The 57,671-nt window shown below is 46.6% G+C and carries 58 protein-coding genes, 5 tRNA genes and 1 riboswitch (2 of these 64 running past the window's edge); of the genes, 44 read left to right on the top strand and 19 right to left on the bottom strand.

All coding sequences use genetic code 11. The features are described from left to right. Positions 1-927, bottom strand: the 5' portion of a protein-coding gene (locus V2546_RS01015; RefSeq protein ID WP_329751316.1) for an enolase C-terminal domain-like protein. It extends 327 nt beyond the left edge of the window; only the first 927 of its 1,254 coding nucleotides appear in the window; it begins with the start codon at positions 925-927; the stop codon falls past the left edge of the window. A 250-nt stretch (positions 928-1,177) separates the two neighbouring features. On the opposite strand from V2546_RS01015, the gene V2546_RS01010 reads away from it, so the two are divergent. The 15 genes from V2546_RS01010 to V2546_RS00940 all read left to right on the top strand — a co-directional run bounded on the left by V2546_RS01010 (position 1,178) and on the right by V2546_RS00940 (position 12,840). Next, a complete protein-coding gene (locus V2546_RS01010; RefSeq protein WP_329751315.1) occupies positions 1,178-2,284 on the top strand; it encodes a TRAP transporter substrate-binding protein in 1,107 nt (368 codons plus the stop codon). Between the two features lie 112 nt (positions 2,285-2,396). Then, positions 2,397-2,903, top strand: coding sequence for a TRAP transporter small permease (locus V2546_RS01005; protein ID WP_329751314.1), 507 nt, complete (start codon positions 2,397-2,399; stop codon positions 2,901-2,903). Positions 2,904-2,905: 2 nt separating this feature from the next. Further along, a complete protein-coding gene (locus V2546_RS01000; RefSeq protein WP_118735687.1) occupies positions 2,906-4,186 on the top strand; it encodes a TRAP transporter large permease in 1,281 nt (426 codons plus the stop codon). 88 nt (positions 4,187-4,274) lie between these two features. Next, on the top strand, positions 4,275-4,967 hold the full coding sequence (locus V2546_RS00995; protein WP_118735688.1) for a FadR/GntR family transcriptional regulator: 693 nt from the start codon (positions 4,275-4,277) through the stop codon (positions 4,965-4,967). Between the two features lie 212 nt (positions 4,968-5,179). Further along, on the top strand, positions 5,180-6,538 hold the full coding sequence (locus V2546_RS00990; protein WP_329751313.1) for an MATE family efflux transporter: 1,359 nt from the start codon (positions 5,180-5,182) through the stop codon (positions 6,536-6,538). A 160-nt stretch (positions 6,539-6,698) separates the two neighbouring features. Next, positions 6,699-6,875 carry a hypothetical protein gene (locus tag V2546_RS00985; protein ID WP_182426430.1) on the top strand — a complete coding sequence of 59 codons (177 nt, stop codon included), beginning with the start codon at positions 6,699-6,701 and terminating at the stop codon, positions 6,873-6,875. A 276-nt stretch (positions 6,876-7,151) separates the two neighbouring features. Further along, positions 7,152-7,466 carry a rhodanese-like domain-containing protein gene (locus V2546_RS00980; RefSeq protein ID WP_118531104.1) on the top strand — a complete coding sequence of 105 codons (315 nt, stop codon included), beginning with the start codon at positions 7,152-7,154 and terminating at the stop codon, positions 7,464-7,466. 401 nt (positions 7,467-7,867) lie between these two features. Continuing rightward, positions 7,868-9,037 carry a class I SAM-dependent RNA methyltransferase gene (locus V2546_RS00975; protein WP_329751312.1) on the top strand — a complete coding sequence of 390 codons (1,170 nt, stop codon included), beginning with the start codon at positions 7,868-7,870 and terminating at the stop codon, positions 9,035-9,037. A 169-nt stretch (positions 9,038-9,206) separates the two neighbouring features. Beyond that, positions 9,207-10,715 (top strand): lectin like domain-containing protein, encoded by a 1,509-nt coding sequence (locus tag V2546_RS00970; protein ID WP_329751311.1) that lies wholly within the window; start codon positions 9,207-9,209, stop codon positions 10,713-10,715. Positions 10,716-10,722: 7 nt separating this feature from the next. Continuing rightward, positions 10,723-11,325, top strand: coding sequence for an XTP/dITP diphosphatase (locus tag V2546_RS00965; protein WP_118297378.1), 603 nt, complete (start codon positions 10,723-10,725; stop codon positions 11,323-11,325). Positions 11,326-11,328: 3 nt separating this feature from the next. After that, positions 11,329-11,853, top strand: a complete 525-nt coding sequence (locus tag V2546_RS00960) for a metallophosphoesterase family protein (RefSeq protein ID WP_118297260.1) — start codon at positions 11,329-11,331, stop codon at positions 11,851-11,853. Positions 11,854-12,395: 542 nt separating this feature from the next. Then, a tRNA-Pro gene (locus V2546_RS00955) sits at positions 12,396-12,470 on the top strand. A 92-nt stretch (positions 12,471-12,562) separates the two neighbouring features. Further along, positions 12,563-12,633: transfer RNA gene (locus V2546_RS00950), tRNA-Gly, on the top strand. A gap of 23 nt (positions 12,634-12,656) precedes the next feature. Beyond that, positions 12,657-12,730, top strand: a tRNA-Arg gene (locus tag V2546_RS00945). Between the two features lie 36 nt (positions 12,731-12,766). Beyond that, a tRNA-His gene (locus V2546_RS00940) sits at positions 12,767-12,840 on the top strand. 255 nt (positions 12,841-13,095) lie between these two features. Here V2546_RS00940 and V2546_RS00935 read toward each other — a convergent pair. Then, positions 13,096-13,168 (bottom strand) — tRNA-Gln (locus V2546_RS00935). Positions 13,169-13,448: 280 nt separating this feature from the next. On the opposite strand from V2546_RS00935, the gene V2546_RS00930 reads away from it, so the two are divergent. After that, positions 13,449-13,973, top strand: coding sequence for a C-GCAxxG-C-C family protein (locus V2546_RS00930; RefSeq protein WP_329751310.1), 525 nt, complete (start codon positions 13,449-13,451; stop codon positions 13,971-13,973). A gap of 214 nt (positions 13,974-14,187) precedes the next feature. Here V2546_RS00930 and V2546_RS00925 read toward each other — a convergent pair whose 3' ends face one another. Continuing rightward, the gene (locus tag V2546_RS00925) at positions 14,188-15,726 is read right to left on the bottom strand and encodes an AbgT family transporter (RefSeq protein WP_118531100.1); all 1,539 of its coding nucleotides are present in this window, start codon (positions 15,724-15,726) and stop codon (positions 14,188-14,190) included. Between the two features lie 382 nt (positions 15,727-16,108). Here V2546_RS00925 and V2546_RS00920 point away from each other — a divergent pair, with 382 nt between their 5' ends. Then, positions 16,109-16,735: a nuclease-related domain-containing protein gene (locus tag V2546_RS00920; protein ID WP_329751309.1), complete on the top strand. Its 627-nt coding sequence runs from the start codon at positions 16,109-16,111 to the stop codon at positions 16,733-16,735. Positions 16,736-17,060: 325 nt separating this feature from the next. On the opposite strand, the gene V2546_RS00915 is transcribed toward V2546_RS00920, so the two are convergent. Next, positions 17,061-18,605 (bottom strand): AbgT family transporter, encoded by a 1,545-nt coding sequence (locus tag V2546_RS00915; protein WP_142410563.1) that lies wholly within the window; start codon positions 18,603-18,605, stop codon positions 17,061-17,063. Between the two features lie 464 nt (positions 18,606-19,069). Here V2546_RS00915 and V2546_RS00910 point away from each other — a divergent pair, with 464 nt between their 5' ends. From V2546_RS00910 to atpC, 12 genes are all read left to right on the top strand, one after another. Next, the gene (locus tag V2546_RS00910; RefSeq protein ID WP_118531094.1) at positions 19,070-20,176 is read left to right on the top strand and encodes a M20/M25/M40 family metallo-hydrolase; all 1,107 of its coding nucleotides are present in this window, start codon (positions 19,070-19,072) and stop codon (positions 20,174-20,176) included. Positions 20,177-20,900: 724 nt separating this feature from the next. After that, a complete protein-coding gene (locus V2546_RS00905) occupies positions 20,901-21,509 on the top strand; it encodes a hypothetical protein (protein WP_118531092.1) in 609 nt (202 codons plus the stop codon). A gap of 330 nt (positions 21,510-21,839) precedes the next feature. Next, positions 21,840-22,148 carry an AtpZ/AtpI family protein gene (locus V2546_RS00900; RefSeq protein ID WP_021904588.1) on the top strand — a complete coding sequence of 103 codons (309 nt, stop codon included), beginning with the start codon at positions 21,840-21,842 and terminating at the stop codon, positions 22,146-22,148. A 116-nt stretch (positions 22,149-22,264) separates the two neighbouring features. Then, positions 22,265-22,651 (top strand): hypothetical protein, encoded by a 387-nt coding sequence (locus tag V2546_RS00895; protein WP_021904589.1) that lies wholly within the window; start codon positions 22,265-22,267, stop codon positions 22,649-22,651. Positions 22,652-22,740: 89 nt separating this feature from the next. Then, positions 22,741-23,433 carry a F0F1 ATP synthase subunit A gene (atpB, locus tag V2546_RS00890; protein WP_015553053.1) on the top strand — a complete coding sequence of 231 codons (693 nt, stop codon included), beginning with the start codon at positions 22,741-22,743 and terminating at the stop codon, positions 23,431-23,433. A gap of 113 nt (positions 23,434-23,546) precedes the next feature. After that, positions 23,547-23,801 (top strand): ATP synthase F0 subunit C, encoded by a 255-nt coding sequence (gene atpE / locus V2546_RS00885; RefSeq protein ID WP_015553054.1) that lies wholly within the window; start codon positions 23,547-23,549, stop codon positions 23,799-23,801. Between the two features lie 69 nt (positions 23,802-23,870). After that, complete coding sequence (gene atpF, locus V2546_RS00880; RefSeq protein WP_021904590.1) at positions 23,871-24,386, top strand: F0F1 ATP synthase subunit B; 516 nt, start codon at positions 23,871-23,873, stop codon at positions 24,384-24,386. Next, a complete protein-coding gene (gene atpH / locus V2546_RS00875; protein ID WP_329751308.1) occupies positions 24,374-24,922 on the top strand; it encodes an ATP synthase F1 subunit delta in 549 nt (182 codons plus the stop codon). Before atpF ends, atpH begins: the two co-directional genes overlap by 13 nt. 98 nt (positions 24,923-25,020) lie before the next feature. Further along, positions 25,021-26,523: a F0F1 ATP synthase subunit alpha gene (gene atpA / locus V2546_RS00870; protein WP_021904592.1), complete on the top strand. Its 1,503-nt coding sequence runs from the start codon at positions 25,021-25,023 to the stop codon at positions 26,521-26,523. A gap of 15 nt (positions 26,524-26,538) precedes the next feature. Beyond that, entirely contained in the window at positions 26,539-27,414 is an 876-nt protein-coding gene (gene atpG / locus V2546_RS00865) for an ATP synthase F1 subunit gamma (protein ID WP_329751307.1), read from the top strand. 162 nt (positions 27,415-27,576) lie between these two features. Next, positions 27,577-28,968, top strand: coding sequence for a F0F1 ATP synthase subunit beta (gene atpD / locus V2546_RS00860; RefSeq protein WP_021904594.1), 1,392 nt, complete (start codon positions 27,577-27,579; stop codon positions 28,966-28,968). A gap of 11 nt (positions 28,969-28,979) precedes the next feature. Continuing rightward, entirely contained in the window at positions 28,980-29,384 is a 405-nt protein-coding gene (gene atpC / locus V2546_RS00855) for an ATP synthase F1 subunit epsilon (RefSeq protein ID WP_015553059.1), read from the top strand. Positions 29,385-29,520: 136 nt separating this feature from the next. Here atpC and V2546_RS00850 read toward each other — a convergent pair whose 3' ends face one another. Next, a complete protein-coding gene (locus V2546_RS00850) occupies positions 29,521-30,783 on the bottom strand; it encodes a M20/M25/M40 family metallo-hydrolase (protein ID WP_329751306.1) in 1,263 nt (420 codons plus the stop codon). A 370-nt stretch (positions 30,784-31,153) separates the two neighbouring features. Further along, on the bottom strand, positions 31,154-32,407 hold the full coding sequence (uraA, locus tag V2546_RS00845; protein WP_329751305.1) for a uracil permease: 1,254 nt from the start codon (positions 32,405-32,407) through the stop codon (positions 31,154-31,156). A gap of 627 nt (positions 32,408-33,034) precedes the next feature. Here uraA and tyrS point away from each other — a divergent pair. Together tyrS and V2546_RS00835 are read left to right on the top strand one after the other, a co-directional pair. Beyond that, positions 33,035-34,258, top strand: a complete 1,224-nt coding sequence (gene tyrS, locus V2546_RS00840; RefSeq protein ID WP_215704710.1) for a tyrosine--tRNA ligase — start codon at positions 33,035-33,037, stop codon at positions 34,256-34,258. Between the two features lie 270 nt (positions 34,259-34,528). Next, complete coding sequence (locus tag V2546_RS00835; RefSeq protein ID WP_329751304.1) at positions 34,529-35,785, top strand: amidohydrolase; 1,257 nt, start codon at positions 34,529-34,531, stop codon at positions 35,783-35,785. 317 nt (positions 35,786-36,102) lie between these two features. Here the strand turns inward: V2546_RS00835 and V2546_RS00830 are convergent, their stop codons facing one another. Next, on the bottom strand, positions 36,103-36,969 hold the full coding sequence (locus V2546_RS00830; RefSeq protein WP_329751302.1) for a HAMP domain-containing sensor histidine kinase: 867 nt from the start codon (positions 36,967-36,969) through the stop codon (positions 36,103-36,105). A 560-nt stretch (positions 36,970-37,529) separates the two neighbouring features. Then, positions 37,530-38,255, bottom strand: a complete 726-nt coding sequence (locus V2546_RS00825) for a response regulator transcription factor (protein ID WP_329751301.1) — start codon at positions 38,253-38,255, stop codon at positions 37,530-37,532. Positions 38,256-38,570: 315 nt separating this feature from the next. On the opposite strand from V2546_RS00825, the gene V2546_RS00820 reads away from it, so the two are divergent. Both V2546_RS00820 and V2546_RS00815 read left to right on the top strand, forming a co-directional pair. Next, positions 38,571-39,053, top strand: a complete 483-nt coding sequence (locus V2546_RS00820) for a hypothetical protein (RefSeq protein WP_329751300.1) — start codon at positions 38,571-38,573, stop codon at positions 39,051-39,053. Between the two features lie 11 nt (positions 39,054-39,064). After that, positions 39,065-39,292: a hypothetical protein gene (locus tag V2546_RS00815; protein WP_329751299.1), complete on the top strand. Its 228-nt coding sequence runs from the start codon at positions 39,065-39,067 to the stop codon at positions 39,290-39,292. Positions 39,293-39,585: 293 nt separating this feature from the next. Here V2546_RS00815 and V2546_RS00810 read toward each other — a convergent pair whose 3' ends face one another. The 10 genes from V2546_RS00810 to V2546_RS00775 form a co-directional block, all read right to left on the bottom strand. Further along, positions 39,586-40,791 carry a cation:proton antiporter gene (locus V2546_RS00810; RefSeq protein ID WP_329751298.1) on the bottom strand — a complete coding sequence of 402 codons (1,206 nt, stop codon included), beginning with the start codon at positions 40,789-40,791 and terminating at the stop codon, positions 39,586-39,588. A gap of 50 nt (positions 40,792-40,841) precedes the next feature. Then, positions 40,842-40,913: riboswitch (Fluoride riboswitch) on the bottom strand. Positions 40,914-41,017: 104 nt separating this feature from the next. Beyond that, the gene (locus V2546_RS00805) at positions 41,018-41,470 is read right to left on the bottom strand and encodes a VOC family protein (protein ID WP_215704715.1); all 453 of its coding nucleotides are present in this window, start codon (positions 41,468-41,470) and stop codon (positions 41,018-41,020) included. Positions 41,471-41,522: 52 nt separating this feature from the next. Beyond that, positions 41,523-41,900 (bottom strand): hypothetical protein, encoded by a 378-nt coding sequence (locus V2546_RS00800; RefSeq protein WP_117503129.1) that lies wholly within the window; start codon positions 41,898-41,900, stop codon positions 41,523-41,525. A gap of 33 nt (positions 41,901-41,933) precedes the next feature. Next, positions 41,934-42,593: a hypothetical protein gene (locus V2546_RS00795; protein ID WP_215704716.1), complete on the bottom strand. Its 660-nt coding sequence runs from the start codon at positions 42,591-42,593 to the stop codon at positions 41,934-41,936. 331 nt (positions 42,594-42,924) lie between these two features. Beyond that, positions 42,925-43,146: a peptidase M50 gene (locus tag V2546_RS00790; RefSeq protein WP_329751297.1), complete on the bottom strand. Its 222-nt coding sequence runs from the start codon at positions 43,144-43,146 to the stop codon at positions 42,925-42,927. 241 nt (positions 43,147-43,387) lie between these two features. Beyond that, positions 43,388-43,765: an SdpI family protein gene (locus tag V2546_RS00785; protein WP_117515752.1), complete on the bottom strand. Its 378-nt coding sequence runs from the start codon at positions 43,763-43,765 to the stop codon at positions 43,388-43,390. 267 nt (positions 43,766-44,032) lie between these two features. Continuing rightward, positions 44,033-44,353 carry a PDDEXK nuclease domain-containing protein gene (locus V2546_RS15640; protein WP_486463540.1) on the bottom strand — a complete coding sequence of 107 codons (321 nt, stop codon included), beginning with the start codon at positions 44,351-44,353 and terminating at the stop codon, positions 44,033-44,035. After that, entirely contained in the window at positions 44,283-44,756 is a 474-nt protein-coding gene (locus tag V2546_RS00780; RefSeq protein ID WP_345941801.1) for a DUF1016 N-terminal domain-containing protein, read from the bottom strand. The genes V2546_RS15640 and V2546_RS00780 overlap by 71 nt, the downstream gene beginning before the upstream one ends. 77 nt (positions 44,757-44,833) lie before the next feature. Next, positions 44,834-44,986, bottom strand: a complete 153-nt coding sequence (locus tag V2546_RS15635) for a PF20097 family protein (protein WP_486463544.1) — start codon at positions 44,984-44,986, stop codon at positions 44,834-44,836. Positions 44,987-45,249: 263 nt separating this feature from the next. Then, positions 45,250-46,044, bottom strand: a complete 795-nt coding sequence (locus V2546_RS00775) for a MerR family transcriptional regulator (protein WP_329751296.1) — start codon at positions 46,042-46,044, stop codon at positions 45,250-45,252. 219 nt (positions 46,045-46,263) lie between these two features. Between V2546_RS00775 and V2546_RS00770 the strand changes: the two genes are divergently transcribed. From V2546_RS00770 to V2546_RS00730, 9 genes are all read left to right on the top strand, one after another. Further along, positions 46,264-47,664, top strand: a complete 1,401-nt coding sequence (locus V2546_RS00770) for a YfcC family protein (protein ID WP_177969044.1) — start codon at positions 46,264-46,266, stop codon at positions 47,662-47,664. Positions 47,665-47,707: 43 nt separating this feature from the next. Next, positions 47,708-48,841 (top strand): amidohydrolase, encoded by a 1,134-nt coding sequence (locus tag V2546_RS00765; protein ID WP_329751295.1) that lies wholly within the window; start codon positions 47,708-47,710, stop codon positions 48,839-48,841. Further along, positions 48,835-50,253: a TIGR00366 family protein gene (locus tag V2546_RS00760; protein WP_329751294.1), complete on the top strand. Its 1,419-nt coding sequence runs from the start codon at positions 48,835-48,837 to the stop codon at positions 50,251-50,253. Before V2546_RS00765 ends, V2546_RS00760 begins: the two co-directional genes overlap by 7 nt. Before the next feature lie 333 nt (positions 50,254-50,586). Next, positions 50,587-52,131 (top strand): DUF1538 domain-containing protein, encoded by a 1,545-nt coding sequence (locus tag V2546_RS00755; protein WP_329751293.1) that lies wholly within the window; start codon positions 50,587-50,589, stop codon positions 52,129-52,131. 8 nt (positions 52,132-52,139) lie between these two features. Continuing rightward, positions 52,140-52,829 (top strand): P-II family nitrogen regulator, encoded by a 690-nt coding sequence (locus V2546_RS00750; RefSeq protein WP_329751292.1) that lies wholly within the window; start codon positions 52,140-52,142, stop codon positions 52,827-52,829. 319 nt (positions 52,830-53,148) lie between these two features. Next, the gene (locus V2546_RS00745) at positions 53,149-53,313 is read left to right on the top strand and encodes a hypothetical protein (RefSeq protein ID WP_252197386.1); all 165 of its coding nucleotides are present in this window, start codon (positions 53,149-53,151) and stop codon (positions 53,311-53,313) included. Beyond that, positions 53,297-54,511, top strand: a complete 1,215-nt coding sequence (locus tag V2546_RS00740) for an HlyC/CorC family transporter (protein WP_486463539.1) — start codon at positions 53,297-53,299, stop codon at positions 54,509-54,511. Before V2546_RS00745 ends, V2546_RS00740 begins: the two co-directional genes overlap by 17 nt. 332 nt (positions 54,512-54,843) lie before the next feature. Beyond that, entirely contained in the window at positions 54,844-55,971 is a 1,128-nt protein-coding gene (locus tag V2546_RS00735; protein WP_329751291.1) for a sodium ion-translocating decarboxylase subunit beta, read from the top strand. Between the two features lie 12 nt (positions 55,972-55,983). Continuing rightward, entirely contained in the window at positions 55,984-56,103 is a 120-nt protein-coding gene (locus tag V2546_RS00730) for a hypothetical protein (RefSeq protein WP_021904606.1), read from the top strand. On the opposite strand, the gene V2546_RS00725 is transcribed toward V2546_RS00730, so the two are convergent. Continuing rightward, positions 56,100-56,459, bottom strand: a complete 360-nt coding sequence (locus tag V2546_RS00725) for a TIGR04086 family membrane protein (protein WP_329751290.1) — start codon at positions 56,457-56,459, stop codon at positions 56,100-56,102. The genes V2546_RS00730 and V2546_RS00725 overlap by 4 nt on opposite strands. Before the next feature lie 393 nt (positions 56,460-56,852). Between V2546_RS00725 and scfA the strand changes: the two genes are divergently transcribed. After that, positions 56,853-56,999, top strand: a complete 147-nt coding sequence (gene scfA, locus V2546_RS00720; protein WP_015553081.1) for a six-cysteine ranthipeptide SCIFF — start codon at positions 56,853-56,855, stop codon at positions 56,997-56,999. 248 nt (positions 57,000-57,247) lie between these two features. After that, on the top strand, positions 57,248-57,671 hold the 5' end (the start) of the coding sequence (scfB, locus tag V2546_RS00715) for a thioether cross-link-forming SCIFF peptide maturase (RefSeq protein ID WP_142412517.1). The gene runs 983 nt beyond the window's last position; 424 of the gene's 1,407 nt are visible here — the first part of the coding sequence; its start codon is at positions 57,248-57,250; its stop codon lies off the right edge, out of view.

Genomic DNA, 57,671 nt, shown 5'->3' with positions numbered 1-57,671 from the left:
CCAGCAGGTACGAACGCCGAACTCTGCGGCGAACGCGGCCATGCGGAGCGCAGGAGTGATTCCTCCAATATCGGAAATGTGAGCGCGGAGGTAATCGACGCTTCGATCGATCACGGCATTGTGCCATTCATTGTTATTCACATACAGTTCGCCGTGGCTTAAAGGCGTTGTACAGTAGTTGTGGATCTCTCTCAGCCAGCTGATATTTTCCGGTGAAACGACATCTTCTAAGAAGAATAGTCGGAACTGATCCATTTCTTTACAAAAACGTCGTGCCTCGATCGGATTGATGCGTTCGTGGACATCATGGATGAACTCCAGAGAATCACCGAAGTGGGAACGAAGCTTTTCGAACATTTTAATTGTGTTCTGCATGTATTCCGGAGAATCAATGTAGGTGCCGATCTGAGCGCCTTTTGCTGCCTGCTTCGGAGGCTCGCCGAATGGAGTTCCACCGTAGATTCCGTTCTGGCATCGCACGTAGCGAAGCCCGATCTCCTGATACTTTTCAACATTATCAATCAGTTCTTCGATGGTTCCACCGTCAGCATGCTGGTATACCGGGATACCGTCTCGGAGTTTCCCGCCCAATAGCTGATAGACGGGCATATTTGCCATTTTTCCCTTGATGTCCCAGAGCGCCATGTCAACACCGGAGATCGCATTGTTTTCAATTGGACCAGATCTCCAGTATGCATTCTGATGCATAAGCTGCCAGAGATCGGAGATACGGTCTACATCACGACCGATCAGTAATGGTTCAATATACTGTTCAATCAGATTTTTAATAGTAGCTGTACGATATGAAAAGGTAGCACAGCCAAGACCGTATAAGCCTTGTTCGGTTGTTTCTACTTTTACAACGAGAAGATTGATACCGTCGGGAGCAGTTTCGATGACCTGGACGGAACGGATTTTTGGAAGCATAATATTTCCTCCTTATGAAGTCAAATACAATATAGGTAATACAAGTTCACTATAAATGATTTTCGAATAAAAGACAAGCAAAAAACAAAAAAAGATAAAAATAGTGCATAATGTCCAAAAAAATGGGAGAATAATGCACTATATGCATAAAAATGCGCAGAGCGACGTTGGAATATTGACACACAACATGAGACGTGGTACTATTAACTTGTATTACAAATAAATGCAAAAACTCAATGGAGGGAATGTTATGAAAAGAAAATTGGCAATCGTTTTAGCAGCGGCAATGGCGGCAATGTCCATGACAGGATGTCTAAACAATGCGTCAACTACGACGACATCCCAGACAACTGTGGCAACTGCGGAAATCTCATCAGAAGCAGAAACCAATGAGACAAAGAAAACATCGGAGGGAGAAGACTACACATATCAGTTTGATGCATCAAATGTTGAAAAACATACATTTTCTTTATCAACAACAGCACCTAGCGGAAGCGCACTGGCAGATGTGACTCACCATTTTGCTGATAAAGTAGAAGAGCTTTCTGATGGAAGGATGAAAGTAGATGTATTTGAGGGCTCTGCACTGGGAACTGAGGCGCAGAATCTGGAGGCATTAACGGCCGGTACACTGGATATGGCAGTAATTGCAGTTGAATTCTATGTAAACTCTATTCCTCAGTTAGGCGCACTGATTCTTCCGTATATGTATGATGATTATGATCAGGTACAAAAAGTGCTTGAAAGCGAGGCGGGCGAATACGCGTCTGAACAGCTTCGCAACGTTGCGAAAGTACAGAACCTTGGATATTATGTAATGGCATTTCGTAATATGTACACAACAAAACCAATCAATAGTGTTGATGATTTAAAGGGATTCAAGATGAGAGTTCCGGAATCTTCCCTGTATGTAGATACATTCCGTATGTTAGGGGCAGCTCCAACTCCGTTAGCAACTGGTGAGATTTACACAGCAATAGATACTGGCGTCGTAGATGGCGTTGAGAATACTCCGGATGGCTGTTTACATTTGTCGTGGTTTAAGGTTGCACCATACTTCAATAAGACAAACCATCTGAACGCTCCTACAACATTCTCAATGTCGGCATCTGTTTTCGATAAATTAAACGATGATGAAAAGAACTTATTATTGCAGGCGGGTCTGGACGCCTCCCATTATGGTTTGGAATCTACCAAGACTTCTGATGCTGAAAACCGTAAGGCATTGGAAGAAAAGATGACATTCGTTGATTCTGATGTTGAATCCATGCGCGCGATGATTGATTACAACGCATATGATTTTATGCAGTCCGACGAGGCAAAGAAATTATTTGAGCTGGTACAGAAGAATAAGTGATTTTGGATAAAACTTGTGAATATTGATTCGCATGTACAGGTGGGCGGTGTCAAGTCTGCCCACCTGATTTTTTTAGGGATATTCTGTTTGATGTCAGTGGAGGAATTTCGCGATGGAAGTGTTGAAGAGGGTAAAGAAAGTCATAGATGAATTATTGTTATGGGTAATTATTTTTTTGTTTTTGATGATGTTTGGAATAACCAATCTGAATGTTATTATGCGTTATTTCTTTAATAGCCCGATTGTCTTTTCTGTGGAAATGGGACGTTATTGTTTCGTATCGATTATATTCTTGGGAGCAATCTTTACAACGAGGGAGGATCGTCATATTCATGTGGATTTTTTCACAGGCATGTTCCCTGAAAAGATACAGAAAATAATTGCACAATTTGGACGTTTTTTAATGGTGGTGTTTTTTGGAATCACCACAATATATACGTGTCGTATGGCAATACTGAATATTTCGGTTTCTTCATCGGCAATGAAAATTCCAATGGCGATTCCATACGGAATTATGGCATTTGGATGTGCGGGTATTGTATTAGAATCTGCTATTAACATAATAGAATTTCATTTGGGATTGAAAAAACATAAGAAAAATATTGAGGAGGAAATGTAAATATGTCAGTATTGTTGATATCTTTTTTTGCACTCCTTCTGATTGGAGTTCCGGTTGCAGCTGTTATGGGAATTTCTTCCATGCTGTATCTGCTAACGAGAGGAACTGATATCCTCACAATTCCGCAACGCATGTTTGCTGGCGCTGATTCTTTTACTTTGATGGCGATTCCGTTATATATTTTCGCAGGAGAAATTATGAACCGCTGTGGAATTACAAGAAGAATTTTTAAATTCGCCTCAGAAATTGTAGGATTCTTGCCAGGCGGTCTTGCTTTGGTAAATGTCCTCGCATCAACTATGTTTGCGGGAATTTCGGGTTCAACTTCTGCAGACGTTGCTTCTTTAGGCGTCATGGAGATTGGGGGGATGACGGAGGCAGGATACAGCAAATCATATTCGACAGCTATTACATGTGCGTCAGCGACGATTGGTTCCATTATCCCTCCGTCCATTCTAATGGTACTTTATTCTTCTATTACGGGGATTTCTTGTGGTAAATTGTTTGTGGCTGGAATGATTCCTGGAATTATGGTATCCGTATCACAAATGATATATTGTCTTTATAAAGCAAAGACTGATCCGGAGAACTGCGATGGTAACTATCGGCCAAAGTTTAATTCCCATAATCTTCTTGTTGCAGCGAAGGATGCCATTCCGGCTATGATTATGCCAGTGATTATTATTGGCGGTACATTATCAGGTGTGTTTACCGCAACAGAGGCTGGTGCTGTCGCTGGTCTGTATGGCGTTATTATTGGTGTATTTTATTACAGAGAATTTCATTTTCATGATATGATCGAAACAATTAAATCTACAGCGTTTACAGTTGGACAGAGTTCTCTAATTTTTGCAGCAACAAGTGCTTTCAGCTATTGTATTGCGATTTTACAGCTTCCGAATAAGTTAAGCATATGGATTTCTGGACTTACAACAAACGTTTATATTATTATGTTCCTAATGATCCTCGCTATGATGATCATCGGCTGCTTTATGGATACGACTCCGGCGGCAATCATTATGGTACCAATCTTCCAGCCATTGGCGGCGAGCTTCGGATTTGACCCGATTCATTTTGGAATGGTTATGGTTCTGACATTTATTTTCGGTGGAATTACTCCGCCTGTCGGTGCGACTCTCTTTATTGCAAGTTCGGTTGGTCAGATCTCCTTGGCGAAGCTCGTAAAAGAAATGTGGCCGTTGATTCTTCTTTTCTTCATTGTAATGATGCTTGTGGCATATATTCCGGCAATATCAACATTTCTTCCAACGCTGGTAGCATAAGATAAGCATTTTTTCGTAAGGACTTGCGTTTTAGAATCTATACATTTAGAATAGAGACATAAAAACTCATTTAAAAGGAGTTATATATATGGACAAACCTGAAAATGTGATAGATCATATTATGCAATACATGAAGAGTAAAATTGATGATGGAAGTTGGGCGATTGGAGAAAAAATACCATCGGAAAATGAATTGTGTAGAGAATTGGGATATAGCCGTACCAGTATTCGCAGTGCAATTCAAAGATACAATGTTTTGGGAATACTTAAAAGTGAGCGGGGAAAAGGAACATTTGTATGCTTAGATCAGGTATATCTTCCGGATCAACGAATACTCAATGCAAGTGGGTCGGTAGAAAAAATTGAGATGAAAAATTATCTGACCTGGCTACAAGCGAGAAAACTCATAGAACCGGAGATTGCATATGCGGTAGCTCAAAATGCGACACCGGAGCTGGTTAAGAAACTTCGTCAGATTAACTATGAACAACATAACGCAATTGGGAACTCTTTGTTATATAATCAGAAGGAAATGGAATTTCATATAACGATTGCCGAGGCATATGGAAATCCGATTATTTCAAATATAATACATCAAATATTGGGAAATCCTAATATGCTGACATATGGAAATGATAAATTTGGATTTCTTGGTGGAATTTATTATCATTTTCTTATCACAGACGCAATTGCGCGGCATGATGCAAAAGAGGCAAAGAAACTTATGGATGAACATGATGATGTAAAAAAAAGAGTAGAGAACTTTGTACAAACGGAATAGTGGATAATATAAAGGATGTTAAATCATTGTATGGTCTAACATCCTTTATGTTTAAAAGCGCTTTTGACGAATCTAAAAGTAAAATCGTACACTTTTTTGGTGCTTTGATGCATATACATTTTGTTATCACTGATTTATAATACATCAAAGTTTGGCAAAATATGAAATTTTGATACAGGATATTTCAAATTTGAGACACAGGAGAATTACATATGCAGAAAAGTGAGGTAAAGGATCTGACAGTCGGATCGCCAATGAAGCTGATCTTAAGCTTTGCGGTTCCGATGCTGCTGGGATTTCTTTTTCAGCAGTTTTATAACATGGTAGACACGATCATTGTCGGAAAATGTCTGGGAGTATCGTCTCTGGCGGCGGTTGGATCGACGGGGTCGATCAACTTTATGATCATCGGTTTCTGTACCGGTGCCTGCAGCGGATTTGCGATTCCGGTGGCGCAGAAGTTCGGCGCGGGAGATTACAAGGGAATGAGAAAGTTCGTGGCGAATGCCGGATGGCTTTCAGCGGTGTTCGCGGTGGTCATGACGGCGGTCGTAGGTGCACTCTGCATGAATATTTTACAGTGGATGAATACGCCGGAGGATATTATTCAGGGCGCATATGATTACATTTTTGTGATTTTCCTTGGAATTCCGGTCACTTACCTTTATAACATGCTGGCGGGAATTATCCGCAGCCTCGGCGACAGCAAGACCCCGGTCTACTTTTTGCTGTTATCGTCCCTCCTGAACATCGGTCTTGATTTCTTTACGATCCTGGGACTCGGCATGGGTGTGGGCGGACCGGCTCTGGCTACGGTAATCTCGCAGGGAATTTCGGCAGTGCTCTGTCTGATCTACATGATCCGGCACTATCCGATCCTTCATATGAAAGACGAAGAGTGGAAGCCGGACGGACGCATGCTCGGCACACTCTGCAGCATGGGGATTCCTATGGGACTTCAGTATTCCATCACGGCCATCGGCAGCGTTGTGCTCCAGACTGCGGTAAATTCTCTGGGTTCTATGGCGGTTGCGGCCGTTTCTACGGGAAGCAAGGTCAGTATGTTCTTCTGCTGTCCGTTTGATGCTCTGGGTGGAACCATGGCGACTTACGCGGGACAGAACGTGGGTGCGAAGAAGCTTGACCGTGTGAAAGAGGGACTGAAGGCGGCAAGCCTGATCGGTATCGTCTACTCCCTGATCGCGTTTGTGATCCTGTTCTTTGGCGGAAAGTATATCGCGCTTCTCTTTATGGACGCGGATCAGACGGAGATCATCGGTCGTGTGGCGATGTTCCTGATCGGAAACAGTATGTTCTACATTCCACTGACGTTTGTGAATGTGGTCCGCTTTACGATCCAGGGAATGGGATTTTCGACGTTTGCGATCCTGGCCGGTGTCTGCGAGATGGCTGCACGGTCTCTCGTTGGCTTCTGCCTTGTTCCGGTGTTCGGATTCCTTCCGGCATGTTTTGCGAGTCCGCTTGCATGGATCTTTGCGGATGCGTTCCTGATCCCGGCTTTCTTTCATTGTATGAAAAAATTAAAAGTGCTTTTTGGGGAAACGGCATAAAAGATGTTGCCTGAAAAGATCATGGACAGCGGTGCATAAAAGTTCAGGTTCGGACCATACTAGAGAATGCAGGTGCGGCAGAGGATGCCGCAGCAAAATATTTCCGCCGGTGCGTCTTACAGGCGGCCGTGGAACAACAACTCCAGGAGGTACGAAAAAAATGGCAAGAAACAGCTATGATATGGACGACAACATGAAAAACAGTGGGTCTGAGACTTACGACAAGACAAAGAACCAGAGCAGAAACAGCCAGAACCGTTCGGAGAATAACAGTCAGAACCGTTCGAAGAACAGTTCTAAGGACTCTACGGACAATGGGAGAAACTGCAAAAGATAAAAAAGATGCGGCGGTCTGACTGTGCAGGAAGCTGTGTGGAAAGATTGCGTGGTCGAACAGTCAGATCTGATAAGAATGGCGGTGGGGTGATCCTGCCGCCATTTTTGCGGTTATTGCAGACGAAAGGTATATGATTTCAGACGTTATGCGGACACAGAACGGTCCACGGCAGCTGCATAAAGCATTGAAATGTGCTGGAATTGACTGTGCAGAAAGGAACCATGTCCGGGCCGCCCGGCATATTTTAAATTAAGGATATGTTTCAGGAGAAGGAATATGTTTCGGACGATCTCGATGCAGCAGCTGGAACAACTTCTGGACGGGGAGCGGACATTCACGTTGCTGGATGTGCGGGAACAGAAGGAATATGAGGCAGGGCATCTCCTGGGGGCTGTGAACCTGCCTTATGAACAGCTGGATGAAGTGGAGGCAGAGATCACAAAAGACCGTCCTGTGGTCATCTACTGCGCCTACGGAGGTCAGAGCCTGCTCGCGGCGAGAGAACTCGCGGGACGCGGGTATGATGCGGTGAATGCACTGGGAGGACTGCATTATTACAGGGGAAAATATTATGTGGGATGCCGGGAGTAAAAGTTCCGGAAGAAAAGAAAGTGATGATTTGGCAGGGTAGGACTGTCGATTATCGAAAAAAATTCCGGATGGAATGCTTGGTATGATATGGTCACGGTCACGGGTGCTTTGCATGGTCAGAAAACTCCTGTACCGTGGACAGGAAGCCTGGATTGTAGTTTTACAGGGATTGACAGGGTGACTGCGAACCCTTAAAATTAAATGGAATACAGCCATCCGGCGAACGATACGGATGGAATGAAACTATGAAAATAAAGTGGCTGCGAATTTAAAATGGATTTTTGCTTGTAGGTTGCCATGCATCCGAAGGGAAGCTCCGGGGGAGGTTGTTCCTGTAGGTGTGAGGGTACTGAACAGTTACGTGAGCAGCTGCGCGATACATCAGAACGGAGAAAATCAGATTGAATACATTTGAATTGATCGTCCCATGCCATTTCGGCCTGGAGGCAGTGATGAAAAAAGAAATCCTGGACCTTGGATATGAGGTCAGCCAGGTGGAAGACGGGCGTGTGACATTTATCGGCGACGCGGAGGCGATCTGCCGTGCCAATATTTTCCTCAGAACAACGGAGCGCGTACTTTTAAAGGTCGGCAGTTTCCATGCAGAGACTTTCGAGGAACTGTTCCAGGGGACCCGCGCGATCCCGTGGGAGGAATATCTCCCGAAGGATGCGAAATTCTGGGTCGCGAAAGCTTCCTCCATTAAGAGCAAGCTCTTCAGCCCGTCCGATATCCAGTCCATCATGAAAAAAGCCATGGTCGAGAGGATGAAAAAGGCATATGGGATCGAATGGTTCCCGGAGAGCGGTGCAAGCTTCCCGCTGCGCGTATTCCTTCACAAGGACACGGTGACGGTAGCGCTTGACACGACCGGAGAATCCCTGCATAAGCGCGGTTACAGGACCCTGACAAGTAAGGCGCCGATCACGGAGACGCTGGCGGCGGCACTCATCATGCTGACTCCGTGGAAGAGCGACCGGATCCTTGTGGATCCGTTCTGCGGAAGCGGAACCTTCCCGATCGAGGCGGCGATGATCGCAGCGAATATGGCGCCGGGCATGAACCGGGAATTCCTCTCCGAGGACTGGAAACATCTGATCCCGAGAAAATGCTGGTATGATGCGATGGACGAGGCGAACGATCTTGTGGATCTTTCTGTCCAGACGGATATCCAGGGCTACGACATTGACGGGGACATCATCCGTGCAGCGAGAGCGAACGCGAAGGCAGCAGGCGTGGACGAACTGATCCATTTCCAGCAGCGTCCGGTGAGTGGGCTCAGCCATCCGAAAAAATACGGATTCCTGATCACAAACCCGCCGTATGGGGAGCGAATCGAGGAGAAGAAGAACCTGCCGGAGTTATATAAGACGATCGGAGAGCGTTTCGCGGCGCTTGATTCCTGGTCAGCTTATATCATCACGGCGTATGAAGATACCGAGCGCTATTTCGGACGCAAGGCGGATAAGAACCGGAAGATCTATAATGGTATGATGAAGACGTATTTCTACCAGTTCCTGGGACCGAAGCCACCGGCAAGGAAACGTGAGGAGAGAAACGAAGAGCAGTGATAACTGCTCAGCAGGTCTGCGCACTTGTTGCGCTGACCGTAATAAAGCACAGGCTTGAAGGTGAAAATCCCATCGGCGCAGCCGACCAGGAATGGATTTTTGATCGTAACCTGCCATGCAGGACAGGGAAAATGCCGATTGCAGGCGGAATGTGGGTAAGACGGAGAAGATGAGAAGCCGAAGAAGGAAAAGACGTGGGAGCGGTCTGTGGCCCGGAGCGGTCGCAGTGCTGGCAGCAGGCATGGTTTTTGCTGCGAGGACAGAAATCTTGGATCTGGCAAAGACAGGGATCGACCTCGTAGTGGACGATGACCATCAGGAAAACAGCGCAGAGAAGCCTGATCTGAGCGTCACGGAGAATTCTGACGCTGCAGCTGATGGGGAAGAAACACTGACGGATGCCGGAGCGAACAGTACAGATGAAACGGGAGCTGACCGGAAATACATGGATGCGGACAGTGAAATTTCCGCAGATGGATCCGGGGAGCAGGAGTTTATAGAACTCCCGTCATCCTACGATCTGAGGGAACACCGGGCGATCCGTGTTTCCGACCAGGGAGATCTCGGTACGTGCTGGGCATTCGCGGCATTAAAGGCGGTGGAGACGTCCATGCCGGAATCCATGGCAGTGCCGCTCTCGGCGGACCATATGTCGATCCACAACAGCTTCGGAATCAGTCAGAATTCCGGCGGGGATTACAGTATGGCGATGGCCTACCTTCTCGCCTGGCAGGGACCTGTCTCGGAGGCGGACGATCCATATGGGGACAGCACCTCACCGGACGGTCTTGCACCGGTCTGTCATGTCCAGGAGATCAGGATTCTGCAAGCGAAGGATTATGGCGCGGTAAAACGGGCGGTATTTTTATACGGAGGCGTCCAGACATCGCTCTATCTTCCGGCGGAAAACCGTGGGGGCGACGGAAATGTCTGTTATAAAGGCAGCGAGGAGCCGAACCATGACACCGTGATCATCGGCTGGGATGACGATTATCCGAAGGAAAAGTTCGCATCAGCTCCGGAGTCGGACGGGGCGTTTCTCTGCATCAACAGCTGGGGAGAAACCTTTGGGGATGGTGGATTTTTTCATGTCTCCTACGAGGACAGTCGGATCGCGGAGAGCAGTATCTCCTATCGCGGGATCGAGCCGTCGGATAATTATGACAGGAATTACCAGAGTGATCTCTGCGGATGGACCGGCCAGATGGGCTATGGAGAGCCGGACGCATGGATGGCGAACGTGTATACAGCAGAGTCGGAGGAGACGCTGGAGGCAGTGGGATTTTATGCCACGGCGCCGGACACGGAATACGAAGTGTATGTGTTTGACGGGGACAGTTTCCGTGAACATGTGGAAAACGGTGTGAAATTTCAGGTGGACAGTGGAAAAGTCCTGGCATTCGGCATGGTCACGGATGCAGGATTTTATACGGTCCGCCTGGCAAAACCGCAGACGGTGAATGCAGGAGAGCCGTTCGTTGTGGCAGTTAAGATCCACACGCCGGGGACAACGCAGCCGGTGGCGGTGGAGTATGCAGGCAGCGGGCGGACAGGAAATGTTGACATAAGCGACGGTGAGGGGTATATTAGTTTTGATGGCGGCACATGGGAGCGGACCGAAGAGTCAAAGGGATGCAACGTGTGCCTGAAAGCCTACAGCAGGATCATTGGAAAGTGAGAAGAACATGGAACATAAGATTGTTTTTGCAACATCAAATGCCGGAAAGATGCGGGAGATCCGTGAGATCTTAAAGGACCTCGGAGCGGAGATCCTGTCGATGAAGGAGGCAGGCGTGGATGTTGATATTGTGGAAGATGGAGATACATTCGCGGCAAATGCGTTAATTAAGGCAAAAGCTGTTTGGGAGAAGACCGGTGGGATCGTTCTCGCGGATGATTCCGGGCTTGTGATCGATGCCTTAAACGGGGAGCCGGGCGTCTACTCCGCGCGGTATATGGGGGAGAAGACTTCCTATGAGATCAAGAACTGGAATCTGATCCATCGTCTGGACGGTGTCCCGGAGGAGAAGCGCACGGCGCGCTTCGTCTGTGTGATCGCAGCGGTCCTTCCGGATGGAAGAACCTTGACAGCGGAGGGAACGATGGAAGGCGTGATTGCGCATGAACCGGCTGGTGCCGGCGGATTCGGCTATGATCCGATCTTGATGCTTCCGGAATACGGGAAGACATCGGCGGAGATCACTATGGATGAGAAGAATGCCATCAGCCACCGCGGTAAAGCGCTTCGGGCGATGAAAAAATGTCTTGCAGAAGAAATCGGAGAGTAAGGTATGAAAATTCTGATCGTGAGCGATACCCACAGAAGAGATGGAAATCTCAGGGCAATTATTGAAAAACAGTCCCCGTTCGATATGCTGATCCATCTGGGGGATACCGAGGGCAGCGAGATCTATTTTAAGGAATGGGTGAATAATGATAACTGCGTGATCCATGTTGTGCGCGGAAATAATGATTTCTTTTCCCAGACAGACAAGGAGAAGGAGATCTCCATCGGGAAATACCGGGCATTTCTGACTCACGGTCACATGTACGGCGTATCGTTTGAGCTGGAGACGATCAAGGAAGAGGCGAGAGCCAGAAAGGTGGATATTGTCATGTTTGGCCATACCCACAAGCCGCATCTGGAGTACTGTGAGGATGGGCTTGTGGTGCTGAATCCGGGAAGTCTTTCTTATCCGAGACAGGACGGGAGAAAACCATCGTATATGCTGATGGAGATCGACCGGAATGGGGAGGCGCATTATACGGTCTGTTATGTGGATCAGGATCGGGATATTCCGTCGGGGTTGTATTAGACGGGGTGTGACTGAGATATGGTGTTGGCGAGAGGGCGAAGAAAGATTTTGACTGGATCGCAGTGTTAGCGAGAGTACGCGGTGAGCTTCCGCCCAGGAGCGCCCAGGGATGCGGGGATGGTTCCGCTAAGCTCCCGGGAGACTGCTAAGGGCGGGACACAGATACCGCAAACTCGCTTCGCTCAGACAGTGCGGTCTCTGCGTCCCAACGCAGTCACCCGCGAGCTAAGAGGAACCAGATCCCCGGATCAAGGCACTCCTGGGCGGAAGATCACCGCTGGTAGTGTCGAGAATACAGTCACCCTTTGCTGAAACAGTTATACCTGCGAGTTAAGAAAAAGTAGATGCCTGGATCGAGGTCCTTAGTCAGAAGCTTCCCGCTGACTGCAGTGACGGTCGCGGGTTTTAATGGCTTGGAGGGTAACGTGGACTGCAATTTTATTGGAAGATTTCAAAAAAATGGTTGACAATCTATCGTGTTCACGGTATAATTTTAAACGCATTTAGTGAACTTTTGCTTTTCAAATGCTTCGCAGAAATTCCGGGGTGTGGCTCAGCTTGGCTAGAGCACCTGGTTTGGGACCAGGGGGTCGCAGGTTCGAATCCTGTCACCCCGATTTTTATCGAAAGAAAGATAAAAAAATTGTTGACAGATGAACGGATATGAGATATAATATTCAAGTCAGCGAAAATAAAACAAAGTTTTCCTGCGGGTGTAGTTCAATGGTAGAACACCAGCCTTCCAAGCTGGATACGTGGGTTCGATTCCCATCACCCGCTTTGCTTTTGCGAAAAAGCATAATGAGTCTGTAGCTCAGCTGGATAGAGCAACGGCCTTCTAAGCCGTGGGTCGGGGGTTCGAATCCCTTCAGGCTCATTTGAAATCAAGTGCGATTTCGAATTTTATATTATGGTGGGTATAGCGCAGCTGGTTAGCGCGCCAGATTGTGGCTCTGGAGGCCCAGGGTTCGAATCCCTGTATCCACCCGTATTTCCCTGGGAAGCAGTTCCCGGGGCTTTTTTGTTTTGTTGGGGAAGCTGCTGTGCTAATAGGTCCTATGTCAATGGATGGGGCGGAGTTCATAAGAACTCTGCCCCATCGTTGGTTCTGGAATGGTTTGTGATAGCTATTAAAAACTTCCGGGAGCTTTAACCGCGTTCAGAGGTTAGATTTCCTGTTGCAAACAGATAAAAAAAGTGCTTATAATAAAAATTACAAGCACTGGATTTGCGAATCATTTCCTGGGCCAACGGGATTCGAACCCGTGGAATGCAGGAGTCAAAGTCCTGTGCCTTACCGCTTGGCGATGGCCCAGGAAATGATTCGCTGTCATATGAATGTGGCTGAATCTTTGATACAACCATAACGATATTATTCTACCATAAGACATGGAAAAATACAAGCAAAGGTTCTTCGGAACAGTGACAAAGAGAAAAGCGAGTTATTTTTCGCGAGTAGGGATTTTACGAACTGAAAATTCCGTATGATACCGCTGCGATCGAGGATTTTGCCGATTCGGAATGCGAAGCATTGGAAAATTTTGTTACACAGTATATGCTATGGTAACGGGAAAGATACGAAAGGGGTAGAAGGAATGGCAGAGAATAAGCCGATGGATATTGTGGAAAAACCAACAAAAAATGAAACAGTCTGTGAAAAAAGCCGCGGGGACCGCGCGCGGGAACTGTTCCGGGAAGGTTACAATTGCTCCCAGGCGGTGACGCTGGCATTTGCTGAGGAGCTGGAAGCACGGGGGATCAGCAGAGAGATGGCGGCAGGCCTGGCGTCCTCGTTTGGCGGCGGCCTCGGAAGACTTCGGGAGGTATGTGGCTGTGTCAGCGGAATGGCACTGGTCTGTGGGGCTCTGGAAGGCTATACAGACCCGAAGGCGGTAGCGGCGAAGCAGGATCACTATAAGAAAATTCAGGAGCTTGTAACGACGTTCAAGAACGAGAACGGAAGCTACATCTGCCGGGAGCTGCTGGCCGGGATTAATACGGATACGAATCCGGTGCCGGAGGCGAGAACGGAGAGCTACTATAAAAAGCGCCCGTGTGCAGAGCTCGCAGCCTGTGCAGCGGATATTCTGGAGAGACATCTGAAAGAGAACCAGAAATAATAAAATCAACTTCGGCGTGCTGCGGTGAACTGCTTGCAGCGGCAGTTCGGGCGAAGAATTGAATTTCCGATTTTGAGAAGAAAAGAACTCATCTCTGAGGTATCAAGATGCCATGGAGGTGAGTTTTAAGCAAAAAACGACCCGCCGCAAAAGCGACGGGTCATCCTGCCTTTATATTTTACGCAGTAAGCTTTGTAAGCTGCTATACTCTGAATTAGAGGATTCCAGCCGGAAGAGCAACGCCTACGCCCGGTCCGAACGGAAGTCCGATCATCATCCAGATAACAACTACGATGATCCATGCGATCTGAAGAACGATGGACATCGGAATCATGTTGGAGATCAGAGTACCAATTTTGAGATCCGGAACGTACTTTGTCTGAGCAACACTTAAGATCATCCAGATATATGCGGACATCGGTGTCCAACAGTTGAACGGGGAATCACCAATTCTGTAAAGTAACTGTGTGAAGCCCGGATGGTAACCGAGGAGCATGAACATCGGAACGAAGATCGGAGCGAAAATAGCCCACTTCGCGGAACCGGAGGATACGAAGATGTTGACGAAGGAGCAGAGGATGATGAAAGCTACACAGAGTGGAATGCCTGTGAAACCTGCAGCCTCGAGACCATCAGCACCTGCGATCGCAAGGAGTGTACCAAGCTTTGTCCAGTTGAATAAGCCCTGGAACTGTCCGCAGAAGAAGCAGAACAGAACGTAGGAACCCATAGCAGCCATCTGCTTAGACATTGCCTTGTTGACATCAACAGCGTTCTTGAATGTACCTGCAGTGAAGCCGTATGCAAGACCGCAGAGACAGAACAGAACGAACAGGATCGGGATCAGGCCCTTTAAGAGCGGGGATCCAATAAACGCACCGTTCTCGCCGGAAAGAAGACCGGTGAAGAATCCGATTGCAATGATGATGATGTAGATGATCGCGGTAAGAGCTGCAGCATTAAGACCTTTCTTCTGCTGCGGAGTAACTTCTTCAAGTTTTGCTTCTCCGGCACCCTCGTATTTTCCGAAACGCGGCTCGATCATATGTACGGAACAGAATCCGATAACTGCTGCGCAGAGGAAGGTGGAGAAGATCATGAAGAACCAGTTACAGGTCGGGTCAACCTGGAATGTTGTATCCGGGATGAATGCCTTGATCGCATCGTTTGTAAGACCCTGTAACAGAGTATCAGTACCGGCAACCATCAGGTTCGCTGTGAAACCGGCCTGAGCACCTGCGTAACCAACCATCATACCAACTACCGGGTGTTTGCCAACGCCCATGTAAACGATGGCAGCCATCGGCGGGATAACGACCATAGCTGTATCGGAAGCGATGTTTCCGACTGTACCGACGAATGCGATTACATACGGGATCATAGATGCCGGAACGTTCTTTAAGGAACTGTTCAGCATGGAGATCAGCATTCCGGACTCCTCACAGAGACCGATACCGAGTGTCATTGTGATAACCAGACCTAACGGAGCGAAACCGGTAAAGTTCTTTACCATGTTGCCTAAGATCCAGTCAACGCCGTCTTTGGAGAACAGGTTCGCAGATGTTACAACCTCTCCGGAAGCCGGGTTTGTAAGGGCAACGCCCATTACACTGAAGATGCAGCCGATGATGGCTGTGATAAGGAAGAGCCAGCAGAACAGAATCGCTGGCGGCGGCAATTTGTTACAAACTTTTTCGATACCATCAATCAGTTTGTCCACGCCGGTTTTCTTAGCGGTAGTGTTTTCACTCATTTGAAAAACCTCCTGTAAACTTAATTTACGGGACCTAAACCCCCGAGATCCCGCTTGCATGGATATTATACTATAAATGGTTCGAAAAAGCTATATATTTTTTAGAAAGTGTTTATAATTTTTATTTTTAAATTAGAAAACTGAAAAAAAGCCCGGAGATTTCGCTAAATGGAATGACAAATATTTGGTAAAAATGCACAAATCAGGAAATGGCGATCATGAGAAGATTATTGCGTTTATAGTGGTTTCGTGTTAAGATAAAGTATCGTGCATGAAACGTGATGACAGATAATAAAGGAATCCTGCCTGACGGATTCAAAAAAGACTGTCAGTGGCAGCAAGTGCCAATGTGCGGTTAATTGAATACCTGGGAGGATAAAATATGTTTGGTGGAAACTTTCAGACATGGAAACTTCATTCGGCGCAGGACTATTTTATGTTCTTTGCCTACATTTTGGCCGGTGTGATGGTGTTTTGGCTGATCGCGAAACACATGAACAAACAGCGGAATCACGAAAAGGCTGTAGAAAAGGTCTCCGCGCGGCTGAAAAAGATCTGTGGAAAGCCCGGTGAGGTTTTAAAGAACGCGACTTTAAATCTGCCGGAAGGAAAAATGACGTTTGATGCGGTCCTTATGGATAAGAGAGGCGTTTACCTTGTAAGAACTTATGGCTGGGGAATTAAGATATACGGAACTCCGGACGGAGCAATGTGGCGGCGAGAGGACGCAAAAAGAAAAGAAGAATTTGAAAATCCGCTTCTTAATTTAAAGAAAGGTGCGGAGGAGATCGGAAAGATCATGGAAGAAAACGGAGTCCATAATTTAAAGGTTATGCCGATGGTCGTTTTTGCAGATAACTACCAGACTCCGGAACTGTATCTCGGATATGGTTCTTATTCCACGACTTATCAGGAACTGAAAAGCTGGTATAAAAAACAGTCCGGCGTGAAAGAAGTCCAGTATGACTATGATAAGGTTTCTTCTATTATAAAAGGACTTGTAAAGTAGGAGAGGACCGGAAAACAGAATAAAGGGTATGAGACAGGCGGTCTGGTAAGCGGATCACCTGTTTTTTATTTAACAGGAAACTCCGATGGAACTTCCTGTTAAATAAAAAGGCACTGCGTGCCTAACTCGCGCGAAGATGAAGGTTGTCGCAAGCGACCACGCGAGATGCCGAATGTGCCGAGGCACCTTCTTTTTATACATAGGGACATTCGGTGTTACGGGGTGGCCGGAGACCGACATAGATGAGACAAAAAACGCCAGGGCACTTCACATGCCCTGGCGAAATAAACGTATTCAGTTATGTAATTCTGCAGGATCGGATAATTTACATGATTCCTGCCGGAAGAACGGAACCGACACCCGGACCGATCGGAAGACCGATGAGGTACCAGATGATAAAGAAGACAACCCAGATCACTTCGAGGATCACTGCGATCGGAAGAAGGTTGGAGATCAGGGTACCGATCTTTAAGTCCTTCATGTACTTGGTCTGAGCAGTTGCGAGAACCATCCAGATATACGGGGACATCGGAGTAACCGCGTTTGTCGGGGAATCACCGAGTCTGTAAAGTAACTGTGTAAAGCCCGGATGATAACCGAGGAGCATGAACATCGGAACGAAGATCGGAGCGAAGATCGCCCATTTTGCGGAACCGGATGACATGAAGATGTTTACACATGTTACAACGAGGATGAAGCATACAAATAACGGGATACCTGTGAATCCTGCGGACTGAAGAATGTCAGCGCCGCCGATTGCGAGGAGTGTACCGAGTTTTGTCCAGTTGAATAAGCCCTGGAACTGTCCGCAGAAGAAACAGAAGGAAATATAGGAGCCCATTGCTGCCATCTGTTTGTTCATAGCTTTACTGATGTCGCCGGATTTCTTAAAGGAACCGGAACCAAAACCAAATGCGATCGCACAGATCGAGAAGAATACGAACAGGATCGGGATCAGGCCTTTTAAGAGCGGAGAACCAACGAAGGCACCATTCTCACCTGCTAACGGACCAGTAAAGAATCCAACAACGAGGATGATAATGTAGATGATCGCTGTAATTCCTGCACAGCGGAGACCTTTACTCTCAGAAGCACTCAGTTTTTCGATCTTTTCATCGGAGGAACCTTCGTATTTTCCGAAACGCGGCTCTACAACCTTTGTACAAACAGCACCGATCACGATAGAACAGAGGATTGTGGAGGCGATCATGAAGAACCAGTTACAGGTAACATCTACCTGGAAGGTAGTCTCCGGAAGGAAACCTTTGATTGCGTCATTTGTGAGACCCTGAAGCAGGGAGTCTGTACCTGCAACCATCAGGTTTGCAGTGAAGCCTGCATTTGCACCTGCATATCCGCAGATCATACCTGCAACCGGATGCTTTCCGGCACCGATATAGAGAAGAGCGGCGATCGGAGGGACGATGATGTTCGCAGTATCAGAAGCGATATTTCCGATCGTGCCGACAAATGCGATAAGGTACGGAACGAGTGCCGGAGGAACATCGCTTAAGCAGCTCTTTAAGAGGGACATTACGAGACCGGACTCCTCGCAGAGACCGATGCCGAGGGTCATGGAGATTACCAGACCGAGCGGTGCGAAACCGGTAAAGTTCTTTACCATATTGTCAAGGAACCAGTGGAGTCCGTCTACCGAGAAGAAGTTCTGGGAAACAACGGCTTCATTTGTTGCCGGGTTGATCAGGCTCACGCCAGCTACCGTTGCGATCGTACCGATGATCGCCGTGAAAAGGAAGAGCCAGCAGAACAGGATTACCGGGTCGGGAAGTTTGTTACATACGTTTTCAACGACTGTTAACGCCTTGTCGAGCCAGGTTTGCTTAGTGGTACTAGTGGTGTTTTCGCTCATATAGAAACCTCCTGCAATAGTAAAAGTACGAAATAGCTGAAAAAACAGGGAGATTTCCAGCAATTCCGCCGATTGAGAAAAAGTTAATTCTTTGTTAAGAATAAAGAATATAAACTTTTTATGAATTAATTATATATCTTTTGTAAATATCTGTCCACACCTTTTTTTATTTAGTGAAAAAGTTGTTACAGTTTATATTGTTAATAAAGAATAAATAATTCAGATAATTCAGACAATAATAAAGAGATGAGTTCCGGCGCGCTGAAGGAGCGGATGAGGAAAAATCATGGATCTTCGGGGAATCGCGGAGAAAATATGAAGCGTGCCGGCATGGAAAAACGCTGTATCAGGGCAGTGTGGATTCTTGCGGAGACAGCAGATCCATGTTAGAATAAAAACACAAAATTGTGATGCAAAAGAACGAAATGCCGGTATTTTGCATGTAAAACAGGAGGGGTAATGCCATGATAAATGAGAAGAGACTGCTCGACACATTCTTTGATTATGTTATGATCGACAGTGAGACAAAGAATGAAAAAGCGATGGGGGAAAAGCTGGTTGAGGATCTTAAAGTACTTGGACTGGAAGTAAAGACCGACAAAGCCGGGGAAGGTTTTGGCTCCAATGGATTTAATGTATGCGCATATCTTCCGGGAACGATCCCGGGTGATCCGACGATCATGTGTGCACATATGGATACGGTGACTCCGGGCAATGGCATCAGACCGCTTGTCGATGACGGGATCATCCATACAGACGGCTCCACGATCCTTGCGGGCGATGACAAATCCGGAATCGCAGCGATCATGGAAGCAATCAAGGTGATCAAAGAACAGAATATTCCGTGCCGCAATACAGAGATCTTATTTACGATCGGCGAAGAAGGTGGTATGAACGGTGTCAAGAATATGGATCTGTCCATGATTAAAGGAAAAGAAGCGATGGTATTTGACGCCAGCGGTGATATCGGAAAGATCTTAACCTGTGGACCGGGGCAGATCAAGATCTTCGCGACGATCATTGGAAAATCTTCCCATGCGGGTCTTGCACCGGAAGAGGGAATCAGTGCGATCCAGGTCGCAGCGAAGGGAATCGCAAAGATGAACCTGCTCAGAATCGATGAGGAGACTACTTGCAATATCGGAACCCTGAAGGCGGAATATGCGACCAATATCGTTCCGGAGAAGGCAGAATTTGTGGCAGAAGTCAGAAGCCGCAACCTCGATAAATTAAATGCCCAGGCTGCGCATATGCAGAAGTGCCTGCAGGATGCCTGCGACGAGATGGGAGCAAAGCTTGAGATCGAGTTGAAGACAAATTATGTAAGCTTTAACGTGGAAAATGATGATCCGATCGTGCAGAGAGTCTTTGAGTCCTGCAAACGTCTTGGATATCAGGCAGTGACCGCAAAAGGCGGCGGCGGAAGCGACGCGAATGTGATGGCACTTCACGGGATCAAGCCGATCGTACTCTCCACAGGTATGACAAAGGTACATACGACCGGAGAAACATTGAAGATCGATGATCTGAACAAGTGCGCAGAGCTGGTACTGGATCTTTTAACACACTAAATTTAAGAAGAAATGATAAAAACGGGGCGGCCGGATTCAAAGGCTGTCCCGTTTTTTCACTTGTTACTCAGGAGAAAATCTCAATGAACTTTCTGCTGCACAACAGGCACGAAATACTGAATGATATACGCATGTGTGAAGATACAGAATGCTGCAAGTGAACGTGCGGGATGAGCGAACGGGTCAAGAGACATTTAACTGCAGACATGAAAAAACTCCGGTTCTGGCATACCGGAGTTTTTTCACACAAATACTAAAAAAGGGGGATGTATGAGTATCGAATATATGTCAATCCTGGATCACAGGGATCCGAGAATTATGTTTAGTCGAGTCCGGCATAAATGTGCGCGCATTTCATTTGCCTGCCGGCCCCATTTTTTATATATACCTGATCAGGCGCTACACGCCTCGTCTTTCGTCTTTTAAAAACGCTTCGTGATGTCTTTAACTGATTGGTATCTTTTATGATACAAAGTATACAGGAAGAATGTGACGGAAGTATGGAGAAACTCTAAAAGGAAAATAAAATAAATGGAGATTTTCTAACGAAAAAATAACCATTTCTTTAGAAATTGTTTATTGTCAGGAAAAAGAGGGCGTGGTATAGTTCTGATACAGTGAGACAGGTACATTTATGAATAGAAGGAAGCCCGGGTACCCGGTAAAAATCTGCCGGACACGGATCCGGATGGACCGGATAAGATCAGAGGAGGAATATTGTATTATGAAAAAACATGTATTGTTAGCAGCGGCACTCTGCGTGACAGCAGTGATGGCGACAGCATGCGGCTCAAAAAACACTCAGGAGACAACAGCGGCTGTGGAGGCTTCCGCAGCGGAGACATCCGCCGTTGATACAACAAAACCGGATCTCTCCAATGTAGACCCAAAGATGGCGGAAGGACCGGGAGCTTTTGAGACGGACGAGAGTTCTGAGGGCGTGCAGGTTGCAGAGATCTCTGATGAGGAGATGGCGAAGCTTCAGAGCCAGGCGGCTGCCCAGCTCGAGAAGACAGACTATAAGTCCTACGCAAAAGAGATCATCGCGATTGTAAAGAATAAAGATATGGAGGGGCTTGCGGACCACATCGATTTCCCAACCTTTGTCTCCTGTGTGAAGACGAACGGAGGCATGGTCGATACGAAGGAAGACTTTATGAAACTGGATCCGGCAGAGATCTTCTCCGATGAGATGGAGGCTGCGATCGAAAAGGTGGATGTCGATTCCCTGGAGCCGGTTATGGCCGGGATCGTCCTCGGTGACGGTGCTCCGAACATCATTCTTGGTGTCACTGCGGATGGAGAGCTCGCAATCACCGGAATGAACTACTAAAACAGAGACGGACTGTAAGGGAAAACATCTGACGGGTCCGTGAAACTGATACATAAGAAAATAAAGTAATAGGAAAAAATGAAGGGACATGGAAGTATCTGTGTCCCTTTTTCCTATATACAAATATAGGAGAAACATGAATCCTGTTGACTTTTATCCAGAAATACACCTGGTGATTTTTGGACAATTATCCATATGTGTCCAAATATACCATGTTATTGACAAAAGAATTCACGAAATATCTGTAAAGTCGATGCGTAGAAATGGACAAATCCGCAAATATTTAGTATAATGGCGGTATGCGTTACGCGGTAAGTGAGGTGGGAGAAAATGCGTCAGAAAAAAAACGGACTCGAAAACCTGGTGCTGATCACCCAGCTTGGACTCAATGTTGTGACACCGGTCCTTATCTGTGTGCTTTTCGGAAGCTGGATCGATAAAAAGACCGGACTTCATACCGTTCTGATCTTTCTGATCCTGGGGGTTCTCTCGGGCGGCCTGAGTGCATATAAGATGGCGAAGCATATCGTAGACAGAGAGAAAGAAGACGAAGACAGGGAAAAGAAAGAGCAGGTAAAGCAGTGGGAGAGCCGTTTCGGAACCGGAGACGGTGCTGACCGTCCCAAAAGATGGCGGTGACGGCCGAAGGGACGGCAAAGAAGACGGTACCCGTAAACGAAAGCGGAATATGAAGCAGCAGGGAACTGTCCGGCAGAAGACAGCCTCGGCAGGGTAATTGAAAGGGTGGAACAATCGTGAGTGATAAGACAAAGAGACAGGTAGTGGGAATGAGCATCGGGATTCTGATCCATAATATGATCTTGCTTCTCATCTGCCTTATTTTTTTCCGAACCGTTCCGGTGATCGCCGGAGTGCTGATCGGAGCCGCGGCGGCGGAGGTACTGCTCATCAGTATCGCGAGATCCACGGAACTCTGTGTGGAATCGGCTGATGGGGCGTACAGCAGCAAAAAGATGGTGATCCATTCGCTGATCCGCAGCCTGTGCGCGGTAATACTGGTGTGCCTTTTATGGAAATTTACGACGATCAACCTTTTAGCAGTCGTTCTCGGCGCACTGGGCTTGAAGACCGGAGCTTATGTGTATCCGGTACTTCAGAAACGAACCGACCGTATGGCCTGATCTTCAGGCTTGACGGATAGAGTCTTATACGCTGCTGTTGTGGAACAGACAGCAGTCTTTCAGGAGTCTTAAGGAAAGGAGGAAAAAGAATGAGTGGTGGCAGTGGTGCTGATTTCATGATCCACGGGATCGTGAAATACCATCTCTTCGGTCATGAACTCTGGCTGACGACGACGACGGTCGGAATGACGATCGTTACGATCGTTCTGCTGATTCTGGTGATAGCCGCGAACCGTGCATTAAAACATGCGACGGATGTACCTGGAACATTCCAGAATATCATCGAATTCGGTATGGAAATGCTGGAAAATATGACCACGGGGATTCTTGGCAGTTCAGCGAACCGGTTTGCGAACTATATCGGAACGATTTTTCTGTTTATTCTGTTCTGCAACCTGAGTGGTCTGTTCGGCCTGAGAACGGTTACTGCCGACTTTGGTGTTACGTTCCTTCTTGGTCTGGTCACGTTTGCGATCGTACAGTATCAGGGAATCAAAAATCATGGTGTCGGACACTTTACGGGATTGTTTCAACCTCTCCCGGTGCTGTTCCCGATCAATCTGATCGGTGAATTTGCGAATCCGATCTCGATCTCCCTTCGCCTGTTCGCGAACATGCTGTCCGGAGTTATTATCATGGGTCTCTGGTACGGAATGATGCCGGTCTTATTAAAAATCGGTATTCCGGCCGCACTTCATGTGTATTGCGACCTGTTTTCCGGGTGTATCCAGACATACGTATTCTGCATGCTGACTATGGTCTATGTAAATGATAAACTGTAGGAACGCAGGGCGGAACAGGGAAGGCAGGACCCCATCGACGCAGTCGATCGGAAAGGATTTTGCCTGTAGCTGTGAATGACAGCTATAAAATTTTTTTACAGGAGGTTTTATCTATGAATATTACAGGACAGGATTTGATCCATGCTTGCTCAGCAATCGGCGCCGGTATCGCGATGATCGCCGGTATCGGACCTGGTGTTGGACAGGGTATCGCCGCTGGTTTCGGCGCATCTGCAGTCGGCCGCAACCCGGGCGCGAAATCTGATATTACATCGACCATGCTTCTTGGACAGGCCGTTGCCGAAACGACCGGTCTTTATGGTCTTGTTGTTGCCATTATCCTTATGTTCGTTAAGCCGTTCGGTTGATCCGGATATGGGAACAGGAAAAAACTTCCGGCTATGCGCGGAAGTTTGTAAAGGAGGCGAGATGAGACCTTGGAACGGTTAATAAATTTTGACCCTCAATGGATCAACGACATTGTGATCACGGGAATCAATATTTTTATCCTGTTCTTTGTAATGTCGTATTTTCTCTTTAATCCGGCGCGTGAAGTACTGGAAAAAAGAAGAAAACGGATCGCGGGTGATCTGGAAACGGCAAAGACAAGCCGCGAAGACGCGCTCGCGCTGAAAGCAGAGTATGAGGATAAAATAAAGTCCATCGACAAAGAGGCGCAGGAAATTCTCGACGCAGCGAGGAAAAAAGCGAAAAAGCAGGAAGCTGATATCTTAGCGGAAGCGAGAGAGGAAGCAAACCGCATCGTTGACCGGGCAAACCGGGAGATCGAGCTGGAGAAGAAGAAAGCGCTTGAGGACATGAAGACGGAGATCGTTTCCATTGCGTCCCTGATGGCAGAGAAGGCGGTTGCCGCTTCCATGGATGTAAAGATCCAGGATTCCCTGATCGAGGAGACTTTAAAGGAAATGGGTGAGAGCACATGGCAAAGTTAGTGTCAAAGGTCTACGGCGACGCGCTGTTTGAAGCTGCCATGGAGCGGGATATGCTGTCGCCCGTATATGAGGAAGTACAGTCACTGCAGACGATCCTCATGGAGAATGCAGACCTTGTACAATTTTTGAACCATCCGCAGATCATAAAAGAAGAGAAGTTAAAGGTCGTGGAAAATATCTTTAGAGGAAGAGTTTCCGATGACCTGATGGGATTTCTTGAGACCGTGATCGAAAAGGGACGGCAGAAGGAGCTCCCGAAGATCCTCGACTATTTTGTGAATCGTGTAAAGGAATATAAAAAGATCGGTATCGTAACTGTTACAAGCGCGGTGGAGCTCTCCGCGGAGCAGAAGGCCCATACGGAGGCGAAGCTTTTGGAGACCACAGCTTTTGTGAGTCTGGAAGTTACCTATAGCGTCGATCCTGCGATCCTCGGCGGACTCGTGATCAGGATCGGTGACCGCGTGGTGGACAGCAGCATCAGGACAAGACTCGGGGAGATCCGGAGAGACTTAATGAAGCTGCAGCTGGCGTGATCCCGGCGGATCCGGGACCGGAAACAGCAGTCCGGCAGCAGAAATAATACTGAACAGTTACGTGATGAAATGGAAAAGAAAGAAGGTGCAGACCTCAAATGAATTTAAAACCAGAAGAGATCAGCTCGGTCATCAAAGAGCAGATCGAAAGATATTCGACGAAGCTGGAAGTCTCTGACGTGGGTACTGTCATCCAGGTAGCGGACGGCATTACACGAATCCACGGTCTTGAGAATGCCATGCAGGGAGAACTTCTGGAATTTCCGGGAGAGGTTTACGGCATGGTGTTAAACCTTGAGGAGGACAACGTCGGAGCGGTTCTGCTCGGTGATTCCTCAAGCATCAGTGAGGGAGACACCGTAAAGACGACAGGACGTGTCGTTGAGGTTCCTGTGGGCGATGCCATGACAGGACGTGTCGTGAATGCCTTAGGACAGCCTATCGATGGAAAAGGTCCGATCCTTACGGATAAATTCAGAAAGATCGAGCGTGTTGCCCACGGTGTTATCGAGAGAAAATCCGTAGATACCCCGCTTCAGACAGGTATCAAGGCGATCGATGCCATGGTTCCGATCGGACGCGGACAGCGTGAGCTTATTATCGGCGACCGTCAGACTGGTAAGACGGCGATCGCGATCGATACGATTATTAACCAGAAGGGACAGGGAGTTCACTGTATTTATGTTGCAATTGGACAGAAAGCATCAACAGTTGCGACAATCGTGAAAACTCTTGAGGAGTTCGGCGCGATGGATTACACGACACTTGTCGTATCCACAGCTTCTGACCTTGCCCCGTTACAGTATATTGCCCCGTATTCCGGTTGCGCAATCGGTGAAGAGTGGATGGAGAACGGCGAGGATGTGCTTGTCGTTTACGATGACTTAAGTAAGCATGCGGCGGCGTACCGTACCCTGTCCCTGCTTCTTAAGAGACCGCCGGGACGTGAGGCATATCCGGGCGATGTTTTCTATCTGCATTCCAGACTGTTGGAGCGCGCGTCCAGACTTTCCGATGACCTTGGCGGCGGTTCCCTTACCGCACTTCCGATCATTGAGACGCAGGCGGGTGACGTATCGGCCTACATTCCGACAAACGTCATCTCCATCACAGACGGACAGATCTACTTGGAGACCGAGATGTTCAACTCCGGTTTCCGTCCGGCGATCAACGCGGGTCTTTCTGTATCCCGAGTTGGCGGCGCGGCACAGATCAAGGCGATGAAGAAGATCGCTGCCCCGATCCGTGTGGAGCTTGCCCAGTACCGCGAGCTCGCTTCCTTCGCCCAGTTCGGTTCCGAGCTTGACGCCAGCACAAAGGAACAGCTTGCCCAGGGCGAACGCATCCGTGAAGTTTTAAAGCAGCCGCAGTATCAGCCGATGCCGGTCGAGTATCAGGTCATCATTATCTACGCGGCGACGAAGAAATATCTCCTCGATATTCCGACAAATCAGGTTCTTGATTTTGAGAAAGAGCTGTTTAAGTTTATCGATACAAAGTATCCGGAGATCCCGGCAAGCATCCGCGAGGCGAAGCAGATGACACCGGAGACTGAAGAATTGCTGAAAAAAGCTATTGAAGAGTGCAAGGCAGCAAGATAAGGCAGGTGATGTATCATGGCAACCATGAGAGATATTAAACGAAGGAAATCCAGTATTGAGAGTACCGAGCAGATTACCAAAGCCATGAAACTTGTTGCCACTGTAAAACTCCAGAAATCCAGAACGAAGGCGGAAAATTCGAGATTGTACTTCAATCTGATGTACCAGACGATCCAGGAGATGCTGAAGAAATCCACCGGGATCCGGCACCGCTATTTAAAGAGCGGGGATTCGAAGAAAAAGGCAGTTATCGTCGTTTCTTCCAATCGCGGACTTGCCGGCGGATATAACTCCAACATCATCCGTCTCGTGACGGAGAGCGGGATCCCGAAAGAGGACGCTCTCATCTTCGCGATCGGACGGAAAGGACGCGACGGACTCGCAAGGAAAGGCTATGAGATCAAAGCGGATTACTCCGATGTGATCGACGAGCCGCTCTACTCCGACGCGCAGCAGATCTCAAAAAAGCTTTTAGCCATGTTTGAGAAGAATGAGATCGGAGAGATCTATCTGGCGTACACGGCGTTCAAAAATACCGTAAGCCAGATCCCAACGTTCTTAAAGCTTCTTCCGGTGGATCTTGCGGCAGCAGGGCCAAAGGGCGAAGTAAAAGAAGAAAAGCCGGATCTTCTCATTATGAACTATGAGCCGGACGAGGACGAAGTTCTGGATGCAATTATTCCGAAGTATGTGAGCAGCCTGATCTACGGGGCATTCTTAGAGGCCGTTGCCAGTGAAAACGGTGCGCGAATGACTGCAATGGATTCGGCGACGAACAACGCGGAAGAGATGATCGGAAAACTGTCGCTGCAGTACAACCGTGCGCGTCAGGGATCCATCACTCAGGAGTTGACAGAGATCATCGCGGGCGCGAATGCCATCGATGGTTAAAAAGAAATATGAGTAATTATTTGGCAGACTTGCGTACTTGCGGTGCTGGAGGTAAAAGACAGCATACAGGAGACAGAAATCAGTCAGCATAATGTGCTGGAATGGATTTTTACCGCTGGCCTGAGTGGCTGAATAGTTATGATAGAGACAAGGAGAAGTGAGATGGCAGAGAAAAACATTGGTAAAATTACTCAGGTCATCAGTGCCGTTCTGGATATCAAATTTCCCCAGGGCGGGCTGCCTGAGATCAATGACGCCATTGAGATCACCACAAAGGATGGCGGGGTCCTCACGGTTGAGGTTGCCCAGCATCTCGGTGATGATACGGTAAGATGCATCGCTCTCGGTCCCACCGACGGTCTTGTCCGCGGCATGGATGCCGTAGCGACCGGCGGACCGATCATGGTGCCGGTCGGTGAGCAGACACTTGGAAGAATTTTCAATGTTCTGGGACAGCCGATCGACAATAAAGAAGCTCCGAAGACGGAGAAAAAGCTCCCGATCCACCGCAAAGCCCCGAGCTTTGAGGAACAGTCCACAGAGACAGAGATCCTTGAGACAGGTATCAAGGTCGTTGACCTCCTCTGCCCGTACCAGAAAGGTGGAAAGATTGGTCTGTTCGGCGGTGCCGGTGTAGGTAAGACAGTCCTGATTCAGGAGCTGATCCGAAATATTGCGACAGAGCACGGCGGATATTCCGTATTTACAGGCGTTGGTGAGCGTACCCGTGAGGGAAATGACCTTTACTATGAAATGTCCGATTCGGGCGTTATCAATAAGACGACCATGGTGTTCGGCCAGATGAACGAACCGCCGGGATCCCGTATGCGTGTGGGACTTACCGGTCTTACCATGGCAGAGTATTTCCGTGACGAAGGCGGAAAAGATGTGCTGTTATTCATTGACAATATCTTCCGTTTCAGTCAGGCTGGTTCCGAGGTATCAGCGCTGCTCGGACGTATGCCGTCAGCCGTAGGTTACCAGCCGACCTTACAGACAGAGATGGGTGCCCTTCAGGAGCGGATTACCTCCACAAAGAACGGTTCCATCACATCTGTACAGGCAGTTTACGTTCCGGCCGATGACTTAACAGACCCGGCTCCGGCAAATACCTTTACCCATCTGGACGCGACGACCGTACTCAGCCGTTCTATCGTAGAGCTTGGTATTTACCCGGCTGTAGATCCGCTTGAGTCTACGTCCCGTATCCTTGATCCGCGTATTGTTGGTGAGGAGCATTATAAGGTTGCCCGCGGCGTACAGGAAGTGCTGCAGAGATATAAGGAGCTTCAGGATATTATCGCAATGCTCGGTATGGATGAGCTTTCCGAGGAAGATAAGCTTACCGTATCCCGTGCGAGAAAGATCCAGAGATTCTTATCCCAGCCGTTCTTCGTAGCTGGACAGTTTACCGGTCTGGAAGGCCGCTATGTTCCGCTTTCCGAGACGATCCAGGGCTTCAAGGAGATCCTCGAAGGCAAACATGACGATATACCGGAGAATCTGTTCCTCAACGCAGGAAATATTGATGATGTTCTCGCCCGCGTGAAATAGGGGGTGTGGACATGGCGGAAATGATGAGACTTCAGATCGTTACGCCGGATGAGGCGTTTTTCGACGGAGAGGTTTCGATGGTGGAGCTCAACACGGCAGACGGGGAAGCCGGAATCTATCCGAAGCATATCCCGATGGTCGTCGCGGTTGCACCGGGCGTTCTTAAGATCCACGGGGCAGACGGCGTGAAAAAAGCGGCGCTGCTTTCCGGATTTTTACAGATCCTGCCGGAGAAGGTAACGATCCTCGCGGAAGCCTGCGAGTGGCCGGAAAACATCGATGGCAAGAGAGCCAATGAAGCCAGGATCCGCGCAGAGAGACGTCTGGCGGAAAAGAATCCACAGACCGATATTGATCGCGCTGAAGCCGCTTTGAAGCGGGCGCTGGTGAGACTGTCGCTGGTGGATGGAAACTAAAGATAGAACTGTGAAACGCAGTGGAAAATAAAACAGCATGTCGGGAAGAACGCTTGTAAGCAGGACTTACAGGAGACTTTCCGGCATGCTGTTTTATATTATGATGTTGGAGACAAAAGGTATTTTGGCGCGGAGCTTATTTTTTCCGCCTGGAAAGCAGCGGCTCACTTACCCCATCGAGTCCCACAAGCGCGAAGATCGCCGCAAGGACTCTCTGAGATCCCTTATAGGCGTCTTTGCTGTCATACCACTCGTCAACAGAATGGCAGGCACCGCCTTTTCCGCCTCCGCCGACGCAGATCGCAGGGATTCCGAGGCTGATCGGGATATTTGCATCGGTACTTCCTGCGCTTTCGAATTCTACATCTTCGCCGCATGCCTGGAACGCAGAGGCTGTGGCGCTCACGATCTCACAGTCCTTCGGCTGGCTTCCTGCCGGACGGTTTCCGATCTGTTTTACTTCCACAGTGATACGTCCGTTGTGATCGAAGCTGTCCTTAGATTCTTCGTAGGAACGCTCGGTTTCCCAACGGTTATTTTCATCCTCAACTGCACGTTTGATGCACTCCTGAAGCTTTGCATCAAGCTCTTCAAGCTCCTTTAAGCCGTTGGAACGGATATCGACAAGCATGGAGCATTCATATGCGATGGCATTGATGGAGGTTCCGCCGTTTACGACACCGACGGAGAAGGTAGTCTTCGGTTCTCTCGGGGTGCGGAGCTCAGAGATATAGGAGATGGCGCGGCCCATGGCAAAGATCGGATTGACAAGGCCGAAGGCGCCGAAGGAATGTCCCCCCGGTCCGCGGAAGGTTACCTCGTAGCGGTGGCTTCCGGTGCCGCCGTGGCAGATCAGGCAGCCTGCACCGTCAACGGAGATAAAACCGTCAACCTTGTCGGCGTTTTTCGAGAAGAAGTGGCGCATGCCGCGGAGGTCTCCGAGACCTTCCTCACCGACATTGCCGCCGATAATGATATCTCCGACCGGTTTTAAGCCGGATTCTTTGATGGTTCTTGCCAGCGTAAGGATCTCAGCCAGTCCACGGGTATCATCGCCGATTCCGGGCGAGTAGATCTTTGTTCCTTCGCGTTTCACCGGGAGCGGAGTTTCCGGCGGGAATACGGTGTCCAGATGAGCGGAGACATAGAGAGTCGGACCATTACCGGTTCCATGGATATGGGCGTATACGTTGTGGACCTCATCCATCACCGGATCGAGACCTGCCTCGGTCAGAAGCTCTTTAAAACGGATCGCGCGCTTCTCCTCAAATGGGCTGAAGGAGGAGATCTGAACAAGCTCAATCTGCTGGTCGATGGTGTGCGCTTCATCCTGTTTCAGGTATTCGAAGGCGTGAGCCATCTTGTCGGACGTTAAAAGGGTCTGAATCGCTTCTTTCATGTGGGAACCATCCTTTCGATTTGTATATGATGATATCAGAGACAAAATACCTTTTGATCCCAATATCATATGATAGAAATATCATAGCGCGAAAAAGAAAATTTGTAAATAAAACAGAGAAAACTAATAATTCTGTAAGTATAGTTTATATAGGAAATATCGTCAGATAACAAAAGAAAAAAGAGGGCAGAAAAAAAGTATCGGTTTGAATGAGCCGGGAGTAAAAAATAAAAAGGACGGGGAAATGTGTGCGGGGCAGGCTGTAGAAAAAATAAAAAGCAGGTTCTGAAACGATAGCGGAGATGAACCGCATACCGGAGCAGAACCTGCAAGTTTACGTTTTATTCCAGATGGTTACACTTTGTTACTTTTACTGATCATTTGTAAGCTTCATCTTATCAAAGAGATAGAAGATCAGGCTTAAAATCATGCCGACAACACATGCAAGGACCATACCTGTGAGCTGCACATTGCCGAAATTCACCTTGATCCCGGAGAGGCCGGTTACAAAGATCACGGCAGTCAGTGCCTGGTTTCTGTTTTTGCCGTAGTCGACTTTTGAGTCGACCAGAATGCGGAGGCCGGAGGTTCCGATCATACCGTAGAGCAGGAAGGAGATTCCGCCGATGACCGGACCCGGGATCGTCTGGATCAGGGTCGATAATTTCCCGATAAAGGAGCAGATGATGGAGATCACGGCTGCTCCGGCGATGACCTGAACACTGTAAACCTTTGTGACAGCCATAACGCCGATGTTCTCACCGTAGGTGGTCGTCGGTACGGAGCCGATGAGACCGGATACCATGGTGGAGAAGTTGTCACCAAAGATGCTGCGGTGAAGTCCCGGATCCTTTAAGAGGTCGCGGCCGACGATCTTACTTGTTACGACCTGATGTCCGATATGTTCGGAGGTGATGACAAGGATGACCGGCATGATGATCATGATCGCTTCCATATTAAATTTTGGAGCGGTGAAGTTCGGGATCGCAAAGATCGGGGCAGCGGCAACCGCAGAGAAATCAACGATCCCACATGCAACGGCAGCGATATATCCGGCGATCACGGCGATCAGGATCGGGATAACAGATAAAAATCCCCGGAACAGGACAGAACCGAAAACGGCAAAGCCAAGTGTTACGAGGAACACGATCAGATTCTTCGGATCAATGGTCTCGTCCAAGAGTCCCGCGTTGCTTGCTGCGCTGGAGGAGAGCTCCAGACCGATCAGGGCTACGACCGGACCCATGGCAGCCGGCGGGAGAACGACGTCGATCCACTTATATCCGATCTTATAAATGATGAATGCGAGGATACATCCGACGAAACCGACGGCAACGAATCCGCCGAGGGCATATTCATAACCGAATTTTGCGATCACGATGCCGGCCGGGGCGAGAAATGCGAAACTGGAACCGAGATAGGCGGGAGCTTTTCCCTTTGTGATAAAGATAAACATGAGAGTTCCGACACCGTTCATGAAAAGAACGATCGCGGGATTGATTCCGAATAAGAACGGAACGAGAACGGATGCGCCGAACATGGCGAACATGTGCTGGATGCTCAGGGGGATCAGAAGGTTAAAGGGAACCTTTTCGTCCACCTGAATGATCTTATGGCTTTCCATACGGGACCTCCTTGAGAACAATTGGTTTTTTAGTACTTGCGCCTGCGCCGGACGTTCCCGGTTTCAGGCATTTTTTCTATTCTATCACATTCTTGTTATTTGTCCAGAAAAAATCAGGGGGAAATTGCAGGAAAGGATATGAAGTTAACGAATTTCAGGGCTTCCGCTCTTGACAAAGCTTTGGAATCTCCATATAATGACCCATATAGCCGCGTTAAAGCATGCGGTATATAATGGAAAAGCGATGAAGGGAACAAGTAGGAAAATGACCTGCTCCGCACAGAAAGCTGCCGGTGGATGAGAGGCGCGCGGACTTCTTTTTCTGAATACATCCCGGAGCTGCACACCGAAAGCGTGAACGGAGATAACCGGAAAATGTGAGTAGGCTGTGACGGAACTGGTACCCGTTAGAAATGCCGGGGTCTTTTATGATGAGGACTCCATGAGCCGGAGCGTGTGAGCGTTTCGGGAACATCAGGTGGTAACACGAGCGTATGCCTCGTCCTTTTGGGAAACAAAGGACGGGGCTTTTTTTCGCTTCGTCCGGATAGCAGGTCTTCATATAAAGACCAACACAGGCGGAAGAAACGAACATCCGCAGAAAATTACAGAAAAGGAGTAAACAAAATGGGAGTTTACGAAGAGTTACAGGCCCGCGGCTTGATCGCGCAGGTCACAAACGAAGAAGAGATCCGTAAAATGGTAAACGAGGGAAGGGCCGTATTCTACATCGGTTTTGACCCGACTGCGGACAGCCTTCATGTCGGACATTTCATGGCACTCTGCTTAATGAAACGTTTACAGATGGCAGGAAACAAGCCGATCGCGCTGATCGGCGGCGGCACAGGCATGGTCGGCGATCCGTCCGGACGTTCCGATATGAGAACCATGATGACGGTTGAGACGATCCAGCACAACTGTGACTGCTTCAAGAAGCAGATGAGCCGTTTCATCGACTTCTCCGAAGGAAAAGCCATGATGGTAAACAACGCGGAGTGGCTTATGAACTTAAACTACATCGATTTCTTAAGAGAGATCGGACCGCACTTCTCCGTCAACAACATGCTCCGCGCGGAGTGTTACAAGCAGAGAATGGAGAAGGGCTTAAGCTTCTTAGAGTTCAACTACATGCTGATGCAGAGCTACGACTTCTACGAGCTGTTCCAGAGATACGGCTGTAATATGCAGTTCGGCGGCGATGACCAGTGGAGCAACATGCTCGGCGGTACAGAGCTTATCAGAAGAAAACTCGGCAAGGACGCGCACGCAATGACGATCACACTGCTCTTAAACTCTGAGGGCAAGAAGATGGGCAAGACCCAGTCCGGCGCTGTATGGCTGGATCCGAATAAGACGACTCCGTTTGAGTTCTACCAGTACTGGAGAAATGTTGGCGACGCAGACGTATTAAAGTGCCTGCGGATGCTCACATTCCTTCCGCTTGAGCAGATCGATGAGATGGACAAATGGGAAGGCAGCCAGTTAAATCAGGCGAAGGAGATCCTTGCATACGAGCTCACAAGCCTTGTTCACGGCGAGGAGGAAGCAAAGAAAGCACAGGAGAGTGCACGTGCATTATTCGCAGGCGGTGCTGCGGCAGAAATGCCGACAGCAGAGCTTTCCGACGCAGATCTTTCTGATGGTTCGATCGACCTCCTTTCTATCGTACAGAAATCCGGCCTCTGCGCGTCACGTTCTGAGGCGAGAAGAAACGTAGAGCAGGGCGGTGTTTCCGTAGATGGTGAGATCGTGAAGGACATTAAGGCTGTATACACGAAAGAACAGCTTTCCGGTGAAGGAATCGTTGTAAAGCGTGGTAAGAAGAACTTCCGCCGCGTGGTAGTTAAATAATATATTGCAGAAAGTATTTACGAATGCAGTTTGATCCGGAAGATCGGGTGAAGTCAGAGCTTTTCGGTAAATATTTTATGAAAAATAAGCTGCGCAGGGGACTGGAATAAGTTCCCTGCGCGTGCTAATATAAAGCTGTCTGGGAACAGACATGTGCAGACATAACTGTGGAAAAACGAAACAGTTATTGTAAATCTCAAACAGAAACGACGGATCTTCCATATTACTGGAAACAGAGTGGAAATAGCTTTCCGCCAGAATGGAGAAAACATGGATATTTTAAACGAAGCTAAGAAAAATTTCGACTACATGGTAAGAATCAGAAGACATATGCACGAGCATCCGGAAAACAGCGGTGTTGAGTACGAGACAGTAAAATATATTGCCTCTGAGCTCGATGCGCTGGGAATCGAGTATGTAGTCGTTCCGGAAGGTGGTATTATCGGACAGATCCACGGCGGAAAACCTGGAAAAACCGTTCTTCTTCGTGCCGATATGGACGCACTTCCGATCAAGGAGAGCAAGACAAACCTCACAAAGGAAAAGGTCTGCATCTCTAAGAACGATGGAATCTCCCACGCCTGCGGACATGACGCCCACACAGCGATGCTTCTCGCCGAGGCAAAGATCTTAAACGAGAATAAGGAAGACTTAAACGGCAATATCGTCCTCCTCTTTGAGCGCGGCGAGGAAGCTGGCGGAAATATCAGAAATTTACTTCCGTATGCCGTTGAGACAATGAAATTAAAGATCGATACCTGTATGGCAACACATGTAAAATGGGATGTTCCGACAGGAACGATCTCCGCGGAGCCGGGCGCAGTATTCTCCGGTGCATACGGATTTATCATCAAGCTTCACGGCCAGGCCGGTCACGGATCCCGTCCGGATCTTGCCCACAGCGTTTTAGACTGCTTCAACAATATCTATAACCATATCAATATGATCCGCATGAAATATGTGGCTCCGACGGATATCCTGACCTGCTCCGTTGGTTTCGTAAACTGCGGAACCGTCCGCAACATTATTCCGGACGAGCTGACCTTCGGCGGTACGATCCGTACCTTCAATGTTGACGGCGCAGGCACACCGTTTGTAAAACAGCTGATGGATGTAGTTGAGAAAGAGTGCGAGCTCTGTCAGTGTACATATGAAATCCTTCATATGCCGGATCCGCTGTTCGAGTGCCAGAACAACGCAGTCTGCAGCGAGATCGCAAAGAACGCAGTAAGAAAGTACATCGGTGAGGATGCTGTTACGGTTGCACAGCCGTGGATGGCATCTGAGAGCATGCAGGCGTGCTTAAAGCTCTGGCCGGGTATCATCACCTTCACAGGTATCCAGAGCGAGGAGGCCGGCACCGGCGCAAACCATCACACACCGGAATTCGATGTGGATGAGCGCGGCATGATCTACGGTGTTGCAGCAGCACTTGGATATGTGAAAGATTTCTTAAATTACGATAAGGAAATCCCGTTCAAACCGTTCGAGGGAACCTTAAAGAATCTGGTTGAGAGAAACCTGTAAAAGCAACAGAAATGGTAAAAAAAATATCCGTTAATAGATAAAAAGACCGAATAGCAATAAAAAGACCGGTGTATCAAGAAGAAATTTGATATGCCGGTCTTTTTGCGTACATACGTGGGTACCGAGTTAAAGCCTGTGTTTGTACGAGAGATTGGCAACTGTCAAGCGGATATTCGCAATCCGCTTCGCTACTTGCTCATAACCGAATAACTGCTCCGCAGTTTATCAGAAGGAGCTTGCACTCCTCCTGATACAAGCAAGTCCCCACCTACTGCTTATTGCTTTTCGCAATTGAAGCTAGGACTTACTTGATTCGGTTAAAAAGACAGGGGCAATAAAAGCTGATAATAAGCCCCGTGTTCCGGTACAGCGCGGTTTCCGGCGGTAATGGATCCGCCAAGATAGTGGATGCCGGTCCATACAATCGAAAGACCAATTCCATTTTTTCCGCCATTACCCTTATAAAAACGTTCAAAAATATGAGGGAGATCTTTCTCCAGGAATCCCGGACCATCATCCTGTATCAGAAGGATCAGCGAGTTACCATCTGTACTCATACGGATCAGAATCTCGTGCTCGGCATATCGCAGACAGTTTGAAAGAATATTTTGTATCACCCGCTTCAACAATTCCGGATCCGTGTGGATCATTAGTGGACGTGCGGCTTCAAGATGTATCACGCAGTCCCTTCGGATCGTACTCATGATATCCACACACTCATCAAGAAACTCTATTACTTCCAGATCTGTCGGATGCAGGTCAAATGTGTGACTGTCCATTTTTGAGAGAGAAAGAATACTTTCTACAAGGTCAGTCATGCGCAGACTTTCAGAAAGAATGATACCGGCAGCTTTCTGATGATCCTTTATGACATTGGAAACGATCCCCTGGGAATACCCGGTTATAGACGCAAGCGGCGTTTTCAGATCATGGGAAGCGTTTTGAAAAAACTGCCTTTTTTCTTCCTCGGATCTTCGGATCGTTTCTTCCATCTGGTTATAGGAGCGTTTTAAAGCTTCCAGTTCATTTAAAGAATAGGAATCCTGGATCTGTGCGGCTGTTTCTCCATTGATCCGCTGGATCTGGAGGCAAAGATGCTGGAGCGGGACAGAGATGGTTCTTGCAATTCCCCATACTAAAAAAGATGATAAAAACACAGAAGCGATTAAAATCGCAAGATACAATTTCCATGTATAATTCCAGAAAACAGATGAATCCGGAATTTGGACAACAGAAACAAAATACTTTGCCCGTACAGGTGTACTGGACGGAAACACATACATACTGATGTACCAGAAGTCTTCAGAAAGTAAAATCCGGGACGTTTTTCCGGAAATCAGTTCACCTGACTGGATCATCTGTCGGCACTGTTCCTCTAAGGCAGATATCGGATAAATATTCTGGTCATTACTAGATTGAGGGAAGACAAGTTTTTGCTTGGAATTAAAAACCAGAAATATACCATTATAAGGCTGATCTCTGAGCTGCCGCCGGACAGAACGAAGCAAAGCTTTTGAAGATTCGCGCGTATTTTCCTTAGAATCTGAGGAAGTGTAAGCCGGGTCAGTGCTCAAACGATCCGACTCCGACTGAACCATCCTGATCAGATGCTCTGTTTCTTTCCTGGCAGTGTACTGTACATACCAGCGGGAAGAAAGGAAAAAGGTGATTCCGACTCCGAAAGTCATCATAAAAATCACGAGAAAAACTGCAGAAAATAAACGTGTCTGGATACTCTTTCCAATCATATTGATTCGATCCCTTCTGGCTTTCGTTCGCTCATCCGATAACCAAATCCCCATACCGTCTCGATCAAGGCAGTAGAACCGAAAGATAGTAGTTTTTTTCGAAGCCGTTTAATAAAATCCTCCGGCATATCTGCTTCAGGATTAGGACCTTGAAAATGCCAGATCTGTTCGGCTAATTCTTTTTTAGAAACAGCATTATCTGCCCGTTGTATCATATACAGCAGAAAATCAAATTCTGTAGGAGTTACATTGAGATCACGTTCCTGAATTGTGACTCTGTGGCTGACAGGAAAAAGGACCAGATTTCCACATATAAACCGAGTGACAGGATCGGTCATGCTGGCATCGTAAAAGTGTGGATCAGACCGGCGGAATAATGCTTTTACCCGCGCAACGAACTCTAATGGAAGAAAGGGCTTTGTAATATAGTCATCGCTTCCGAGAGTGATTCCCATAACACGGTCGAGCGGCGTATCTTTGGCAGATACAAAAATAATGGGAACGTGGCTTTGACGACGGAAATAGGTACATAGACTGAGACCATCGATTCCGGGCATCATGATGTCGAGGATCAGCATATCGGGTTCTTTTGCGGAAAAGGCCTGACAGGCTTCCTGACCATCTTTAAACGTCTCTACTGTAAAGCCTTCATTTTCAAGAAATAGCTGCATCATTGTACGGATATTTGACTCATCATCTACTACATAGATCAGTTTTGACATAATAAAGTACCTCATTTGTATTTATGTTTTCATATTAACAGGAAAGTTTAAAACCGTAAATGATTGCCGCATTTTTGCCACACAGGTGAACTGGTAATGCACACAGGGATAGCGGTATGATAAACACATAAAATAATTTAACCGAATCAAGTAAGTCCCCTGATTTAATTGCGAAAAGCAATAAGCAGTGGGTGAGGACTTGCTTGTATCAGGAGGAGTGCAAGCTCCTTCTGATAAACTGCGGAGCAGTTATTCGGTTATGAGCAAGTAGCGAAGCGGATTGCGAATATCCGCTTGACTGATGGAGCTAACAAGATGAAAAAAGGTTTAAAAATTTTATGCGCGGCGTTATCGCTTACTGCAATCATGTCCTTCTCTGCGTTTGCGGCTGAGACAAAAAAAGAATATAGGGCGGAAGCGGAGCCGATCCGTACTGAGATGAAAGTGATGGAGGAGCAGATGGATGCTCTCAGGGAATCCAATAAAGATTTCATGGAACATTTCAAAAATATTCATCAGAACAAAAAGGAGACAGGAGAGCTTCCGGTTGATAAGAGTGTGTGGAAAGAGGCAAAAACACTTCGTGGGAAAATCAAAACGATCCGTGAGGAAAACGGGGATTCCCAGGTAAAGAATCTTCGCGCAGAAGCGAAGGCGGCTGCCGAGAACAAAGATTTTGATACAGCAATCTTAAAATTAAAAGAAGCAGAAAAAGAAAAGGAAAAACGTCTGGAAATGCTGAAAGAGATCAATAGCATTTGGAAACAGATTGATGATCTTCTTTCTTCCGGGCAATAAGTGGAGGAAATTTGTCAGAGCTGAAAATTCCAAGTGCACACAATGGATATCTTATGGCAGAATGGCACTTTTACGCATCCGGACCGGATAAGACAAATGAAAAGAAGCTGTGGACTACGGGAACGGATGCTGAGAAAAAGCTGATTACAGATAAGATCCAGACGGCGCTTGCATGGCAGCAGCAGGCGGGGATTCCGACATGGGTTGGAGCCTGGATGCCGGAATTCCGTTTGCGGTAAATGCAGATACAAAGTATTATAATGCGGCAGAGAATACATGGATCTCGTCCATGCAGCCGGTTTTTAAAACAATATTCCAATAAAAGAAGAAGCTATTACGAGCAGTGGAATGCTATCCGCTGCTCTTAGTGAATGTGATGCAATAGATAGCTCATAAAAAGTATTATTTTACTCCTATTTCGGAAAAGTGTTCCCCTTACTTAAAATTCTAAGCAATATGCATATTTACACATGGGTTTATTGAATCTGAACTTACCTAACGGTTCTTCAAACTTGGATTTACACTCGATATATCAATCTGTTAAATCTCTATTTAATAATTTCTTATACAAGACATCCATTCCAAAAGCACCCACAGGAGCAGTAGTAACAATTGCCATAACGGCAACTGATAAAACGATTTTCCCACATGCAAGACCTGCTGCAAGTGGCACAGAACCAATTGCTGCCTGTACAGTGGCTTTGGGTAGATAGGCAATCATACAGAAAAGACGCTCTTTCCATGTCATAGGTGTGCCGACTAAACAAAGAGCAACACCCGCAGAACGGAAAATAAGGGCGAGGAAGATCATCAATATCGCCGCAATGCCAGCGTTCAGTGTATAACGAATATCCACCGCCGCACCGACCAGCACAAACAGGAGCACTTCTGCCGCCAGCCAGAGTTTTCCGAATTTTTCAGACAATCGTTTTGATACAAAGGTAACACTTTTGATTTTGAGAACGCAAGCCATGCTTACTACGGCCAACAGACCGGAGACAGATATACTCTCCTCCAACCATGTTTCAACCGCCATGAGCAGGAACGACACGCCCAAAACAACGATTACTTTTATGCTGTTTCGGACGCAGTGGTTATGTGCGTAGGCAGTTTCAAAAAACAAACTGAGCAGATACCCGGTGATTGCGCCCAAGGCAATGCCGAGGACGATGGAAACCGGGATATTGATAAAATCCATCAAATTTGCATGACCGCCCTGTGCCATGCCGAGAAAGGTAGAGAACAGCACAATAACGAAAATATCGTCGCAGGACGCCCCTGCCAGAATGAGCTGGGGAATACTTTTGTCTGTGCCATATTTTGCGTCCATCAACTGAACCATGCGTGGCACAACGACTGCCGGAGAAACTGCGCCGAGGACAGCGCCCATGACAGCGGCCTCTATTCTGGTAACGCCTAAAATGCCAGGCGCAAACAGAAAGAAGGCTAATATTTCACAGCTTGCCGGGACACAGGACATCATAATGGCGGGTCGTCCTACCCTTTTCAAATCAGCCAGATTGAGGGATAGCCCTGCTTTGAGCAGAATGATGATAAGAGCCATTTGCCGTAGGTCAGCGGAAATGGACAGGATAGAGGGATCGAGCAGGTCAAGGACATAAGGTCCCAGCACAATACCCGTAATCAGCATACCAATAATGCGGGGCAGCTTGAGCCGTTGACAAATTGCAGCCATGAACAGACCAACAAGAAAAATGAAAGCCAGTGATGTTAACATAAAATTCTCCTCCTTTGGACGCAAAAAAGCTGATGCCTTTCTGCGAACAGATAATCGCAGAAGTCATCAGCTTAAAAAGCGGTTTAGGTTTCCCAAGGGAGAACTTCATTCCCTTTAACGGTTTCAATAATACCTCTGACTTCTTATCATGTCAAGTTATTTTGGAAATTATCATCATTGTCACTTTGATTCACAAATCATACTACAAATTCTGATTAGTCTCCTTTTATAACGGTTGCATCATCTCAAGAATGATTCCATCCGGGTCTCTGAAATAAAACGCTCTGCTTTTCCCAAATCCATCTGCTCTGAAATCGAAATACTGCGGTTCAGAGAAGCACTCCACATGATTTTCGATAAAGGTTTTGTAGACAGAATCAATGTCATCCGTGTAAAAGCATAATTCTGAGATAGATGTCGTAAACAAGTCTGATCGTTCTTTATGGATTTCGCTGTCTACAAACTGAATCAATTCAACCGGTGGTGCTTCAAGAACCTTCGAACCATTCAAATATGCAACCCTTGCTTTACAATTTTCCTTACGGAACATTTTATCTGTCTCTTCGCCTTCCATAAAGATTTCGCCCTGAAATTCAAGCCCGAGAATATCTCTGTAGAAAGCAATCGAGCGATCCAAATCAGAAACGGTTAATCCAACGTGATAAATTCTTCCAACCATATTTTCCCTCTCCAATAATTTCTTTATTTCATCAAACTGGAATTTGCCCGCACTACAGAATCCATTTTAAACAGATTGGATAAATGTCTATCACAAAATGTTCCTGAATCAGATCTGTACTCGGATGCGATTCTGAAATATCAATCTTCACATTTTCTATTTCTTTTGATAATTCACTTGGAGCGGAACCAATTACTATATACTGGCATATACAATACTCCAGCATCCCATGCTCATCAGGCTCTAATGGGCTTGTTTCAAATGGCTTTTCAATATCTATTCCTATGCTGTCCAAAAACTCTGCTACCTTAGGATATGCATCTTTTACTTGCAAATAATAATTCTTACAGTAATTACAGTCGCACAAATCCTCTTGCTTAATATCCTTATAATACTTTTTTGTCTGCTCTACATTTATCGCCATTATCATTCACCAGTTTCCGACCAATCGAGTTGTTTGTATTTATGAAATCCACCAATTTCCATCAGGACCTTTGTTCAAACAACCTACCTCTTCGGAAATTTTATTACCTGCAAAATCTTTTACTATGATTTTGTCGTAATATTTATAATCATCTGTTGCACAGTTGTTTTCGTCATCCCAACCTTCTTCTATCCAAGCTTCAATATAGACCTTGCCATCCTCTATAAAAATCACCGATTCATTGTGCTTTAATGGGAAGAAAATTTCCGTTGGATAATAACATCGAAATCCTTCTCCATCTTCCTGACTTATGATATATAGTGGATTACCTACAATATGCAAATTATATGGATTCAAATCATCGAGGTTTAATTCTGCAACTTTTTCCAGTATTTTCTCTGGTAAATAGCGATATAAAGAAATTCTTTTCTTGTTATAATCACACTGCAAAAAATATATGAATTTTTCTACATATACCGGATCTCCATAAACAATATTATTCTGCTTTTCAAATGGAGTGTATACCTTCCCTTTTTCGAAATCATAGATAAGTACAACCGATCCTCTACTAATTCCTTCCTTTGCTAACTCGACTAAATCATAGAAATCTATCGTATCACTCTTGGAATAGCCATATCTATCTTGCCCATATAATTTTTCAACATAACTGCCATCAACTTTATCAAATCGCTTTATCATAGATACCTCCTCCAACTCCCCGTTTGTATGGGTTCGATAAATTGGGAGTTGCCTTTGCTCGTTTGCTTCCAAAGCACAATTACCTTCTTGCAATTTGGACAATACCAGCCTCCGTCAAGGTCATGTGCTTTTATTGAGTCCTTACTTCAAAAAACATTTTACCAAAATGCTTTAGCTCTGTTTCTTCTGCCTTTCGAGGATATAAGGTAGGTCCAGCTGCGGTCTTACAGACAACATCGCCTGCCACCATTTCAGTACTGCAAATTGGACATTTCATAGCGTTATCACCTTCAAATTAAAATTTAGTCTCGGCACGGAAAACTGGAATTGCTCAATCTTTTTTCTCCGTTAGGAGAATATACAATCCATAAATAAAAAGAACAAGGAATAAAACTGTAGGAATCAATACTCCATTTTCTAAAATACTTGCAATCATTCTTCCAGGTGGCGTTACCCATGCAGTTACCGGATTTTGCATCGCCACTATTATCATTCCTACAATACCAACAACGCCACTCAATGTTAAAAAACCACCTTTTATATTTCTATTCATAATCATTACCTCCGCATATCAAATACCGATTTATTTGTTATCATTATTTTTTTTATTTTTATTCAACCATGTAGCACCAAAACACAAAGAGGTTGAACCTAGACATAGATATATAACACCCATCCTGACATCACTAGTAAAATTTAATATACCACTAACGTAGAAAAGCAAAGACATTATAAAATATAATAATGCTGTTATTTTGTTTCTTTTCATCATGTGCACTCCTTCAAATTCCGAGTTATCTTTTTGTTCCGTCATCATTGAATGTTCGTTTCAACGCAGACTCCGTTGGGATAATTGAAATGATTAAAACGATGCATTGAATTGTTATAAGAATACCTCCAATAATTCCAATCGTTTTCTCATTACTCTGGTAGAATGGAATATGTATTAAAGCGGACGGAATAAGCATTATTACACCCAGTTTCCACCAAAGTCGACCACAATAATCATGTGCAAACTTCCATGTATCCATATTTTTCATAGAGCGGGTTGTCCTATACCCAATTATACCATTTATACTTTTAGGGCAATGCTTCCACATCATTCTCCCGGCAATAAGCATGGTTACGGGAACTAACAAATCACATATCAACATAAACCACCAATACCACATATGAATTCTCCTCTCATAAAAATCCCGATTTGTTAATATCAAACTTGCTGGCGGCGGACGGCAAGTCCTCAAGGGATAGACGCACAAGCGTCGCAAGGGAGTGTAGCTCCCTTGACGGAACGAAGTGACGAAACATTTTCGGTCATGCAGCCTTTTTCTGCTGACAGAGAATGAAGCTCCGCAGGACGCACAATACTCCAGGAAGGAGAGTATAGAAGTGCGCCCTTTAGTTCCTAAAGGGATTTTATCAGCTCGACAACCTGGAAGTTATTCATTTAATTCAGCCTCAATCTCTTCAATGGTAGGCATACTACCTCTGAACTCTTCTGGTATAAGTTTTGATAATTCATAACTAGAAATACCAAGTGGCTGGCTAGTTGATTCTAATGCATACTGGGCTTCTACTTTATCCATATCTTTACAAATCAGAAGTCCCAAAGTAGGATTATCAGCTTCTGTTTTCATCTGATGATTAACAGCTACAACATAAGTTCCCAATTGACCTGCATAGGAAGAATCAAATTTTCCTGTCTTTATTTCTACAACTACATAGCAATGCCTTTGCAGAATTTCCTCTGCATTTATCAAGTATTATTTTGTTATGTCCCCATGGAATTCTAAAAATGATTTGTAAATCATCCCCAACTTGGGGACGATTTGCATCTGCAATCAATTCGTCCTCAACCTGAGGACAAAATACTGCATCAGAATACATCTCATAAAAGTATCTCATATATTTCAAATTAGTTGGAGAAAATGATTTCACATCTGGCAAAATGGATTTCAAATCATCACTCACCGTTTTATAGAATCCCATTCCATATCCGAACTGTTCACTCATAGATGAAATACCCTTACCAAGCTTCCAATAAAACCTTAGCATCTCATCATTTATCTTCATAGAAGCTCTGATTTGGCTTTTTCTAAAATCAGTAGATATTCCGGTAATCCACTCTTTATATTCATTATCAGCCTTAATCAATTCACTCATATATAACCCTTTCTAATGTGTCAGTTCGACAACTTCCGAGTTGTCGCTGAGTTTCAATCTCACCGAAAGATTGGAAGTTATCTATTTGCATAATCAATCAAAATCTTTTTACAACTACTACAACGATAAGCTTCACAATGAGGGATTCCTCCTGAACTTTTACTCAATTCCAAATCGTCCGATTTTTTTGTATGAAAAACTTTTGTCTGATTATCAATTGTAAAAGTAATGTCTCGTTAGCTCATCAGGTATCCTCTCATCATTTCTTCACCACGATATGGACATTTCATGCTGATTTACCCCCCTATAAATACTAGTTTTTATATATTTGATTGTAAAATAGATGTCTGCTGTTTGCATTGTATATTTATAAACTCATTTCCCATGGGTACACAATTCCGAAAAGGGAGTTATTTTACAAATCTAAAGAGTGTTTTTTGTGAAAAATCATGCATAATTTCATTTGTCTAAAAAAGATATATTCACCAAAACATTAATCTAACATTAATCTTTTTGTAAATGAATCATCCCACGATCCAGTGATTTCAAGATAAGCCTGCAGATATTCGACATTTTCGCCATCGATCTTGCAGTTTAAGAGATGACGAGTAATTAAATAACCGGTAGTGGTATGGCGCTGTACTTCACCTACGATCTTTGGCGCTTCAAGTCCGGAATAATCATTTTCAATCATGGCTTTGACGGGAAAGCTGATGTAGCGACTGCCGGGCCTTTTTTCCCATATAAGATCCGAGCGGGAATAAGAACTGTTTTCAGATACAATGAGTCCTTTACGTCCAGAACTTTCTGAGTTGGTATCCTTACACCAGACGTAGTATGAAGGATCGGATACGTATTGCCGGATCCGTTCTTTTTCACGGAAATCCCACGAGATGACGTGATGAAAGTCCGGAGTCTCAAGGATAAAGGGATTGACAAGCAGTCTCAGCAACCGATAATAGTTCCTTTTCAGACTTTGCGATCTTAGCAGCATCTGTTGATATTCTTCAATCTTTTTGTTGAGTTCCCGTTCCTGATTTTCCAGGAACTGATCATATTCAGATAATTCCAGAGAAGAAAATGCACGGATGTCTTTAACCGGTACTCCAAGATTCCGATAATACAGAATATCAGCTATGTCGATTAAATCCGTATTGGTATAGGTTCGGTAGTGATTGCTCTTTTTACTGACATGAAAGAGGTTCTCCTTTTCCCAAAAACGAAGAGTTGAGGGAGTAATGTTCAATATTTCGGATATTTCTCCGATGGTAAGATTTTTTTTGCCCATTTTTAGAACTCCGGTGAATGTGGATAATGATCAAAAAGCAACTGTTATTATTATAACAATTTCACACTTGACATTCAAGTAACTTTAAGGATTTAAATATAAGAAAAGGCAATGCTGAAGGGACTGAATGTGTATTATAGTGTGGTGCTGCAAGGTGATGGATAAGCATTCAGAAAACATGCAGTGTTGCTTCAAAGATTATAAACTAAGGAGGTACTTATGAGAACTTTGAAGGAAAGGATCAAAAACTTTAAGATGCCGCATACATATGTGATACTTGTCACTATTATGTTCATCGTGCTGATTCTTACACACATCATTCCTGCTGGATCTTATGAGCGTGTAGAGGATGCGGTTACAGGAAAGATGGTCGTTGTGCCTGACTCTTACGCGTATGTAGATGCTGAGGCGCCAGGGCTGTTTGGTCTGTTTCAGGCTCTGGAAGCTGGTTATGTGGACGCTGCTGATATTATGTTCCTCATTATTTTTGCGTATGGTTTTGTTTATGTTTTAACCAAAAATGGAACGATGGATGCTGCGCTGGGAACTTTAGTACGGAAGATTGGCAATCGTGTCCAGCTATTGATTCCGATCACAATGCTAATTCTTGGTTTAATGGCATCTACCATGGGTATTTATGAGGAAGTCTATGGACTGTTTCCGGTTTTCGTAGGAATCTTTGTTGCCCTGGGTTATGATGCTGTCGTAGGCGGCGCAGTTATCTTTTTAGGCGTATCTATCGGATATGCCGCAGGCACCACGAATCCTTATACCATCGCTATTGCACAGGATATTGCAGGTGTTGAACTTTACTCAGGAATGGGATTCCGCTGGCTTATTTTTGTTGTCACAGAGATCATTGCCATTGCTTATGTGATGTACTATGCCCGCAAAGTCAAAAAAAATCCGACAAAGTCTGTGGTTTATGGCACTGAGCTGGATGCAGTCAAGGCAAAATCCTTAGATGAATTACAGACAGCATCCATGAATATCCGTCAGGGGTTATGTTTAGTACTTTTCTTTGGAGTCATTATATTTTTATTCTATGCTATTTTGAATCTGGGCTGGTATGTAGATGAAATATCAGCATTTTTCTTAATGGCAATGGTGGTTGCAGGTATTATCAGCGGTTATTCCGCAACTGATATCTGTAAGACCTTTATTGAGTCTACTAAGAGCATGGTTTCTTCTATGCTAATTGTCGGATTCACCAGAGGAATCCTGATTTTAATGAAAGAGGGTATGATCACAGATACGATCGTATACGGACTGGTGAGTCTGCTTAAAAATACAGGTACATACCTCTCTGCCTACGGAATGATCATAATTGAGAACATTGTAAAACTCTTTATCAATGGTTCAACAAGCGCGGCAACGATCACAATGCCGATTTTGGCACCAACAGCCGAGCTGGTTGGTATGAGCCGTTCAATTGCCGTATTGGCATATCAGTTAGGACACAGCTTTGCAGATATATTCTGGCCGACTTCCTGCGCTCTTTGCTGTGGTCTGATGGGAGTGCCTATTAACAAATGGTACAAATTTATTACTCCGTTGTTTGGCATCCTGTTTATTATGGAGTTTGTATTTATGACGGCTGCTGTAATGATTGGTTATTAACTCCCATATATCGGAAAAAATATTATATTTAGAGGTAACATTGATGCTTATTAAAAACGGATATTTGTTTACTACTTGTACAAATGACTTTGAAAAATTGGATATTCGTATAGAAAATACGAAAATAACGGAAGTGGATTTCGATATTTCTCCAAAAGAAAATGAAGAAGTGATAGATGCGGCGGGAAAATATATAACGCCGGGTTTCATTGATGCTCACAGTCATATTTGTATCAGCGAAGAAGGTATGGGGGAAGTAGGCGATGATTGCTGCGATTACTCGGATGCTATTACCCCTCAGTTAGAAGTGCTGGACGGTCTGTATCCTTTTGACAGAGCGGTGGAACGATCTGTCCGGGCAGGGGTAACCTGTGCCTGTGTTTGTCCGGGCAGTGATGGCGTTATCGGAGGTGTTGCTTCGGTTATCCGGTTAACGGGTAAGATTGCAGATGAGATGATCGTGACCCGCAAGGCTGCTGTGAAAGGCAGCCTTGGGGAAAACCCGAAGGCAGCTAAGCATGGATTCGCTTCACGTATGGGTACTGCTTATCACTTACGTAAATGTCTGGAAGATACGAAGGAATATCTTTTTGAGAAGGAAGAAGCGGAAAAGAATGATGATCATTTTCGGTGTGATCCCGGCATGGAAAATATGGCTATGGTTCTGAGAAAAGAAATCCCGCTGCATATTCACGCTCACCGTTCGGATGATATCTGTACGGCGATCCGTATTGCCAAGGAGTACGATATCAGGATCGTTATAGTCCATTGCACAGATGGGATTGAGATTGCTGAATATATAGCAGCCAGCGGTTTTCCTGCGATTGTCGGTCCCAGCATGAACCCATGCAGCAAGCAGGAGGTTTGGAATAAGAGCTTTGAGACTGCCGGTGTCCTCAATAGGGCAGGTGTTAAAGTCTGCATCACTGCCGACCATGATGTAACACCGCTGTATTATTTACCTATTTATGCCGCTATGGCTGTTCGCTTTGGCATGGATGATGCAGAAGCATTGCGCGCAGTAACATCATATCCTGCAGAGATTTTGGGTATCGATGATCGAAAAGGTGCGCTTGTCAGCGGAAAAGATGCGGATCTCGTTATCTGGAGTCACCATCCATTTGATATTCATGCGAAAGCAGAACATGTTTTTATTGAAGGAAAACAGGAATGTTAAAAAAGCAAAGAAACTTGACTGAAAAGTGTAAAAAGTCATTTATCGGGTGGAAATTGCCTCATACATATGTAATTTTAACGATCATTTTACTGGTCGTAGTAGGATTGACGTATATCATTCCTGGAGGAGAATATGATCGGGTAATTGATTCAGCAAATGGAAAAACGATCGTATTACCTGAGAGTTTCCATTTTGTTGAAGGAAACCGCCCAGGCTTCTTTGATATTTTTCTTTCGGTGTCTCGTGGCTATGTAAGTGCTGCGGATATCTTGTTTCTTATTGTTTTTGCATATGGTTTTGTTTATGTGCTGAAAGACAACGGTACACTGGATGCTGCGGTGTCTGCGCTGCTCAAATTGATGGGGAAACGTACCGAATTATTGATACCTGTAGGAATGCTGTTGTTCGGCCTGCTTGGATCAACATTGGGTATATTTGAAGAAACCTATGGTCTTGTGCCGTTGTTTGCAAGCATAATGCTGGCATTAGGCTATGACAATCTTGTAGGAGGTGCCGTCGTTTATATTGGCGTAGCTACCGGATTTGCGGCAGCTATGACAAACCCGTTTTCAGTAGGAATTGCCCAGACCATCGCTGATGTACCGCTGAATTCCGGCGTTGCCTATCGCGCCGTGATTTTTGCAGTATTTGAAATGGTATCTATTTGGTATGTGATGCGCTATGCCAGAAAAGTAAAGCAGAATCCTGAACTTTCCGTTTTATATGGCTGTGATGAAGCGGAACAATCGGACAAAAAGCAGTATGATAAAGAGGTGAACTTTACATTTCGCCGCAAATTGTGTACGATTTTGTTTTTTGCTACGATAGGGATCCTGCTTTACGGAACGAGCATGCTTGGATGGTATATCGATGAGATATCTTCATTATTTTTAGCAATGATGGTAGTGGCGGGAGTCGTGGGAGGAAGCAGTCTGAATGAGATCTGTCTTACTTTTATTGAGTCAACTAAGAGTGTAGTATCCTCGATCCTTGTGATCGGATTTACCCGGGGTATTCTTATTGTCATGAAAGAAGCACTTATTTCTGATACAATTGTTTACTATCTTTCTTCTCTTTTAGATATCGGGAATCCCGTTATTTCTTCTATTGGAATGTTGTTTTTGCAGAGCATCATTAATATTTTCATTAATGGTTCCTCCAGTCAGGCTACGATCACTATGCCGATTATGGCACCTGTAGCTGACATTGTAGGCGTAAGCCGCCAGACAGCGGTATTGGCATATTGTTTTGGTGATGGCTTTTCGGACATGTTCTGGCCAACGAACTGTTCACTGGAATGCGGTCTGATGGGAATCCCTCTTGAGCGATGGTATAAATTTATTACACCGCTGTTTTTGATCATGACGATCCTGCAGGTATTTTTTATAGCATTGTCGGTTTACGTTTATTGATGTTCCCTGTGAGCAGGCGGGCAGGGAAAGTTCCGGGCTGTTTAACCGCCTGATCCCCTTTTTATAGTAAATTATCTGAACAAGTCCGCCTTTTTTTAGCGGAATCTTAACCTCTCAAAACATACTTTTCTCACAATTCCCATGTTATACTAAACATAATTCGCCGGTTACAGGATCGTGGCGCTGAAAGCCCGCATAGCCTGTAACGGCATCCCCTGTTCGTGAAATACCTGGCGGAGAGAACACGAATGTGGAAAGAAACCAAGTAACAGGGCGGATTTTGAGAGAATGGGAATGTCCGCCTCAAAAAGACAGGAGAGTGGAATATTGGGAATGACAAAAAAACTGCGGGAGAAGTGGAATGAGGCGCTGCAGGCGGTACTGCCGATCATCGCGATCGTGCTGGTGCTCTGCTTTGTGATCGCGCCCATCTCCTCCAGCATCCTGCTCTGTTTCCTTTTGGGAGCAGTCCTTTTGCTTGCGGGAATGATGCTTTTTACACTTGGCGCAGAGCTTGCCATGTCACCGATGGGCGAGCGAGTGGGAACGTGCCTGACGAAGAGCAGGAAGCTTCCGGTGGTGATCGGGCTGTCCTTTCTCTTAGGCTTCATCATTACGATCTCGGAGCCGGATCTTCAGGTTCTGGCGAATCAGGTTCCGGCTGTGCCGAACATGACGCTGATCTTGTCCGTAGCATGCGGAGTCGGCGCATTTCTTGTTGTGGCATTGCTGCGAATGCTGTTCTCCGTGGCACTTCCGCCGCTGCTGCTTGTCTTTTACGGCGTGGTGTTTGTACTGGCGATGTTCGTGCCGAAGGCTTTTTTAAGCGTGGCCTTTGACTCCGGCGGCGTTACGACGGGACCGATGACCGTGCCGTTTATCATGGCTCTCGGTGTCGGAATCTCTGCAACGCGAAGCGACCGCCACGCGGCGGACGACAGCTTCGGTCTCGTAGCGCTCTGCTCCATCGGACCGATCCTCGCAGTCATGATCTTAAGCATGATCTTCAAGGCGGACAGCAGCGCCTACACACCGCCGGTGATCCCGGAGATCGGTGATTCAAAAGAACTGTTCCTGCTCTTTGCGAGGGAACTTCCAGCCTACATGAAGGAGATCGCGGTCTCCTTACTGCCTATTATCTTATTTTTCATGATTTTCCAGATTTTCATGTTAAAATTAACAATAAGAAAATTAAAGAAGATCGCGATCGGTCTCGTCTATACATATGCGGGGCTGGTGCTTTTTCTTACGGGAGTGAACGTGGGCTTCATGCCGGCGGGAAATTATCTCGGACAGGTGCTTGCGAAGTCTGCCCACCCGCTGTTCCTTGTTCCCATCGCAATGATCATGGGATACTTCATCGTAAAGGCAGAGCCGGCCGTGTACGTTCTCAATAAACAGGTTGAGGAGATCACGGACGGAGCGATCTCCTCGAAGGCCATGGGAATGGGACTTTCCCTGGGTGTTGCGGTTTCTCTCGGACTTGCGATGGTGCGGGTACTTACAGGGATCTCGATCCTGTGGTTTCTCATTCCGGGATACGCGATCGCGTTGGGAATCTCGTTTTTTGTGCCGAAGATCTATACAGCAATCGCCTTCGACTCCGGCGGCGTGGCATCGGGACCGATGACGGCAGCGTTTCTGCTTCCGATGGCACAGGGAGCCTGCTCCGCTCTTGGAGGAAACATTGTCACAGATGCCTTCGGTGTGGTCGCGATGGTTGCCATGACACCGCTTATCACGATCCAGGTCATGGGGCTGGCTTCGAGAATAAGAGCGAAGCGCGGAGTGCAGGAAGGAATGTCCGCAGCTCATGGACAGTCCGGGGCATACGCGGCGTTTGAGCTGCTGGATGATGACGCGATTATTGAATTGTAGGAGGTTTTATGAGCGAATTATACTTGATGGCGACGATCAGCGACCGGAACCAGAGCCGGAGATTCCTTGCCTTCTATAAGGAATATGGGATTTCCGTCACATTCCTGACGTTAGGCCGGGGAACCGCGGCATCGGAGGTGCTGGACGCCTTCGGACTTGAGGCATCGGAAAAGGCCGTCCAGTTTGCAGTAGTGACGGCGTCGGAATGGAAAAAGGTAAAAAAGGGACTGGAACAGGAGATCAAGATCGATATTCCGGGAACGGGGATCGCCTTTGTGACTCCCCTGAGCAGCATCGGCGGAAAGCGGCAGCTTCGCTTTTTGACCGAGGACCGTGGATTTGAGAAAGAGGAGGAAAGCAGCTTGAAAGGAACAGACTACGAGCTTCTTGTAGTGATCGCAAATCAGGGCTATACGGATGTGATCATGGACGCGGCGCGAAAGGCCAACGCTACCGGCGGAACCGTGATCCATGCGAAGGGAACGGGAATGGAGAAGGCGGAAAAGTTTTTAGGCGTTTCCCTTGCTCAGGAGAAAGAGATGATCTTTATGGTCACGAAGACAAAGGATAAAAACGGCATCATGCAGAGCATCATGAAGGAAACCGGGATCGGAAGCAAGGCGGGGGCGATCGTCTTCTCTCTGCCGGTGACGGAGACGGCGGGGATGCGTCTGATCGAAAAGAATGAGGACGATTAAGCTCTGTCGCGCTGACCGCAGCAGATCACAGGCCTGAGGGAACGGTGCCATTAGTTACTTTTCATGGGTAGGAATTTTCTGAACTGAAAATTCCGTATGATACCGTTATGACCGCGGATTTTGCCGATTCGGAATGCGAAGCATCGGCAAAATCCAGTTACAGTGCGCGGGCATGGAGTGCCCGTGTACTGTAACTGCCATTAAAAAAACACCGCGGAAACGCCCCGAAACCATTGACACGGCATATAGAGTATTGTACAATCATTCGTAAATCTTCGACCGGTCCAGACACAGAGCGGAGCGTGCGGGGAGACAAATCATGGACGAAGCCCCGGAAGAAACCGAGCGGCGTCAAATTTATAAAGATTTAGGAGTTGATTTTTTTGGATTCAGGGCAAGCCCTGCAGGGACTGATCGTAATTGGACTTCTGGCGTTATCCGCGTTTTTCTCATCGGCGGAGACGGCAATGATGACGGTAAATAAGATCCGTGTGCGGAATCTCGCGGAGGCGGGACTCAGCCATGCCGTTGTGCTGGAGAAGATCTTAAGCAATCAGCCCAAAATGCTCAGCGCAATCTTAATAGGAAACAATATTGTCAATATTTCAGCGTCTTCTCTGATGACTGTGCTGGTCACAGACGTGCTTGGAAATAAATATGTCGGTATCGGAACCGGCGTTTTGACGCTGTTAGTCCTGATCTTTGGTGAGATCACACCGAAGACTTCCGCGACGATCTATTCCGAGACCCTGTCACTCAAGTTCGCGAAACCGATCTACCTGATCATGCAGGTCCTGACACCGCTGATCGTGGTCGTTGATGGCCTCTCCAAGGGCGTTTTAAAGATGATCCATGTGGATCCGAACAAGAAACAGGACGCGATCACAGAGGATGAGCTCCGCACGATCGTGGAGGTCAGCCACGAAGAGGGTGTGATCGAGTCAGACGAGAAGAAGATGATCTACAACGTGTTCGATTTTGGGGATTCTGTCGCGAAGGATATTATGGTTCCGCGTATCGATATGACATTCCTCGATGTGAATGCCAGCTATCAGGAGATCATGGATATTTTCCGACAGGAGAAGTATACGAGATATCCGGTCTATGAGGAGACGACGGACAATGTCATTGGCATCGTGAATATCAAGGACCTGTTCCTGATCCCGAAAGACAAGGAATTTAAGCTGCGGGATTACCTGCGTGAGCCGTATTACACCTACGAGTTTAAAAAGACGACGGAGCTTATGGTGGAACTCCGTAAGACCATGAACAGCGTTGCCATCGTTCTTGATGAGTATGGCGCGACGGCCGGGCTTATCACATTGGAGGATATGCTTGAGGAGATCGTCGGAGAGATCCGCGACGAGTACGATGCGGATGAGGAAGACAGCATCAGGAAGATCAATCCGAAGGAATATGTGATCGAGGGCGCTATGAAACTCGATGATCTCGACGACCAGCTTGGTCTGGATCTCAAGTCAGAAGATTACGACTCTGTCGGCGGCTATATTATCGGCCTCTTAGACCATCTTCCGCAGGCGGGGGAGGAAGTCACAAGCGGAAATCTCCGGTTTGTGGTGGATACGGTGGAGAGAAACCGGATTGACAAGGTGCATCTGTATATTCTGGATGCGCCGCAGAAGAGCGAAGAAAGTGAGCAGGAGAGCAAACCCGAACGGTGAAGTTACTGAACCGCGACAAAATTAGCGAAAAATGTACAGCTTTCAGTCTTGACAATTTTTTTCAAACCAATTAATATGAAACTATCCAAAAGGGGAGTAGTTGAAATGCACTGTCAACAATCGCGGCGGAAACGTCTGGTGGTGCATACCGGTAAAATGGTAACGAGACTTTTTGCAGAGAGAAATTTCTGCAGAAAGTCTTTTTTTGTTGCTCTGAGGATCCGAGAACGATCCGATATGGCGGCAAAAAAAGACGGTCTGTAAAATTTCATGGAATCCATTGGCAGGGAAAGAGAAAAACCTGCGCATACTATTTTCAAGGAGGAGTTTTTATGGACTTTTTATGGAGTGGATTACTATCGATCACCTGGCAGCAGGTCGTCATGTATGTGGTAGGGCTTTTACTGATCTACCTGGCAATTGAGAAAAATTATGAGCCGGCCCTTCTTCTGCCGATGGGCTTCGGTGCGATCCTTGTGAATCTCCCGGCCAGCGGTGTATTAAACCAGTTTATGGAGGGCGCCGGTGAGACTCATGGAATCATCCAGTGGCTCTTTGAATCCGGCATTGAGGCATCGGAAGCTTTTCCACTGCTGCTCTTTATCGGTATCGGAGCCATGATAGACTTTGGACCGCTGCTTTCGAACCCGAAGATGTTTCTCTTTGGTGCAGCGTCCCAGTTCGGCATCTTTTTTACGATCTTTATGGCATCGCTTCTCGGATTTGACATCAAGGACGCTGCCTCTATCGGAATCATCGGAGCGGCAGATGGTCCGACTTCGATCTTGGTATCTCAGGTGTTAAAGTCAAACTACATCGGAGCGATCGCGGTGGCGGCATATTCCTATATGGCACTTGTGCCGATCATCCAGCCGATGGCGATCAAAGCGGTTACGACAAAGAAAGAACGCATGATCCGCATGCCGTATGAGCCGGGAAAAGTAAGCCGGTTCACAAGAATCGCTTTTCCGATCATTGTAACATTTGTCGCAGGACTTGTCGCTCCGGCGTCTGTTGCTCTTGTAGGATTCCTGATGTTCGGAAATCTGATCCGTGAATGCGGCTGCTTAAACAGCCTTTCCGAAACAGCGCAGACGACACTCGCGAACCTGATCACACTTGTTCTCGGAATCACGATCTCTTTCTCCATGAAAGCGGATCAGTTCGTAAGCTTACAGACACTGATGATCATGGGACTTGGACTTTTCGCTTTTATTTTTGACTCCATCGGCGGCGTCGTGTTTGCGAAATTCTTAAATCTGTTCAGCAAGAACAAAGTGAACCCGATGGTCGGAGCAGCAGGAATCTCCGCATTCCCGATGTCTGCCCGTGTCATTGAGAAGATGGGAATTGCGGAGGACAAAACAAACCATCTTCTGATGCATGCTATCGGAGCGAACGTATCCGGTCAGGTCGCATCTGCAGTTGCCGGCGGAATCGTCCTTGGATTCTTTATGTAGGAGGTCTGGACTATGAATGTAAATACAATGCTTGCTTTAGGGATCATGTGGAAGGGAATGCTTGGAATCTTCGTTGTGATGGGGATCCTGGCGCTCGTTGTTTATCTCCTCACGAAGGTGGGAGACCGTTAGCTCACCATCCCGCCCGCCATTCCGCTCAATGTGCACATGGCGAGGACAGAGAGAAGTCTTTTGGTGTCTTCCGTGACACCGTCCTTCTGGGCGAGGGACATGAGATATAAAAACAGAAAATAGAGAGTTCCGAGGACCAGGCCCCAGAAAAAACGCCTGGTCCTCATTGTTTTTCCGGCGATCATGCCGCCGAAAAAGCAGGAGAGGACGTAGACGGCGCAGACGGCGACGTTTACCTGGTTTTCCGGGAGACGGAACTTAAAGAGGGCGAAGGAAAGCACCACCAGAAGAATGCCGGAGAGGATATAAGTTACGATCAGGGCGCGTACCATGCGCCATACCGGGTTTGTCTGCATGAGAAAGCTCCTTTCTTGAAGGATGTACTCCGGGAGTCTTTCCGGAACTCATAAAATCGGGAACAGAAAGATTCTGAGAGGACATCATGGTGTGGGCGTTTACTTTATACAGGATATGTGAGGAAAGGCCATGCATATGCATCGCGCGGCTGATCTTGTAACTGATGAGCCGATTTGGCTGAAAAAAGCACCCGGATATTTTTCCTTTGTGGTTGCCTGACACGATCAGGAAGCTGCCTGCGGCATGTTATGCGGATAAAAAATGGATATCCGTACCGGATTTTCCTGCATCACGGCAATAAAATCCGTTGCATAATAGAAAATCGTATGGTATAATTTCATTTAAATTCGGGGTATTATGCCCACGATAAGAGAACAGGAGGAAATGATACCATGAAGCATGTAAAAACTTTAAGTTCCAACACTTTAAAGAACAGCATGAAGAAGGGCGGCTGCGGCGAATGCCAGACATCCTGCCAGTCTGCATGCAAGACATCCTGCACAGTAGGAAACCAGAGCTGTGAAAACAGCAACCGCTAATGCGGGGCTTCGAATAAACGGAAGTTTTTAAAGAGACCCCTACGGTCGTATGATTGTAGGGGCTATTTCTTGTCTGATCAAAGAATCTGCCGGTGACGGGTTTCCCGGACAGCGATGCCGGGAAAGCCGCCACTGACAGACCGTAAAGGGCAGGTAAGAAAGAAGTCAGGAGACCACCAGATCGTGACTGTAACCGGGAAGAGACGGAACAGTCACCTGAAAATTAAGACAGTAGGAGAAAGTTAGCTTTGATACATCAGTATATAAATAATGGATACCATATTGTTTTGGACGTAAACAGTGGATCGGTTCATTCCGTGGATGCGCTGCTCTACGATGCCGTGGAGGTTCTCGCGAAGATCGTCCCGGATATGGAAAAACCGATGCCTCTCACGGATGACCAGAAAAAAGCAGTGAGAGAAGCATTGGTCTGTAAGTACTCTGCAGAAGATATTGAGGACGCGCTTTCCGATATTCAGGAGCTCATCGACGCGGAGGAGCTGTTCGCTGCGGATATTTACAAAGATTATGTGATCGATTTCAAGAAACGTCAGACGGTCGTGAAGGCACTCTGCCTTCATATTGCCCATGACTGCAACCTTGCCTGCAAGTACTGCTTCGCAGAGGAAGGCGAGTACCATGGACGCCGCGCCCTCATGAGCTTTGAGGTCG

This window comes from Clostridium sp. CM74B_53, from assembly GCF_036318045.1.
In the GTDB taxonomy this organism is placed as follows: Bacteria; Bacillota; Clostridia; order Lachnospirales; family Lachnospiraceae; genus Pilosibacter.
Note: the sequence above shows the minus strand (reverse complement) of the source record. Positions and strands in the feature narration are given on the sequence as shown.

Bases quoted from the DNA above. Each gene is read 5' to 3' on its own strand.
- V2546_RS00765 (WP_329751295.1), top strand. From the start codon at position 47,708: ATGCTTATTAAAAACGGATATTTGTTTACTACTTGTACAAATGACTTT.
- V2546_RS00930 (WP_329751310.1), top strand. From the start codon at position 13,449: ATGGCAGAGAATAAGCCGATGGATATTGTGGAAAAACCAACAAAAAAT.
- V2546_RS00925 (WP_118531100.1), bottom strand. From the start codon at position 15,726: ATGAGTGAAAACACTACCGCTAAGAAAACCGGCGTGGACAAACTGATT.
- V2546_RS00985 (WP_182426430.1), top strand. From the start codon at position 6,699: ATGGCAAGAAACAGCTATGATATGGACGACAACATGAAAAACAGTGGG.
- V2546_RS00995 (WP_118735688.1), top strand. From the start codon at position 4,275: ATGGACAAACCTGAAAATGTGATAGATCATATTATGCAATACATGAAG.
- V2546_RS00805 (WP_215704715.1), bottom strand. From the start codon at position 41,470: ATGGTTGGAAGAATTTATCACGTTGGATTAACCGTTTCTGATTTGGAT.
- V2546_RS00980 (WP_118531104.1), top strand. From the start codon at position 7,152: ATGTTTCGGACGATCTCGATGCAGCAGCTGGAACAACTTCTGGACGGG.
- V2546_RS00810 (WP_329751298.1), bottom strand. From the start codon at position 40,791: ATGTTAACATCACTGGCTTTCATTTTTCTTGTTGGTCTGTTCATGGCT.
- V2546_RS00730 (WP_021904606.1), top strand. From the start codon at position 55,984: ATGAATGTAAATACAATGCTTGCTTTAGGGATCATGTGGAAGGGAATG.
- V2546_RS00770 (WP_177969044.1), top strand. From the start codon at position 46,264: ATGAGAACTTTGAAGGAAAGGATCAAAAACTTTAAGATGCCGCATACA.
- V2546_RS00970 (WP_329751311.1), top strand. From the start codon at position 9,207: ATGAGAAGCCGAAGAAGGAAAAGACGTGGGAGCGGTCTGTGGCCCGGA.
- V2546_RS00960 (WP_118297260.1), top strand. From the start codon at position 11,329: ATGAAAATTCTGATCGTGAGCGATACCCACAGAAGAGATGGAAATCTC.
- V2546_RS00965 (WP_118297378.1), top strand. From the start codon at position 10,723: ATGGAACATAAGATTGTTTTTGCAACATCAAATGCCGGAAAGATGCGG.
- V2546_RS00785 (WP_117515752.1), bottom strand. From the start codon at position 43,765: ATGTGGTATTGGTGGTTTATGTTGATATGTGATTTGTTAGTTCCCGTA.
- V2546_RS00790 (WP_329751297.1), bottom strand. From the start codon at position 43,146: ATGAATAGAAATATAAAAGGTGGTTTTTTAACATTGAGTGGCGTTGTT.
- V2546_RS00725 (WP_329751290.1), bottom strand. From the start codon at position 56,459: ATGCAGACAAACCCGGTATGGCGCATGGTACGCGCCCTGATCGTAACT.
- scfA (WP_015553081.1), top strand. From the start codon at position 56,853: ATGAAGCATGTAAAAACTTTAAGTTCCAACACTTTAAAGAACAGCATG.
- V2546_RS00835 (WP_329751304.1), top strand. From the start codon at position 34,529: ATGGATATTTTAAACGAAGCTAAGAAAAATTTCGACTACATGGTAAGA.
- V2546_RS00775 (WP_329751296.1), bottom strand. From the start codon at position 46,044: ATGGGCAAAAAAAATCTTACCATCGGAGAAATATCCGAAATATTGAAC.
- V2546_RS00745 (WP_252197386.1), top strand. From the start codon at position 53,149: ATGGACGAAGCCCCGGAAGAAACCGAGCGGCGTCAAATTTATAAAGAT.
- atpB (WP_015553053.1), top strand. From the start codon at position 22,741: ATGAGTGGTGGCAGTGGTGCTGATTTCATGATCCACGGGATCGTGAAA.
- V2546_RS00735 (WP_329751291.1), top strand. From the start codon at position 54,844: ATGGACTTTTTATGGAGTGGATTACTATCGATCACCTGGCAGCAGGTC.
- atpG (WP_329751307.1), top strand. From the start codon at position 26,539: ATGGCAACCATGAGAGATATTAAACGAAGGAAATCCAGTATTGAGAGT.
- V2546_RS00905 (WP_118531092.1), top strand. From the start codon at position 20,901: ATGAAAAAACATGTATTGTTAGCAGCGGCACTCTGCGTGACAGCAGTG.
- atpH (WP_329751308.1), top strand. From the start codon at position 24,374: ATGGCAAAGTTAGTGTCAAAGGTCTACGGCGACGCGCTGTTTGAAGCT.
- V2546_RS00740 (WP_486463539.1), top strand. From the start codon at position 53,297: ATGATGACGGTAAATAAGATCCGTGTGCGGAATCTCGCGGAGGCGGGA.
- V2546_RS00990 (WP_329751313.1), top strand. From the start codon at position 5,180: ATGCAGAAAAGTGAGGTAAAGGATCTGACAGTCGGATCGCCAATGAAG.
- V2546_RS00850 (WP_329751306.1), bottom strand. From the start codon at position 30,783: ATGAAAGAAGCGATTCAGACCCTTTTAACGTCCGACAAGATGGCTCAC.
- atpC (WP_015553059.1), top strand. From the start codon at position 28,980: ATGGCGGAAATGATGAGACTTCAGATCGTTACGCCGGATGAGGCGTTT.
- V2546_RS01005 (WP_329751314.1), top strand. From the start codon at position 2,397: ATGGAAGTGTTGAAGAGGGTAAAGAAAGTCATAGATGAATTATTGTTA.
- V2546_RS00780 (WP_345941801.1), bottom strand. From the start codon at position 44,756: ATGAGTGAATTGATTAAGGCTGATAATGAATATAAAGAGTGGATTACC.
- V2546_RS00910 (WP_118531094.1), top strand. From the start codon at position 19,070: ATGATAAATGAGAAGAGACTGCTCGACACATTCTTTGATTATGTTATG.
- V2546_RS01000 (WP_118735687.1), top strand. From the start codon at position 2,906: ATGTCAGTATTGTTGATATCTTTTTTTGCACTCCTTCTGATTGGAGTT.
- tyrS (WP_215704710.1), top strand. From the start codon at position 33,035: ATGGGAGTTTACGAAGAGTTACAGGCCCGCGGCTTGATCGCGCAGGTC.
- V2546_RS00820 (WP_329751300.1), top strand. From the start codon at position 38,571: ATGAAAAAAGGTTTAAAAATTTTATGCGCGGCGTTATCGCTTACTGCA.
- V2546_RS00800 (WP_117503129.1), bottom strand. From the start codon at position 41,900: ATGATAATGGCGATAAATGTAGAGCAGACAAAAAAGTATTATAAGGAT.
- V2546_RS00825 (WP_329751301.1), bottom strand. From the start codon at position 38,255: ATGTCAAAACTGATCTATGTAGTAGATGATGAGTCAAATATCCGTACA.
- V2546_RS00750 (WP_329751292.1), top strand. From the start codon at position 52,140: ATGAGCGAATTATACTTGATGGCGACGATCAGCGACCGGAACCAGAGC.
- atpD (WP_021904594.1), top strand. From the start codon at position 27,577: ATGGCAGAGAAAAACATTGGTAAAATTACTCAGGTCATCAGTGCCGTT.
- V2546_RS00755 (WP_329751293.1), top strand. From the start codon at position 50,587: ATGACAAAAAAACTGCGGGAGAAGTGGAATGAGGCGCTGCAGGCGGTA.
- atpE (WP_015553054.1), top strand. From the start codon at position 23,547: ATGAATATTACAGGACAGGATTTGATCCATGCTTGCTCAGCAATCGGC.
- V2546_RS00920 (WP_329751309.1), top strand. From the start codon at position 16,109: ATGTTTGGTGGAAACTTTCAGACATGGAAACTTCATTCGGCGCAGGAC.
- uraA (WP_329751305.1), bottom strand. From the start codon at position 32,407: ATGGAAAGCCATAAGATCATTCAGGTGGACGAAAAGGTTCCCTTTAAC.
- V2546_RS00915 (WP_142410563.1), bottom strand. From the start codon at position 18,605: ATGAGCGAAAACACCACTAGTACCACTAAGCAAACCTGGCTCGACAAG.
- V2546_RS01010 (WP_329751315.1), top strand. From the start codon at position 1,178: ATGAAAAGAAAATTGGCAATCGTTTTAGCAGCGGCAATGGCGGCAATG.
- atpA (WP_021904592.1), top strand. From the start codon at position 25,021: ATGAATTTAAAACCAGAAGAGATCAGCTCGGTCATCAAAGAGCAGATC.
- V2546_RS00900 (WP_021904588.1), top strand. From the start codon at position 21,840: ATGCGTCAGAAAAAAAACGGACTCGAAAACCTGGTGCTGATCACCCAG.
- V2546_RS00795 (WP_215704716.1), bottom strand. From the start codon at position 42,593: ATGATAAAGCGATTTGATAAAGTTGATGGCAGTTATGTTGAAAAATTA.
- V2546_RS00760 (WP_329751294.1), top strand. From the start codon at position 48,835: ATGTTAAAAAAGCAAAGAAACTTGACTGAAAAGTGTAAAAAGTCATTT.